We start from the raw sequence: 50221 nt of genomic DNA on the forward strand, positions 1-50221 counted from the left end.
GTGCACTGCATTTCCGCAGTATGACTGGTGCCGCCAGATAATCGGTGAAAAGGCCGGGCAGTTTGATCTTGTTCTTCTGCTTGACAAGGGAACTGACCTTCACTCATTCCAGCCGAGCTTTGCGGATATTGCGCGGATTTCAAGCTGTGATATGTTTGTGTACGGCGGCGGAGAAAGTGATGAGTGGGTTTCAGGGGTTCTTGCCGAAGCAAAAAATAAAGAACTTTGCCCTGTGAGCCTGATGGAAATTCTGGGTGAAAATGTAAAGGAAGAAAAATTTGTTGAAGGCATGCAGCATTCTCATGAGTGCGATGAAGATGAGCATGACCATGAGCATCATGACGAAATTGAATACGACGAGCATATCTGGCTTTCATTAAAAAATGCCCAGGTTTTGGTTCGCGCCCTTGCTGAAAAAATCTGCGCCCTTGATCCTGAGAATGTGAATTTTTACATGGAAAATTCCAGCCGGTATATTGCAGAGCTTGCATCCTTGGACAGTGAATACGAGGCCGCTGTTTCATCTGCAAAATTTCATACGCTTTTATTTGCAGACCGTTTTCCATTCCGCTATCTGGCAGACGATTACGGCCTGGATTATTACGCCGCGTTTGTTGGATGCAGCGCGGAAACAGAGGCGAGCTTTGAGACCGTTGTTTTTCTTGCGCGGAAAATCGACAGCCTCAATCTTGGCTGTGTTCTGACAATCGAAAAATCAGACAAGGGAATTGCACGCACTGTCATTGCAAACACGCAGTCCAAAAATCAGAAAATTCTTGAGATGGATTCTATCCAGTCCGTGATGAAAAAAGACATTTCGTCAGGAAAGACATATCTTGAGTCCATGCGGAATAATCTTTCTGTTCTGAAAACTGCGCTTAATTAAGGGAACTAAAAGACTTTACTGTTTCCCTTTTATGTTTCCGCTGTTTTAGAAGGTAAGAGGATTTAATTATGGCATATATCACTTGTAAGAATCTTGTGCTTGGGTATGAAGGAAATGCTGTGTCGCCGCCAGTTAATTTTTCGCTGGAAAAGGGAGGCTATCTTTGCATACTCGGTGAAAACGGAAGCGGCAAGACAACTCTTGTGCGCACTCTTGTCGGGCTGCAAAAAAAAATATCCGGGCAGATTCTTGCAGGTGACGGGCTTAAGAAAAATGAAATCGGATACCTTCCGCAGCGGCTCATGGTTCAAAAAAATTTTCCTGCTTCTGTCTGGGAAGTTGTCATTTCAGGGACTCTTTTGTCCGGAAAATGCGGCCCGTTTTACAGGCGGAAGCAGAAAATGCTTGCAGTGGAGCAGATGGAGCGAACGGGAATTTCTTCCTTGCGCCGCAGAAAATTTTCGGAGCTTTCCGGGGGACAGCAGCAGCGTGTTCTTCTTGCACGTGCCCTGTGCGCCGCCCAGAAGCTTCTGATTCTTGATGAGCCTGTGGCTGCCCTTGACCCTGATGCTTCCGCTGAATTTTATTCGCTCCTAAAAAAACTGAACAGAGAAGGGCTTGCAGTTGCAATGGTGAGCCATGATTTGAATTCAGTCGGCTATGCGGATCATGTTCTCTGCTTCCACCGGGAAAATGTTTTCTGGGGAACAAAAGATGAATTTCTTTCCATGGAGAAAAGAAATGGAGCTTGCTGAAAAACTTTTTTATTATCTTTCGTTTTCGTTTGTAAGATATGCTCTGCTTGTAGGCATTATGATTTCACTTTGCGCATCGCTTCTTGGAACTGTTCTGGTGTTGCGCAGATATTCGTTTATTGGCGACGGTCTTTCTCATGCGGCATTTGGAGCTTTTTCGGTTGCCTCCGCGATGAGGCTGGTTAACAACAGTTTTTTTGTAATGCCTGTTACTGTTTTGTGCGCGGTGTTTCTTTTGTGCGCGGATAAAAGCAAGAAGGTTCAGTCTGATTCCCTTGTGGCGATGCTTTCTGTGGGCGCGCTTGCAGTGGGCTATCTTGTGATGAATGTTTTTTCGTCTTCAGCCAACATTTCAGGTGATGTCTGCTCAACTCTGTTTGGCTCCACGTCAATTCTTACGCTTACAAAATTTGATGTTGCATTGTCGCTGGCAGTTTCGTTTTCAACTGTCCTTGTTTTTGTTTTGTTTTACAACAGAATTTTTTCTGCGACCTTTGACCCTGATTTTCTTTGCTGCGGAAAAAAAAGCGCGCGGGTCTATGATGTGATTATAGCTGTTATCACGGCTGTTGTGATTGTCCTTGCAATGAATCTTGTTGGCTCTCTTCTTGTAACGGCAATACTGGTTTTTCCTGCGCTTAGCTCCATGAGTGTGATGAAAAGCTTCAAGTCCACTGTGGTTTATTCGGCGGTGCTTGGAACGGCATCTTCGTTTTTGGGAATAGTGCTTTCCATTCTTTTTTCAACTCCCGTCGGAGCTACAATCGTTGCCACGGATATTGTCATTTTTATTCTGCACTGCATAGCGGGGAAATTGATATGATGAAAAAACAAAGTGTACTGTTGCTTTTTGCAATATCTGTGTTCTGCGTGTCCTGCACTGAACGAAAAAAAAATCCTTCGGGAATAAAACGAAGCGCCGGTGTTTCTGACGTGCTTGAAAAAAGAATTCTTCAGGAAAAAAATCCCGGAATTCCTCAGGCTGAAAAAGAACAATCTGATTCTTCGCCTGAAATATCCGCTGAAAAAATTCCTGTTGACTTTGACCTTTCAAAAATGAATCCTGACATGGCATACGCATTTTTGTTTCAGCTCATGCTTGACAGCGAATCTTACAGCGGAAAGACTATCAGGATGAATGGAACTTATGAGCTTCTTCCCGGCCGGGAAAAACCGAACAAATACTGCATTGTTACGGACATGAGCGCCTGCTGTGTCCAGGGGCTTGAATTTGAAATTGCCGGGCAGCAGGAATATTCACTTGAGCCTGGACAGAAAATAACCATCAGCGGAGTTTACACTTTATATCCGAGTGTTTCTCCTGATGGAATGGAATACACCGCAATGAAGCTTTCAAATGCGGTGCTGGAATAGAACCGTCATTCTATTTCGAGTGAAAAATTATCGAGCGTGCTTTCCGACCATTTTTTGCTCAGCTCAGGGTATGTTTCTTCAAGTGAAAGAAAATAAGTGAGCGCGGAAGGAAAATCACCTGTGTAGTAATAGGATTCGCCGAGATAAAAGCTTGCGCGGTCGGTGACATTTTTGCTTCTGTTCTGCGCAAGGAATTTTTTCAGCGCATCAATTGAGTCTGAATATTTTTTCTTTACAAATGATGTGCGGAGAATTTCAAACAGCAGATATTCATCTCCGCCGGACGGGCTTATCAAATCTTCATCAAAGATATAGACAGGCAGCACTTCAGGCTGAATTCTCTTGGACTTTAAAAGCGGCTGAACTCTTTTTCTTGATTCCCTGCTGATTTTCTGCTCGCCGGGCTTTTCTGTTTTTCCAAGGACGTCTATGAGCGGCAGCGGAATTTCTCGCATTTTATCTTCGTATTCCTTTTTTTTCGGCTCGGCTTTTTTTATGGAAGGCTGTCCTCTGTAAATTGGCGCGACAGGCTTTATTCCTTCTGTGGTCGCATTCACACCCGGAAGCACAAGGCGGAGCGGAGTTTCGGTCTGAAGCTTTTTTTTGCCGTCAGTCTGCTCGTCATAATAAAGACCGCTGTTTTTTTGCGCGCCTGCATTTTCCGCTGTCATTGTAATCACTGCATAAAAATATTCACTGGTATCTCTTGGCGAATCAGTGTAGGTGTCTGTGCTTTTTTCAACACTGGCAAGCGGTTCGGCGAATTCAATCTGCCCGTAGCTTGTGAAAGGCTTTTTGCTTCTGTAAATCAGAAATGACGAAACTGAATCCGCGTTGTTTCTGGGCAGAATCCAGCTTATTGAAATTTTTCCGTCTTCAGCCTGAAAAGCGTTGATTCCCGTGACAACAGGCCGCTTGGTTTGTGCGGATAAAGCTGCTGCGGAAAAAACACATAATATCGTAAAAAGAAATTTTCTAATTGAACTTGCAGTTTTCATGCTTATATTTTGGACTAATTTTCCTTGATTTTCAAGTGCATGCTTGGATTGCGCGCCAGAATATTCCGGAATGTGCTTTGGTTTGACAATATCCTGTGTTTGATTTATTCTATATAATATGTTTGTTTCTGTGATTATCGATCCCGGCGGACTTGACAGCGGAAAAATGATGGTTGACATTCTTTCGCGGTATGGTTTTCAGAAAATTCAGCGTTCCTGCTGGGAAAGCATGACACTCGGCGAATCGGAGCTTTCCGCATTAAAAAGAGATCTGGACAGAGTTACTGACTACTATGACAAAATCAGAATATATCAGTTTCCTCTGGGCGGCTTTTTTGTTATTACAGAAATGAAGCAGAAAAAATGGCGGAAATGCAGTTTCACCGGGAATATCAGTTCTAAAAAATAACGGCGGCGCGGTTAAATCTGTGTTCGCTGGCAGCATTAAAATTTGAGGATAATTATGGTTGAGGATTTTCAGGAGCCTATTGCACAGCTGAAGGCAGATGTTTCGGCTGTTTGGGGGCGTCTTTGACGTTGATGACATCAATAGCAAGATAGCGGAAAAAGAAGCTTTGACAACTGCTCCCGGTTTTTGGGACGACAATGTAAAAGCTACAAAAGTCATGAATGACATAAAGCTGCTCAAGGGCAGGATTGAGCCGTGGCGCGATTTGGTTCAGCGTGTTGACGATCTTGAGGCTTTGTATGAACTTGGAATTCAGGAAAATGACAAGGCTGTGGAAAACGAGCTGAGGGAGCAGTACGAAAAGACAAAGGCCGACTACGATCATCAGAGTATTTTGAATCTTCTGAGCGATGAAGTTGACAAAAACGACTGCTATCTTTCTGTTCACGCTGGAGCCGGCGGAACTGAAGCCTGCGACTGGACTTTTATGCTCAGCCGAATGTATCAGAGATGGGCGGAGCGGCATGGCTACAAGATTGAAGTGCTTTCCCAGGAAGAAGTTGAAGGCGGACTGAAGTCAATCAATATGCGGATTTCAGGGCCTTATGTCTACGGGTATACAAAGGGCGAAGCCGGAGTTCACCGTCTTGTCCGCATAAGTCCGTTTGACGCCAATGCGCGCCGTCATACATCTTTTGCCTCGGTCTATGTTTTCCCGGTGCTCGATGACAGCATCGAAGTCAATATTGACCCGAAGGATTTGCGTGTGGACACATACCGTTCAGGCGGAAAAGGCGGCCAGCATGTGAACAAAACTGAATCCGCCGTGCGCTTCACTCATATTCCAACGGGCATTGTTGTTGCCTGTGACAGCGAGCGCAGCCAGCTTATGAACCGGGCTTCAGCTATGAGTATTTTAAAGTCACGGCTGTATGAATATTACAAGGAAGAGCGCGAAAAGGAAAATTCCAAATTTGCAGGCGAAAAAAAAGACATTTCATTTGGAAGCCAGATTCGCTCCTATGTTTTCCAGCCGTACACAATGGTAAAAGATCACCGTACAAAATATTCAGTGGGAAATATCCAGGGCGTAATGGACGGAGATATAGACGGCTTCCTTGATGAATTCTTGTCGGCAAAATGGAAAGATCTTCCTTCTTCATCTGATGATGATGGAGATGATTTGTAGAGATGTTTTTCCCCTTTCAGAAATTTTACAGAAAATTTTTTTTTATGATTTCTCTTTTTGTATTTCTGGCAGGGGATTGTTTTTGCGGAACATGGATTCTTGCGGCAAAAAAATTTGACTTTGACAATGAAAAGGCGCTGGCTTCTGTTGAGGAAGATTTGGCGTGCATTATGCCCCAGCTCATCATGGAAAAAATTTCAGAGGGGATTTCGCGCAACACTACTCCGCAGGAAATGCTTGACCGCTCCCTGAATGTTCTTCTTGTCGAGCGGCAGTCTTTGTTTCTTCAGCTTTCAAAGGAAATAAAAGCGCGGGATTCCATTTTTATTTCTGAAAAAAGCAGCAGGAAAATAAAAAAACAGATTTCTGCGCAGGAAAAAAAAATAAACGAAATAAAAACTGGTATTGATGAGAACTTAAAAAACACGCAGCAGCTTTACAGGGAATTTGAAAATTCTCAGGCGGAACAGGAGGAAAAAACAGAATCTGATTTTAGTCCTCTTCCGTTCAATCCTTTTAAAAATCTGTTTGTGAAAAAAAAGTCACCTCTGCTTTTGCCGAGCGAAGATGAAAATGTTGAATTCTACCAGGGAAATGTATACGCTTTTTTTTCGCCGTCGCAGAAAGCGCTTGACTCTGGAATTGAAAGCTGGAAATTTGAAAGCGAGGCTGTTGCTGCAAATATAAACGGGCTTATTGACGGGCGCATTACGGTTTACGGAGAATATTTTTCAATTTCATGCGTGCTTTATAATTTTCCCGGGCGGAAAATTTTAGGGCAGATTACGGAAGTCGGCTCGCTGAAAGACTACATTGCTGTTGCGGAAAACACGGCAAATTATTTTATTCCTGTTATCGCGAATAGTTTTCCTGTTGAGATTTTTTTTGACATCCGCCCTGAGGAGGCTGCGGAAAATGCGGTTGTTTCAGTTGATGGAAATGTATACAAGGGAAACCCCGGAAAGGTTTCTGTTCCAGCTGGGAAACATTCTGTCAAGATTGAATCCAAGGGCTATATTTCGCGTTCTATTGTCTATGATTTTTCAGGAGCAAAAAAATTTTCAGTTTATGGAAGCATGAAGCCAGCTCTTGAAATTTCAGGGAACATAAAATTTCAAAAGAACACAGAAAATTTGCTTTTGTATTCCGGCAGTGATTTTATTGGAGGCATTTCCGCAGAAAATCCTTTTATGGAATTTTCATTTGACGGAACACCGCTTATTGGGCAGGCGAAATCGGAGCAGGATGATGATTCCCTGTATTTTTTTTATGTGCCTGAAAATCTTCAAAAAGATCAGGCGCGGCTTTCGGTGAAGGGAAAGCCCGTCAATCATTCTGAGTATATAGACAAGCGGAGAATTGCGGCGTACAGGGCATATACACTTTTGGTGCTTTCAATGCCGTTCACATTGTATTCTGTGGGAAAAAACAATGCGGCTACAGATGCGTATAACCGCGGCTCTCTTACTGACTATGATGAAGTCAAAAAGTGGCGGCAGTACGGAATGATTTCAAGCGGAATTACTTTTGCGTGCCTGGGATTTTTTGGCTTTGAGCTTGTGCGCTATCTTGTTGCCGCAAACTCTGTGCTTCCTTCAAATGCAAAAACGGACAGCGCAGAAAATATTTATATAGAGCCTCTGGAAAATTCAGTTTTTCAGGACGGCTCCAAATGAGAGTGAAATTTTAGAGTTATCTTGAAGAGGTTTGCTTTTCAGGGTTTCATTTAATAAAATTCCGGAGGATTTATAACATGGCGAAAATTCCATTTTCAGAGAGGCTGAAATCTATTTTCGGCGGAAGTAAAAATGCTGAGGAAAATTTTTTTGAAGATTTGACAGATGCGCTTGTGGAAGGCGATTTGGGCGCAAAAAATTCCGTTGAAATTGTAGATGCTCTGGAGGCTGTGTGCAAAAAAGAAAAGAAAACTTCCCCCGCTGAAATTACCGCTGAGCTGAAAAAAATTCTTCTTGGTTATTTGAAGCCTGCCGCGATAGAACCTGAAAACGGAAAGGTTTGTGTTTTTATGGTTCTTGGAGTCAACGGGGTAGGCAAGACCACAACTGTTGCAAAAATGTCGCGGCTTTATTCTGGAAAAAATATAAACGTGATTATGGCGGCTGCTGACACTTTCCGCGCGGCTGCGGTTGACCAGATTTCCATGCACGGAGAAAAACTTAATCTGCGTGTTGTAAAACATCAGATGGGAAGCGATCCGGGCGCAGTTGTTTTTGATGCCGCAGATGCTTGCCGTGCTGGCGGTGGCGGACTTGTGATTGCGGATACAGCAGGGCGGCTTCATAACAAGGAGCACTTGGTGAATGAGCTTAAGAAAATCGACAGAATCTGTGTTTCAAAGGCGGATAGCGGATGCTATAAAAAAATTCTTGTGATTGACGCTACAACAGGTCAGAATGCAGTGCGCCAGGTTGAGGCTTTTAATGAGGCAGTGGGTGTTGATGCGGTTGTTCTTACAAAGTACGATTCGACTGCAAAAGGCGGCGCTCTTGTTTCGATTGGAAAAGATTTCAATATTCCAGTTTTATTTGTTTGCACCGGAGAAAAATACGAGAACATTGAAAACTTTAATCCTGAAAAATACGTGGATGAATTCCTTGGGATTGAATGATGTCTTTTTTTCAGGCTCTGTTTTTTTTATATCTTCTGTTTCCTGTATTAAATGAAGATCAGCTTCTTATTTCTTCGATGCTGAAAGGAAATCTTGGAACCAAGCAGGCTGCATTGCTGAAAAGCAAAGTGGAATTTTTTCTGAATGAAAATTCCGTTTCTGCATTTTATAGTGAGAATTTTAAAAATAACGGTTCGGAATTGTATCTGTCTGATTCCCAGGGAAGAATGATTTTATTTAAATACGATCAGGAATTTTTAAGCGTGTCGGAAAATGCGAACGGAGCTTTTTCCTGCGTGTCTGTGAACCAGGACGAATTTTCAAGGGTGGAATATAATTGCGATTATCGGCCTGTTGAAAAAATAATCTGGAAAAATGCGGACACTGTTTCTGACTTGAAAATTCTTATGAAGGAAAACTGGAGTTATTCCGGCGATGATATTTTTTCATTCAGAGAGGATTTTGAAAATAAAAAGTGCTATGAAATTCGCTACAATGATGATTTTCTTCCGGTCTGTGTTTTTGAATTTTCTATGCCTTCGGAAAATGATTCTGACGGAAAAAAACAGCTGGTGAAAAAATCATTTTTTTCTTATGATAGTGAAAAGCGGATTATATCTGACGAGGAAATTTTTTATGATGAAAAAATTCCTGAAAAAGAAATCTACAAAAAAAAGTCGCTTTATTCCTACACACAAAAAAGTTCCAGCGCGGACTTTAAGTTCTACGAAAATGATGTGCTGAGATTTTCTGTGGTGTACAGCAGCGATGATGATTTTGAGGAAACTGTGTATTTTCCGGGAGGCGGTTCTATTGTGAAGCGTTTTAAAAATGGAGAAAAAATAAATTGAAGCTCAGTTCAGTATTTTGAGAGGAAAAAGTGAATTCGGATTTTAAATGGATATGTTTCGTTTCCAGGCGAATAAACAGGGTTAACGCAGACGGAAGAACTGCCGCAGCTGCTCATTTGGCGGCTCTGGGAATTTCGCTTGGTGTTATGGCTTTGATTGTTGTAATGAGTGTTATGAATGGATTTCAAATGAGATCTATAGATTCCATAATGGAAATTTCATCTTACCATGTGCAAGTGACCGATGTGGAAAAAACAAGCTTCGAGCAGTGGAGCAGGGAAAACAAAGATGTGATTTGCGCTGTTCCGTTTTATGAAGCACAGGGATTGATGGTTGGAAATTCCAAGTCGCAGTGCGCTGCTGTTGTCCGGGCTGTTCCAGAAAATATAATGGAGCTGGATCCGGGCTTCAGAAGAACTTTGAAGATTGTAGTAGGGGATTTTGATTTATCTTCTGAAAACTCAATTATCATAGGAAGCACTTTGGCAAATTCTCTGAGGGCCGGGCTTGGAAGTGTTGTGAATATTGCGGCGCTCAGCGGCTCAAGCGATGTGGAAATGCTTTCTTCCAGCAGGCAGTTTGTTGTGACTGGAATTTTTTATTGCGGCTATGCGGAAATAAATTCATCATTTGCTTTTATAGGATTTGATGCAGGAAAAAAAATTCTTGGGAATTCGTCTGCTGAAAAATACGGCGTAAAGCTTGCTTCTTCTTCAAAGGATGTTTCGTTTGTAAGAAAATGCAGGGCGGCTTTTTCCAATGCAAAAATTGTAAGCTGGCGCGAATACAACCGCAGTTTCTTTGGTGTTCTCCGCATGGAAAAAAATACGCTCTTTGTTATTGTGCTTTTGATTTTTCTGGTTGTCGCTATAAATATTTTTAATTCAATGAAAAAATTAGTCTTGGAGCGGAAAAACGAAATTGCAGTTCTTTCTGCGCTTGGAGGTTCTGCAAAAAATGTTCAGGCGGTGTTTATAACGCAGGGAGCTATCACTGGTTTTGCAGGAGCTGTGACCGGGCTGATTCTGGGAATTTTTATTACCTTGAATATGAAAACTGTGTTTGCCTTGCTTTCAAAAATTCAGTTTGGAATTGAATATATTGCTGCAATGATTTTTAATCCCGAGTACAAGAATTTTGTAACAGAAAATCCGTTGTTTGCAATTTATGCAAGAATTTCTCCAAGAATATTTTTGCATGAAGTTTTTTTGATTTTTTTCTTTGGTCTGATTTCATCGGTTGCGGCTGCATTGATTTCAAGCCGGAGTATTTTAAAAATGACAGTGTCAGAGGTTTTGCGTGATGAGTGATCAGAAAATTATTTTATCGATAAAGAATTTGGAAAAAGTTTACAGAACATCAGGAGAGGAGCTTTCAATTTTAAAGAAACTGAACATGGAGCTTTGCCAGGGACAGATATGCGTGGTTGTTGGAAAAAGCGGAAGCGGAAAATCAACGCTGCTTAATATTATCGGCGGCTTGGATAAGGCTAGCGGCGGTACTGTTTGCGCCGGCGGGCTTGTTGTAAATGAAATGTCTGAAAAGCAGCTTGTAAAATTCAGGCGCAATTTTTTAGGAATGATTTTTCAGTTCCATTATCTTTTAAAGGATTTCACTGCGCTGGAAAATGTTTTTCTTCCGGCTCTTATGGCTGGAATGTCAAAAAAGCAAGCTTCGGAAAAAGCCGAATCCCTGCTGGAAGCTGTCGGCATGAAAGATAGAATGTATCATCTTCCTTCTGAGCTTTCAGGCGGAGAACGGCAGAGGGTTGCTGTGGCGCGCAGTCTTGTGAACGATCCCGAGCTGATACTGGCGGATGAGCCGACCGGAAATCTTGATCCTGCAAGCGCGGAAACTGTGGGCAATCTTCTTTTTTCACTTTCCAGGGAATACGGAAAAACTTTGATTCTTGTCACACATGACATGAATCTGGCTGCAAAAGGACAGGTGCGCTATTTAATGGAAAACGGACAGCTTCGGGAGCTTGGTGTATGAATTTACAGGCATGTCTTCTTTATTCCAGAAAACTGTTTTTTTCAAGAGCCAGGGACCGCGATTCCAGCATGGGAAGACGAAGCCTTGCAGGGGCGGTCGCATGTGTCGGCATAAGCCTTGTTCCCTTGGTTGTTCTGCTTGTTGTTAGCAACGGAATGGTTCAGGGCATGACAAGCCGGATGATAAAACTGTTTTCCCAGGATATTCAGGTTTCTGTTTTCAGGGATTCAGCATATTTGAATTCATGCACGGACTTTTCTGAAATGGCGGAAAGTTTTCTTGATGTGCAGGGCGTGAAGGCGGTTTTTCCAGAGGTCAGGGGAATGGCTCTTGCCGCTGGAAAAAATTACCGTTCTGGTGCTTTTGTCCGGGGAATTCCGCAGGATTTGTTTTTAACGAATTCTTCATTTTCATCTCTTTTTAAAGTTGTAGAGGGAAGCACCCGGCTTACAGAGAGGACTGCTGTAATCGGAGAAAAAATTTCTGAGCAGCTCGGACTTCACGTTGGCGACAATATAAAAATCATAACCGTGAACACAGCCGGAAAAAGGTTTATCCCAAAGGTTGCGCAGTTTACAGTAGGGGGAATTATTTCCAGCGGATATCAGGCTCTTGATGCGCTGTGGGTTTTTGTGCCGATTGATTCCGCCTTTGCTTTGCTTTCAAAGTCCTCGCTCGGTTTTTTTGTGGGAATTGAAACTGAGGATTCTTTTTCCTCGCAGCTTTCGTCAATCACAGAAAATGTCGGGCGTTTTGTTTCATTTGACGATGAGCTTGACGGCTCTGAGGTTTTGACATGGAAACAGGTGAATGAATCGGAGCTTGAAAACTTTGCTTCCACAAAAGCTCTGCTTGTTGTCATCATGGTCATGATTGTGATTGTGGCAAGCATAAATGTCAGCTCCTCTGTTCTGATAATTGCAATGGAACGCAAAAAGGAAATTGCGCTTTTAAAATGCATTGGAGGCTCTCCGGGCGGAATTTCTTTTTCCTTTGTTTTGACTGGAATGTTGATCGGGCTTGCAGGCGTTTTGATTGGAATTCCGTGCGGACTTTTGATTTCCATGAATATAAACGAAATTATAGGCGGCATAGAGCAGCTTGTGAATTTTATTGAAAATTTCTCTTCGTATTTTTCCAGCGGCAATGTTTCTGCCGGAAAATTTCATCTTCTGGATCCGGCTTATTATCTTCAGGAAATTCCTGTGAAAATTCCAGGAAAGGAACTGACGGCGGTTGCTGTGTGCGCAGTGGCTCTTTCAACTCTGGTTTCCCTGATTCCTTCAGTGAAGGCCGGACGGGAAAAACCCATTGACACTTTGCGTAAAGTGTAATTTATGGTACACTCACTAACTGGAAACGAGGAAAAATATGATTTGTGATTTTTGCCATGAACGGGAAGCTGTGATTTTTATGGAGCAGACTTCATCTGACGGTTCCCGGCGGAAAATAAATATATGTCTTGATTGCGCAATGGAGCGCGGAATTTCTCCTGACCCAAAAAGCATTGAGTCTTCAATAGGAAATCTTTTTAAGGAGCTTGCGGACATTTCAAGGAAAATTGCAGAAAGGGAAAGCAAGCTGTGTCCTGTTTGCGGAAGTTCCCTTGGAGAAATAAAGCGCAATGGAAAAACCGGATGCCCCGAGTGCTATGCGATTTTTAAAAATGACATACGGTGTTTTTTGGAAAACAGCGGCGTAAAGGAAATTTTCAGAGGGTCAATGCCTGCACGGCTTTCTTCTGTGCGTTCAGTTTTAAATGACAGAGTTATTCTTCAGAACAAGATGAATAATGCAGTTCAAAAAGAGGATTATGAAAAAGCCGCGATGTACAGGGATTATTTAAAGGCTCTTGAAAAAAATGCGGTGTCCGGTCTGGCGGATTCCCCTGATGAGGAAATTGGCTGATGGCTCAGAAAGAAGATGTTTCAGGCGCATGGTATGCAAGCGCAGGTTTGGAGCAGGATGTTGTGGTTGCAACAAAAGCTGTGCTTTCAAGAAACCTTGCGAATTTTCCGTTTCCGTCCAGACTTACTGATTCTGAAAGCGAGCATGTGCAGTCGATTGTTTTTGATGCTTTTAATTATCTGAAAAACGCAGATGAATTTCAGGCTGTTTCTGTTTCAAAGCTTGATTCTGTTGGAAGCAAGATAATGCATGAGCGCGGAATTCTCTTTGATTCCTCGGGGAAAATGCAGGGGCTTATTCTGCGCAATGACGGTAAAATTTCCTGCACTGTAAATACTGATGACCATCTGAAAATCTCTTCGTTTATCCCGGGGCTTGGAGTTGATGCCGCTGTAAATTCTGTGTATGAAATCGACAAGGAGCTTCAGAAGCGGATTCAGTTTGCCGCAAGCTACGAGTTCGGATATCTTGCCTGCTCTGTTCTCAATTCGGGAAGCGGACTTTCTGTCTGCGTAAATCTTCATCTTCCGGCGTGTTCATTCCTTGGAAAAATACAGCCGATGTCAAAAAAAATCACAGATGATAATTTCACTTTTTCTGCCTGCTATGGTTCAGGTGGAAGAAATGCCCTGAGCGGTTTTTCGGAAAACGGAGCTTCGCTGGGCTGCTATTATATTGTTGCTCCAAAAAGTTCTGCCGGCGGAAGTGAATTCGACCAGATGACTTCGGTGCACTGCGCTGTCCAGTCAATTTTGCGTGAAGAGCGTTCTGCAAGAAAAACATGCAGCTCGCAGCATTTGATAGAAATTTCAAACTATGCGTTCCGCTCACTGGCTTTGGCAAAAAACAGTTTTTTTGTTTCTCTCAGAGAGGCTGTTGATATTATAAGCGGAGTGAAATTCGGAAAGGATATGGGGCTGTTTTCTGGAATTGAAGATCATCAGCTTCATGCTCTGCTGTACAGAATTCAGGAAGGACATCTTGAGTATGTTCTTGACAATGGAAAATTTAAATTTGAAAAAGATATTCAGGAAAATCGTCCGCGTAAGATTGAGCGGCTCAGGGCTTTGATTTTGCAGGAAGCCTTTGAAAACATTGAGAAGTGAGGTTCCTATATGTATGAAAATTTTTCTCCGAGGGCGCAGAGAATTCTGATTGCCCTTGCGCAGGATGAGGCATATTTTCTGGGAAGCCGGCAGATTGATCCGGAGCATATTATACTTGCGCTTTTAAAATCTGCGGAAGGGCTTGGATATGTTGCGCTTCAGCAGCTTAGGGTAAACGTGCTCACTCTTCAGCTTGCGATTGAGCAGAGCATGCCTTCCCATTTGCCGGACACACAGCTGAAAACAATTCCGAATTCAGAGCGGACTGAAAAATTTCTTAGGCAGGCGGCCTTTGATGCAAAGACAATGCAGTGCAATTATGTCGGAACCGAGCATTTGCTTTTTGCCGCTGCCACAGAAGAGCGTTCGCTTTTGTGGGCATTCTTGAAGCGCGCAGGAATCAGCATTGAGCAGGTCAGAAAAACAATTACGGATGTCCAGAAAAAAATTCCTTCCTCGGCGGTAAAGGCTTCCTCTGATTATCCGGCGGAAAATTCCCATGGTTCTCCTGTTCCTTTTATGTCAGACGGAACTTCCCAGAGAAAGCAGAAGCAGTCCGGAATTCTTGCGCAGTTTTCGCGTGATTTAACACAGGACGCAAGGAACGGAACTCTTGACCCTGTTGTGGGGCGCGAAAAAGAAGTGTTCCGCACAATCCAGATTTTGAGCCGGCGCACAAAAAATAATCCTGTGCTTGTGGGAGAGCCTGGCGTTGGAAAAACTGCGATTGCGGAAGCTCTTGCCCAGCGCATTGTAAGCGGCGATGTTCCCCCTGATATTTCGGGCAAAAGAATTCTTCAGCTTGATCTTGCTGCTATGATTGCCGGAACAAAATACCGCGGAGAATTTGAAGAGCGCCTAAAACGCGTGATGAAGGAAATAAAGGAATCAAAAAATATAATACTGTTTGTTGACGAGCTTCATACGATAATTGGAGCCGGCGGCCCTGAAGGTTCAATGGACGCAAGCAATATGATAAAGCCTGCTCTGAGCCGCGGTGAGCTTCAGATGATCGGCGCGACCACCACAAGGGAATACCGGAAATATTTTGAAAAGGATTCAGCGCTTGTAAGAAGATTTCAGACTGTAAAAGTTGAAGAGCCTTCTGAAACTGAAACGCAGGAAATTCTTTTGGGGCTGAAAAAATATTATGAGGATTTTCACCACGTTGTCTATGAGGATGATGTGATTCCATTGATAGTGTCATACAGCAGGCGTTACATTTCTGAGCGTTTTCTGCCGGACAAGGCGATTGATATTCTTGACGAAGCCGGCGCGCTGAAAAAGCTTCAGGAAAATGTCCGTCCTGAAGAACTCGACAGGCTTGAGGCTGAATACGCAAGGTGCAATGAACAGAAACGGGAGCTTGTTGCTTCCCAGGAATACGAAAAAGCCGCCTACATACGCGACCATATAAATTTGCTCCGCTCGGAAATTGAAGATTTGAAGCGAAACTGGAAATCCTCTGATGCGGCAAAAAAGAGGCGGGTTACCACTGATGATGTTCGCAGGGTGATAAGTGAAATTTCAGGAATAGATGTTTCGCGGCTTGATGAAGGAAAAACCGGAAGACTTTTGAACATGGAGTCTATTCTGCACAAGGAAGTTGTCGGGCAGGATGAGGCTGTTGCTTCTATTTGCAGCGCAGTTCGTAGAAACAAGGCAGGAATTTCTTCGCACAAGAGGCCTGTCGGTTCTTTTGTTTTCCTTGGCCCAACCGGCGTCGGAAAAACCCAGCTTGCTAAATCGCTTGCAAAATTTCTTTTTGGAACAGAAGATGCCCTTATCCGCGTGGATATGAGCGACTACATGGAAAAGCAAAATGCCTCCCGTCTTGTTGGCGCTCCTCCGGGATATGTGGGCTACGAGGAAGGAGGTCTTCTCACTGAGCAGGTGCGGCAGCATCCGTATTCGGTTGTTCTGCTGGACGAAATAGAAAAGGCTCATCATGACATCTATAATCTTCTTCTTCAGCTTCTTGAGGAGGGCGAACTCAAGGACAACCTTGGTCATACGGTGAGCTTTAAAAACACTGTGATTATTATGACCAGCAATGCAGGCGCGCGCGAAATCACTGCGGAAGGAAGAATGGGATTTTCATCTGCAAAAACCGGTCTTGTTCCGTATTCGGAAATAAAAGCCAGCGCACAGGAAGAACTGAAGAAAATAATGTCGCCTGAGCTTCTTAATCGAATTGACGATGTTCTTGTTTTCAATGCACTTTCAAAAGAGCAGATTGCTTCAATTCTGGAAATTCAGCTTTCAGAGCTTGAGGAGCGGCTCGCTGAAAAATCAATTTCGCTTGCTGTCAGCCCTTCAGCCCGGGAGTATCTTGTTGAGCATGGATATGAGCCTTCAATGGGTGCGCGTCCTATGCGCCGCCTGCTTCAAAAGGAAATAGAAGATCCGCTTGCAAATCTTCTTCTGCAGAATGAAAATTCAGAAAACGCCACTGTCTGTGTGGATTGCTCTGACGGCTCCATTGTGCTTAAGCTTTCAAGAAAAAGAAAACCGTCTGTTTCCCGGACGAAAAAAAATTCCGCCTCCGGCAAAAAAACAGCAGCTTTAAAAAAGGTGTGATTATGTTTTCAGATTTTGGAAAAAAACTTACAGGCGAATCAGGAATTCTTCAGCTGATGGAAGACCTGGGTTCTCCTGTTCCGGCCGAAAAAAAAGTCTGTTCGCTTGGCGGCGGAAATCCTGCGCAGATACCGGAAATAGAAAAACTGTACCGCAGGGAAATGGAAAAAATTCTGGCGGACGGGCGTTCCTTTGAAGATCTCATTGGAAAATATGACGGTCCTCAGGGAAAAAAGGATTTTATAGATTCTGTTGCGCTGTGCTTTTCGCAGAGATTCGGGTGGAATATTGCGCCTGAAAATATCGCAGTCTGCAATGGAAGCCAGAGCGCGTGCTTTTATCTTTTTAATCTGCTTGCCGGAACTGTCACTTCTTCCAGCGGCGAAAAGACCAGGAAGAAAATTCTTTTTCCGCTCGTGCCTGAATATGTCGGCTATGCGGATCAGGGAATTGAAAGCGAAATGTTTGAAAGCATTCCGTCGCGCTTTGAGGAGTACAGCGACAATACTTTTAAATATTTTGTTGACTTTGAAAAGCTTGAATCGCGCCTTGCCCGGGACAATAGCATTGCCGCCCTTTGTGTCAGCCGCCCTACAAATCCCACGGGAAATGTTCTGACCGACACTGAAGTTGAAAGGATGTCCTGCCTTGCTGAAAAGTATTCGATTCCGCTTATTATTGACAATGCCTATGGACTTCCGTGGCCGCATATTATTTTCAGCGATGCAAAGCCCTTCTGGAATGAAAACATTATTCTGAGCATGAGCCTTTCAAAAATCGGACTTCCAAGTCTGCGCACAGGAATTATTATTGCACGCAAGGAAATTGCCGCCGCACTGTCCAATCTGAATTCCATTGTTTCTCTTGCATCCGGAAGCCTGGGACAGTCAATCGCCATGAATCTTATAAAAAGCGGAGAACTCATTGAATCTGCCGCGCGCTATGTCCGCCCCTATTACGAGCAGAAAAATAAATTTGCCCAGAGCCTTGTGCACAAATATTTTTCAGGAACAGATTATTCAGTTCATAAAGGCGAAGGCTCGATTTTTCTGTGGCTGCTGATGCGCTCGCTGAAAATCACTTCAAAGGAGCTTTATAAAAAACTGAAGGAGCAGGGCGTTGTTGTTGTTCCCGGCGAATATTTTTTCTTTGGAAACAACGGCGCATTTAAATCGCATCCGCATTATTCAAAATGCATAAGAATAAATTATGCCTGCCCAGACAGCGAACTTGAGGAGGGAATTAGAATCATCGCTGAAACCTACAGAAGAAACTCATAGACAGGAGCGAAGAAAATCTTGAAAAAGTGTTTCCCTAGAATTTTTCTAGGATGTACTTGCGGGTTCCCAGTCCGATTTTTTCGCCGTGGACGAGTGTCATGTTCCACACTGATTCCGGTGAAGAATCGTTCCACAGGTCTTTTGTAAGTTTCAGGCCTCTTCCTGCATTGTCTGTAATCTGTGTGTTGTCAAACCGCGTGGCTTGATTGCACAGATCGCTGCATGCCTGGTCAAGGGCGACAGGATCAAAGCTCGCCGCCATTCCAAGATTCGGTATAAGCGGCGCATCGTTGAATGCATGGCAGTCGCACCAGGGGCTTACATCGCGTATTATATTTATGTGAAAACAGGGGCGGCCGTAGCATACTGCCTGTGTGTATTCCGCCATTTTGCAGTCAAGCTCCTGATTCGCACTTCCGTTTGGATTATAGATTGCATCAAAGTTGCACGCGCCGATGCATCGTCCGCAGCCCTTGCAAATTTCCTGGTTTATAAAAGCCTTTTTATTTTTGTAGGTGATTGCATCCGAGCCACATTCTTTTGCGCACAGGCGGCATCCTTTGCAGGCATCCTGGTTGACTTCCGGCTTTCCGGAGCTGTGCTGATCCATTTTTCCTGCGCGGCTTCCGCAGCCCATTCCTATGTTTTTTATTGCGCCTCCGAATCCGGTTGCCTCGTGCCCTTTGAAATGTGAAAGGCTTATAAAAATATCCGCATCCATCACGGCTCTTCCGATGTGCGCCTTTGTGCAGTATTCGCCGTTCACAACAGGAACATCAATTTCATCTGTTCCCTTGAGCCCATCCCCGATGATTATCTGGCAGCCAGTTGTTGCCGGAGAAAAACCGTGCTTTTGAGCGCAGTCAAGATGATCAAGTGCATTTTTTCTGTAGCCGGGATAAAGTGTGTTGCAGTCTGTGAGAAAAGGCTTTCCGCCAAGCTCCCTGACAAGTTCTGCAACTGCCCTCGCATAATCCGGGCGCAGAAATGACAGGTTTCCGTCTTCGCCGAAATGAATTTTTATAGCGGTGAATTTTCCGTAAAAATCAATCTGCTCTATGCCTGCTTTTCTGCACAGCTTTTTCAGTTTTGCTTCTATTCCGCCGTCCTGTGTTACGCGGAAATCTGTGAAAAAAACTTTTGATTCCTTTTCCATACTGCACCTTGCCTGTGTCCGCCGGTGAAACCGCTATCTGATTTTGAAGAAAATTCCGAGCATCGCCACTGTGATCAGAAGCTGTATTATCATGAACTTTATAAGAACCTGAGTCGGAGACCATCCCTTGTTTTTTCTCATGTGGTCATGAAGCGGAAATCTTATAGTTTCAAAAATTGAAATGTGAAAAAATCTTTTCAATGCAACTTTCAAAAGCCCGACACCGCCGTTTATAAAAATAATAGATGAAGTCGCAAGAAAGAGAAAAGGGTTGCCGCTTATCATAACGCATACGCCTATAAAAAATCCAAGCGCGCGCGAACCGGCATCTCCCATGAGAACAGAGCTTGGAAACGCATTGTGCCACAGGTATCCCATAAGAACTCCTGATATGCAGAAAATTATAATCGCCCAGGAAGCTCCGTCTTTTAAATGCGGAACAAGAAGGTAGGTTGAAATATCAATGTGTCCAAGCACAATGTAAAAAAGAAATCCCATTGTCAGAAGCGCTATTAAAACCAGCGCAGAGCTCAGACCGTCTACGCCGTCAGTGCAGTTTGTTGTGTTCACAGACATCCAGAGCATAACCACTGTTATAACAGCATAGAGGCACGGCGGAATATTGATTGACTTGGAAAGAAATGGAAACCAGAATCTAAGATGTCCGTCAGGGGAAGTTTTTGAAAGATAATGCATAAGAAGAATTGCCGCCGCCGCTGTGATGATAAAATCAAGCAGAGCCTTTCGATATTCGCCCCATCCTTTCTGGCTTCTGTCGTCAAGAAATCCAGTTAGCATCATAAACCAAGTGAGAATAAGAATTCCGCCCTGAAGATAGTCAAGCGGAACAATCACAAAGCTCAGAACAACAAAAATCGTGATAAAAACAATTCCTGCTCCTGTCGGCTTGCCTTTTGCAGTTTCCTTTGTAAGCGCGAATTCTCTTCCCCTGTCGCTTGGCAGATATTTATAGAATTTAGGAATCAATACCTTTGAAAGAAAAAAACCTGAATAAAGTGCAAGTGCGATTAAAACTGTGTATGACTGAAAAAGCCTGGCTGGTCCCCAGAAATTTTTCAGCAAGCCGCCAAGATAGTAAATCAAAGTAAAAACTCCTTTTAATGTAATTTTAAAATAATATCATAAAATCGCCCGGCATTCAATGTGTGATTTTTCAGGCTCACAAAAATCATTTTTTTTAATGAAATGTTAAAAATTGCGGAGATATACGCCACGGTTTGCGGCCAGGCTGTTTAGACAGGAAACAGAATTTGTTTAGATTCTTTAAGTTTTATGTGAAAATTGATTTTCGTGATGAGCATATAGCTTTTGATGTTGATTTTTAGCTGGAATATTTCTATAATTTTGAAGTGTTTCTAGGGAATTTGAGTTTTTGAAATTTTTTTCATTGCCAATGGATTGACAGGAACTTTTATGCCGATTGAAGACGAAGAATTTTTTGCTGAGAACATTGAGAATGTCAATAGGCTTACAACTGGCATTTTGCTGCTTGGAAATGTTCTTGCCCCTCTTTTTATCATTATCAGCAGGATTGGCATTTTTGAAATTCCATATTCATATTCAATCAGTCTTGGAATTATAATTGTTCTGTTTTCTATTATCCAGAGCATTTTCGTCTATGTTTTCCGCTGGCACAGAATTCCAATGTTTTTTGGTCTTTTCGTTATGGCTGCAATTTTGGCCTATATGGGAACAAATGGTCATATTGGAATCAATATTTCCTATGTGCTTGTAGTTTTTCTTAGCTGCCTTTATTACAACGTTGTGCTTACAAGATTTATTGCGCTTGTCTGCTATGTGTTTATGATTTTTTCTATCTATTTCCGGGCAAAAGTTATGTGCGTTAACTTTGGCACAACGGAAAGCTTTTACTTTTTTTCACAGAGCGCAGGTTTTACAATAGAATTTGCTTTTTCCTATATTATAGCGGTTTCGCTTTCCAAAAGGAGCCATTCCACACTTAGCCGTGCGCTGAAAAAAGCCTTTCAGCTGAAAGACACTCAGATGAAGATTATGGAGTTTATTCCTATAATTCTGGAAAGCCATGAGCTTTTTACGGGGCATCATGTAAGGCATACTGTAAAATATGTGGAGCTCATTTCCAGGGAGCTTGTGAAGGAAGGGCATTATAAGGACATTTTGACGGATAATATTATTTCTGTGTATTCCGCGGCGGCAAACCTGCATGATATAGGAAAGGTTCATATTCCGGACAGCATTCTTAACAAGCCCGGAAAATACACTTATGAGGAATTTCAAATGATGAAATCCCATCCTGAAGAAGGAAGAAGGCTTATCCGGCTTTTGCCTATGATAAACAGGGGCTTGTTCAACATGATTGCCGAGCAGATGGCTTACTGCCACCATGAAAAATATGATGGAAGCGGCTATCCGAACGGGCTTTCTGGAATTGAAATTCCGCTTTGCGCCCGCATAATGGCGGCGGCTGATGTTCTTGATGCTCTTTTAAGCTGGCGTCCTTATAAGCAGCCTTTTTCTATTGAGCGCACTATTGAGATTTTCAAGGAATCCAGAGGAAGCCACTTTGAGCCTTGTATCGTGGATGCTGTGATAAATATTGCTTCTGACATAGAAAGAATTTCAAATGAATTTCAGAGGCAGGAAATCGAAGACGAGCGGAAAGAATATGACTGGAGAGTCCAGCTTGATGAGGGCCGCGAAAAGAGCAGGTGAATTCAGGGCTTTTGAAGTTTACAGATTGCTGTACTTGTGCCAAAGACTGGCAGTGAATGTACAGCAATAGCAATGAAAATTCCGCTTTTATGTTGCTTTTGTAAATCCAGCTCCGATTTTATTCATGGCTTCAAAAAATTCAGGGAAGCTCACAGAGCAACATTCAGCGTCCGCCACCTTTACTTCCTGACCTGCGCCGAGTCCAAGTCCAAGACACGCAAGGCTCATGGCAACCCTGTGATCAAGATAGCTGTTGACTTCCGCGCCGTGCAGTGAAAAATCAGGATTTGCGGAGCCGTCCCTGAGCACCGGAGAATGTCCGTGTATTGCAATAAAATCGCTGCCTTCTTCCACTGATGCTCCCAGTTTTTCCAGCTCGCTTTTAAGGACTGCAATGCGGTCTGTTTCCTTTTTGCGGCAGACACTTATGTCCTCAATGAAAACTGTTCCTTCAACAAAGCACGAAACCGCCGCCAGCGCGCAGACAGCATCGGGGAAGCCTGAAAGATTTACGTGCAGCTCGCCGTTGTCCAGATGCTCTGCCGAAAGTCTTCCTATTCCGTCCTTTGCTTTTTTTCCTCCGCGGACAGTAAGAGAGCTGTTTTCTGTGTTCAGGTCAATGTCAGCTCCAAGTGATTTTAGGACATCTACAATCGCTGAATCTCCCTGGGTGCCTCCGAGGTCTACATTGTCCACGGTGATTTCGCTGTCGGTAATAAGGGCTGCGATCAGCGGAAATGCCACAGCCTCCCAGTCGCTTGGAATTACTGTATCGAATGAACGGATTTTTACAGGACCGTCAACTTCGATGTGCTTATAGTCATCTGAAATTCTTGCGTTTACGCCGCAGCTTTCAAGCCATTTTTTTGTCATAAAAAGATACGGGGTTTCCTTTGGATTTGAAAGCTCGATTTTCAGTGTGCCGTTCATCCTTGTGGCGGCCATCATCATTCCTGAAATATACTGGCTAAGCTCGCCGCCTGTTTTTACTGTGCACCCGGATTTTACCGGGCCTTTTATGAGCAGCGGACAGGTTCCGCTTTTTTCCTTTGCAGTGAATGCCTGCGCTCCAAGCTGTCTTAGCGCATCTGTCACATGGTCTACAGGCCGCTTGCGGATGCTTTCATCTCCTGTGAATATGCTCCAGCCGTCAAACGTTGCCGCGATTGGCGACATAAAGTAAAGCAGCGAGCCGGAATTTCCTACATCCACGACATTGTCCGGCAGATGAATTTTGCCGCCTGCGCCTTCAACTGTCCATGTCTGGCCTGTTTTCCTGGAATTCTCATCAAGCGTGATTTTTGCACCGATGAGCGGAACAGCGCGGCTTGTGCTTAGACAGTCTGCGCTTGGAAGCGGATTGCGTATAAATGAAGTTCCCTCTGCGAGTGAAGCAAGAAGCAGTGCCCTGATTGTATGTGATTTTGAGCCTGGAACCTGAATGTGTCCATGGAGAATTGTATTTTTTGCAATGATTTTCATAGCCGCTGATTATAACAAAAAAGCCCCTCATGCGCAAACCAAATATCCGGGTTTGTCATGAAGGGCGCGGATTTTCAGAAGGCTATTCTGTAAAGCGGATTTCCTGCCAGATATCGTTGTACTTGTCAAGATCCTCTGCAAGATCTTCCTTGAGCACGCAGTTTGAAAGCTGCTCCGCCTTGTACATCGGGACTGTCGTTGTGTACTGTCCGGCATCCTTGTTTACAAAGCACGGAAAGTTAAAGGCATCAAGAAATTTCGCATAGACTTCAGGGCGGTGAATATAATTTATAAATTCATTCGCAAGGCTGTAGTGAGGCGCATCCTTCAGGATACACATGCTGTCAAGGTATGAAGGACCGCCTTCTTCCGGAATAAAGAAGTCGATGGTTTCCTCCCATTTTTCTTTTGGCACTTCGCCGAATATCACTTCAGCGTATCCCTGGCACAGCCAGAAGTCCCCTGATGCGAATGCCTTTCCGAATCCCTCCGCATCGAATTTCACAAGGTTCGGCTTCCACTTTTCAAGAATGAGTGTTTTTGCTTCCTTGAGCTGCTGGCTGTCTGTTGTGTTTATACTGTAGCCAAGGTGCGCAAGAGCATCGCCGATTACTTCGCGCATATCGTCCATCATTGTGGCATGCTGGGAAAACTGCGGATCTGAAAAAATGTTCCAGCTTCTTTCGTAGTCTGAGCTGGCCTTTGTTTTGTTCACGGCTATTCCTGCTGCTCCAAAGTAATAGGGAACGCAGTATTTCATTTCAGGATCGTAAGTTGCTTTTTCAAAGACTTCCGGATTTATATGAACCTTGTTTGTCATCTTGGACTGGTCAAGCTCGCGGAACATTCCCTGGTTTATCATTATTGAGCAGTAGTCCTGCGACGGAAAAACAATGTCATAGCCTTTTGCGCCGGCACGGAGCTTTGCGTACATTTCCTCGTTGGAAGCATAGCTGTCGACTTTCACGGTGCAGTTGAATTCCTTTTCAAAGTCACTCAAAACTTCATCAGGCGTGTAGTAAGTCCAGTTGTAGAGATACAGTTCATTTTTTTCCTTGCATGAAAAAAACGGCAGTGACATGGCGCAGGCAAGCGCGGCTGAAATAAAGAAAGAAAATTTCTTGTCCATAAGAATCTCCTGTGGCAGAGCATTTTTGCAAAACGCCTTGCTTTTTATTAGAGAAGAAATGTTTGGCGCTTGAAGCGAGCAATCATTCCTTCCTTGCTGTTCTTCGTATTTTAAAATACAAAAAACAGCAGATATTAACACTGAATAATCTCTCGGGTGTCCGCGGTTTCCTTATCTTGAGGCCGCAAATGATTTTAATCGGCTTCTAAGCAGAACGGCGATTGCGCAGATTGACAGAATCAGCACAAATGAAAGAGAGTTGATTACGGGACTTACACCAAAGCGTATAAGCGAGTAAATGTAAAGAGGCAGCGTTGTGCTTCCGGGGCCTGAAACAAGCGCGGTTATAACGTAGTCCTCGAATGACATTGTTATGCTCATCATAAAACCGGAAATTATTCCCGGCATGATTGCAGGAACAATCACTTTTGTGAGTGTCTGGAATTCGTTTGCGCCAAGGTCATGGCTTGCTTCGATAATTGAATAGTCAAATTCATCAATTCTTGCGCTTACCATAAGATAAACAAACGGAAGGCAGAATGTGGTATGCGCTATAAAAATTGTAACCAGCCCCAGGTCAAGATTTATTCTGCTGAAAAAAATCAGAAGCGAAATTCCCATTATCACTTCGGGCAAAACCATTGGCAGAAAACTCACTGTCTGAATGTAGGATTTTCCGATGAATTTGTACCAGCTTATTCCTATTGCCGCAAGAGTTCCGAGCAGTGTAGCTGTAACCGCCGCCGCCAGAGCAACGATAAGGCTGTTTAAAAGCGCATGCCACAGTGGCTTTGAGCTGAAAAGAAGCTTCTGGTACCAGATGAGTGAAAAACCGCTGAAAGATGCATCCTTTGAGCTGTTAAATGAAAAAAACACAATCACAAACAGCGGCAGAAACAAAAACATCAGCGAAAGACAGAGCACAGTGTTTGACATGCTCAGCGATGTGTTCCGTTTTTTCCACTGGCGTTTTGCGTGCCTGTTCGACTCGCTTTTTGGAATCGCCCTGTATTTTCTTACAAGCATTAGAATCGGATTTTTCATTTTACGCCTCCGAGTGTGGCTTTGGAAATGCTTTCAGCTATGCTTGGGGTTGTGTCTTCTTTTTCAGACTTCTTGTTTGATTCGGCTTCTTTTTTTCCTGTTGCAAGCATGAGCAGAACACCCGCCATGCTGACGATTGTAATTACAAGGCTGAATGCGGAAGCCAGCGGCCAGTTGCGGACTTTCACCTGGTCAAAAATTATGTTTCCGACCATGTAGCTGTCTTTTCCTCCGACGAGCTGAGGCACTGTGTATGTTCCAAAAATCGGAATAAACGTAAAAATCATTGCGCTCAGAATTCCGCTTTTTATTCCCGGAATAAGAACCTTGAACATTGACTGCGCCTTTGTTGCTCCAAGATCGCGGGCGGCCTCAAGCAGTGTAAAGTCGAATCTGTCCACTGCCGTAAAAATCGGAAGAATCGCATAGGGCAGATACATGTAAATGCTCACAAGAATTACGGCGCCTCGCGTGTACATGAATTTATGCGGTGCAAATTCCTTTGCGGAACCTGTCAGCGCGCAGATTATCCGGTGCAGAAGCGAAAGTATCTGGTTTAAAAAACCGTTGTCGCCCAGAATCGTCATCCATGCAAAAATTCTTATAAGGCTGTTTGTAAGAAAAGGCACAACAACAAGAATCAAGAGAAGCGTCTGCCTTTTGCTGCGTGCCATTGCATATCCGCATGGAAGCGAAATTAAAATTGTTATTGCGGTCGGAATAACAGTGAGCCACAGCGTGCGCAGAAAAATCATTCCATAGGCGGGGCTGAACATCTGCTCGTAGGCCTTGAGCGAAAATTCATCTGTAACGCCGCCGTAGACATTTCTCTTTAAAAACGAATAGCGCACGATTATAAACAGAGGAATTATAAAGAAAAGCGAAAACCATGCTCCCATCGGCCATGCGTATGCCGGCCCCGGATTTGTTTTCTTGTATTTCGCGTTGTAAGCCTTTGAAGCAAGCTTCAGCTGAAAGCTTTTGCGCGCAGGTTTTTCTTTTTTGCCGCTCATGTGTTTATGTCCTCAACAATGTAGCCGTCGTCAGCCGACCAGGAAACAAAAACGGTGTCCTTCCATGCTATTTCCGGCCCGTCATCAAGATAGTTCGTGTGCTGCTTGAACACTTTGATTATCGCTCCGTTTTCAAGCCTCACATAAAATTTTGACTGGAAGCCGGTGTAGATTGGCTCCTCTACAATTCCCTTGAAAACGTTGATGTCTTTCCGTCCGCCCACATTCGGCTCTTCCAGCGTTATGCGGATTTTTTCCGGGCGTATTGTAAAGCAGACTTTCTGTCCGGGATTTGTGTGGTCATAGTCCGTTACAAGGATATTTTTGTCTTCCTCTCGCATCGCCTGGGTTTCTCCCTTGAGCTTGGCCTGAAGTCCCAGCACGGGCGTGTTGAGTGTGACATTGAATTCGTCTTCACCCTTTGCATTTTTATGAGGCTCGCATGAAACTACTGTGCTTTCAAACAAATTTGTTTCGCCGATAAACTGCGCCACAAACTGCGTGGCAGGACTTTCATAAATTTCAAACGGCGTTCCAACCTGAAGAACCTTGCCCTGGTTCATGACTGCAATTCTGTCGCTTACGGCAAGGGCTTCGCTCTGGTCATGAGTAACGTAGATGAAAGTGATTCCGATTTTGTCGTGCAGCGCATCCAGGTCAACAAGAAGATTCGCCCTGAGCTTTGCATCAAGCGCAGAAAGAGGCTCGTCAAGCAGCAGAACTTTCGGCTCGTTTATAAGGGCACGCGCAATCGCCACACGCTGTCTTTGTCCGCCTGAAAGCTGATTCGGCTTTTTGAACATGTGCTGGTCAAGCTGAACAAGATGGAGATAATCCCTGACCTTGCTGTCGATTACCTTTTTGTCTGTCTTTTTGAGGCGCAAAGGGAACGCAACATTTTCGTACACTGAAAGATGGGGAAAAAGCGCGTAGCTTTGAAAAACAGTATTGCTCTGGCGTTTGTTAGGCGGAAGAGGCACTACATTCTTGTCGTCAAAAAGAACAGTCCCCTCGTCAGGAAATTCAAATCCTGCGATAATGCGGAGAAGGGTTGTCTTTCCACAGCCGGACGGTCCAAGCAGGGAAAAAAATTCGCCCTGCTTAATTGTGATGCTTATGTCATCAAGCGCATGGAACGAGCCAAAGTGCTTGGACACGCTGTTAATAGAAACTGTACTTCCGTTCACTAGGGTACAACTCCTTCTGTGTGATGGCAGACTAAAAGTCCAGAAAAGCGCTTTTTGGCACCTGAGGCGATTAATCAGCGCTAGGTGTAATTTGTATTTAATACGTAAAAAAGTCAATCATTTTTGAAAAAAAATAACTATGATTTTTTAAACTTTTTTCCTTATTATTTTCCTTGTGAAAAATAAAAATTTTACCGCAGAACGCATCCCGGGCAAAAGTTTTTTTCAAGCGGTCACGGGCATTTTTCTGTGTTGAATCAATCAGGGTTTGTTGTTATTATACGTTTTTATTATGAACCGCTTTGTCTTTGCCCAGGCTCTGAAAATAACCGCGCCGGTTTTTTTTGGATATATTGCGATTGGAATCGGCTTTGGTATGTTGCTTGTGAATGCCGGCTATCCGTGGTGGCTTGCTGTTGTTTTATCTCTTGTGATGTATACAGGCTCCGGACAGTATTTTATAGTCGGACAGCTTGCCTGCGGAGCTTCGTTTGCGGAGATTTTGCTTGTGCAGTTTCTGCTCAGTATACGCCATATATTTTACGGTCTTTCGCTTATTTCAAAATACAAGAACACCGGCGCCAAAAAGCCATATCTTATTTTTTCGCTTACGGATGAAACATTTGCGCTTGTCCACGGAATAGAGCCTCCTGCGCGCGTTGACAGGGCTTCGTTTTATGCTGCTGTTTCCATGCTCGACCAAAGCTACTGGTGCCTCGGAAGCCTGATCGGCGCTCTTGCATGCACGGTGATGAACCGCTACGGTCTGGAACGGTTTCTTGCCGGTGTGGACTTTGCGCTGACTTCGCTTTTTATTGTGCTTCTTATTGAACAGCTCAGGGCTTCCAAAGACTGCGTGCCTGCTGTGACAGGTGCCTGCGCGGCTTTTATTTCCGTGGTTCTTTACAGGGCTGGTGTGTTCGGTTCGTCAAATATAATATGGGTTTCTATCTGCGCTGCCCTTGGCGTTATGCTTCTTGCGAGAGGTCCTTCATTTTTTGAGCGGGAGCGGATTTTAAAATTGAATGAAAGCGGGGAGGATGTGTTATGAAAAGTCCGTATACTCTTGCAATGGCTCTGGTGGCTGTTTTTGTTTCCGGGGCGATTATCTATGGAACAAGGCTGCTTCCGTTTGTCGCCTTCAGCAGAAGAAAGCCTCCGGCTGTAATCCGCTTTATAGAAAAATATACTCCGTCTTTGATTATGGCGGTGCTTGCTGTCTACTGTTTCAAGGACACAGTTTTTTTGCAGCGTCCGTTCGGAATTCCGCATCTGGCTGCTTCCTTGTCGACTGTCGTTTTGCATCTGGCGTTCAGAAATGCAATGGTGAGCATTTTTTTCAGCACTGCGCTTTTTATGGTTCTTTCCTGCGTGATTTAGCATCGCTTCAAGTGCCGGAAACTTCCCCTGAGCCCGGAATTGCGTTTTTGTAGCTTCAATTAAAAAATAAATGGAATTTATCTTAAAAATAGATTATACTTTTTTATATCGTATTTGGCTTACGAAAACACTGGAGGTAATACATGGAATTAAAAGGATCTCAGACTGAAAAGAATCTCATGACAGCATTTTCAGGAGAATCTCAGGCTAGAAACAAGTACACTTATTATGCAAGCAAGGCGCGCAAGGACGGCTTTGTTCAGATTGCGAAAATCTTTGAGGAAACAGCAGAAAATGAAAAGGAGCATGCCAAGATTTGGTTCAAGCTTCTTAACGGAGGAATAAAGGACACCGCCGAAAATTTGAAGGACGCTGCCGCCGGTGAAAACTACGAGTGGACAGATATGTATGCCGGTTTTGCCAAGACTGCCCGTGAAGAAGGCTTTGTTGAAATCGCGCAGAAGTTCGAGGCTGTCGGCGCAATAGAGAAAACACACGAAGAGCGTTACCGCAAGCTTTTGGACAATGTTACAAAGGAATGTGTTTTCAGCAAGGACGGAGATGTTATCTGGCAGTGCTCAAACTGCGGACATATCTGCGTAGGAAAAAAAGCTCCTGAGGTTTGCCCTGTATGCAATCATCCGCAGAGCTACTTTGAAGTAAAGGCTGAAAACTACTAGCTGAAAATGCCGCTTCTGTTCTGTGCAGGAGCGGTGTTTGTTTTGTCGGGAGCTTCTGAAGGCTTTTAGCTTTTTGGAGGCTCGCAATGAACTTGAGTTTGCGTTGCAAGCTTTTTAACACAATGCGTTTCTTCAATTTGTTGCAGGAACGCTTAAAAACTCAAGCCGGGAATTTTCTGCGGCTTCAGCTGCGGTTTTTTATCGGCTTTTAACGGGAGTTTTTATGGTTTCATTGTTTATAGGTATTCTTCTTATCTGTTTCTGTGTTTTTTCCTGCCTTTCCCTGAACTGGACTGGTGACATTCTTTCATTCCTGAGGGGATTTGCTCCGTGTTTTGCTGCTTTCTGCGGACTTATTTCAGTTTTTATAGGATTTGCTGATATAAAGGACAAGAGGGAAGCAAAAAAAGAAGAAATGCAGGCAAAACTGGCAGAAAAAAAATAGAACTTTTTCCGGCTCGCCGTTATGCGCGGGCTGGGATGTTTTTAAAGCCGCCTCTGGAAATTTCAGTTTTAGGATCTGGCTTAGAACCTTGGGAAAATGCTTGTTTTAACGGGCTTCAATGACCAGTGCGCTGGATTTGCGGGCAGCCCTTTCATTTAAAAATATACTTTTTATCTTCTTGATTTCATTTAATTTATTGACTAAAGACTGCGGAACATGGTATTATACATTACCCCGTATATATTGTTGGCAACAGCTCATTGCCTGCAAACGTTTGAGGCTAGATGCAAAGCGGATAACGAAATGTTTTTTTAGAAAGGTATATACATGAAAACTTATTTTGCTAAGAATGAAGATGTAAAAAATGATTGGTATGTCATTGATGCATCTGGAAAAACTTTGGGACGTGTGGCTGCAAAGGCTGCTTCTGTTCTTCGTGGAAAGCACAAGCCTTCTTTTACACCGAACTCTATTTGCGGTGATTTTGTTGTCATTGTAAACGCTGAAAAAATTCAGGTTTCAGGAAAAAAAGCTGACAATATGCTTTATCGCCATTATACAGGTTTTGTTCGCGGTCTCCGTTCTTATTCATTTAATACTCTTATTGCAAAGCATCCTACAGAGCCTTTGAAGAGAACTATTTGGGGAATGTTGCCTCATGGTCGCCTTGGACGCAAGATCATTGGAAATCTCAAGATTTACGAAGGTCCAGAGCATCCGCATGCTGCTCAGAATCCAAAACCACTTGAAGTTTAATAGGAGCATATCGTGATTAAGAATTTAGCTATTGGCACAGGAAGAAGAAAGACAGCAACAGCCCGTGTTTTTTTGCGCGAGGGATCTGGAAAAATTGTTGTTAACGGAAAAGATATAAGAGAATATTTTGCAACTGAATCACAGGCTCGCCTTGTTGTTCAGCCTCTTTTGGTTACATCAAATGTAAACAAGTATGATATTCTTATAAATGTTTGCGGCGGCGGTCTTAACGGACAGGCTGCGGCATGTCTGCATGGTGTTTCACGTGCTTTGACTCAGGTTGATCCTGATGCACGTCCTTCGCTCAAGGCAAACGGCTATCTTACACGCGACTCTCGTATGGTTGAGCGCAAGAAGTATGGCCAGCGTGGTGCACGCCGCAGATTCCAGTTCAGCAAGCGCTAAAATTGGTTATACGTCAGATACAGCAGACTTTTCCAGGGGTGTGCGAAATCACACCTGCTGAGGGGTCTGCATTTTTTTTGCGCACAGATTATCTTTCTCTTCTGGATGCCTCCGTGCTTTGTGACGGCGCGGAATTTTCGGATGAAGAGGCTGCTGATTTGCTTGAAGCCGCTCTTGCCTATGCCGCGGAAACCGCTGCAATGTCGTATCTTTCGAGGGCTGAACAGTGCCGCTTTGGGCTTGAGCGCAAACTCCATGCCAAGGGAATTGAAAAATCCGCGGTTAATAAGGCCCTTGACTATCTTGAAGGCTGCGGATATCTCAGCGATGAGCGTTTTGCCGGCGCCTGGCTTAGAAACCGCGCAATAGACCACACGGAAGGAAGAATAAGGCTTGCCGCCGAGCTTGCTTCACGCGGAATTGAAAGCGGAATTTCCAAAAGGGCGCTCGATGAGTTTTTTTCAGACAGGGATGAATTTGATATATGCCGCCGCGCTTATAAAAAACAGCGGCTTTTTGAAAGCAATGCTGAAAAAATAAAAGCCGCCCTTATCAGAAAAGGCTTCACACTGAAACAGATAGAAGCCGCTGTTTTGCAGGAATCTTCTTAGCGCATGTAGTAGTAGGCAGGAAATTCAACCTGCGGCTCCAGAACTTCCATTACAGATTTTGGAATTCCTGATTCAGTTCTTTTTAGCTCACTGATACTTCCCATTATTATGTTGTAAAGGCTGTCTTCTTTTTCGTATGCAAAATCAGCCGTTTCATATTTTGCAAAATCAAATTCAGCGCGGCTCATTGCTTCGGCAACATCGTCAATGGAGCCTATTTCGTTTATGAGCGAGGCTTCCTTTGCCTGTGCCGCAGTATAAATCCTTCCGTCCGCGAGCTTGTACACTTCATTTTTTGTCAGTCCGCGGCTTTGCGCCACAATGTCTGTAAACTGCTCGTAACATTCGTCCGCGATAGCCTGCATTATGTCGTGCTGCTCCTGTGTCATCGGCTCGTTGAAATTTCCCATGAGCTTGTTGCGTCCGGCATGGATTGTTGTGGATTTGATTCCCCATTTCTGCATCAGCCCGGTCAAGTCCGTGAACTGGCCGGCAATAACGCCGATGCTCCCTGTGAGCGTGTTCCTGTTCGCCATTATGTAGTCGGCCGCGCATCCCACATAGTAGCCGCCGCTGGCTGCAAGAGCGGAAAAGTATGCGTATACAGGACGGCCTGTTGCTGCTTTGTATGCCTGGAGCGCAAGATAAACTTCGTCAGACTGGTAAACGCCGCCGCCCGGTGAATTTATCACAAGTATGATTCCCTTGTTGTTTTTGTCCTCTTCAAGGCTCTTTATTGTGGACAAAATCCATTTCTGGTTGTACGAATCGTTTGCTTCAGCTATTACGCCTTTTATAAAGAGTCTGGCGATGTATTCATTTTTAGGGAATGAATTTTCCACTGTGGCTTTTCCAAGCAGACGGCTTTTGAGCTTGTTTTCCGCTGAAAAAACAGAGGGGGAAGCTGCCGCGCGCCGGGGGGCTTTTGCTCCAAGAAACAGTGCCGCTAGAATTGCGCATAGAAAAACTGCCAAACCTTTCTTTGAATACTTTTGTGCCTTAAATCTGAATTTCATAATGTCATCCTTTATTTTTATGCTTAGTGCCCGGAAAATTATTCCTGCACTGCGCAATTTTTATTTGTTGATACTGTCTGCGGCAAAGCTATGCTTCAAAGTCCGCCGGAGTCAGCACGCCGGTTCTGAAAGCCTCTTCCTTGAGCGCGTAATATGCGTTTGTAAAAGACATCAGCTCGTACGGCTTGATCCATATCTGAATAATAAAAAAAGTGAACACCGAAAGAATTTCCCATGGAACAAATTTCAGTGCCATCATAAAAATGTCCGCCTTGTGTCCGCGCATGAGAATCTTGCTTATATTCATTGCCTTGCAGACAGAAATCCTTGGATTTTCCGCCAGAACAAAAAACATCTGCGAGTAGGAAACGGCTTTTATTATTCCGGGAAAAAAGAAAAGCATTGACCAGAGCACAACCCACAGAAGAAAATACAGTCCGGCCGCAAATGCCTTTATAAAAAAATTGAAGCTGTTCACAAAGACCGAAAAATCCGCCTTTCTGTTTTCGTTGTGAATGTGAATAAAAATCCGCAGAAACGAAAATATAAAAACACTGATTGTAAAAACCGCAGCCAGAAATCGCACCAGACCTGAGTCGTCAGTTAAATTCCGCGCGGCAAGCACTGTGGCGGCCAGAGTCAGCATAAATGAAGCGGCAGGAACTTTCATTCTGCCTTTCAGCTGAACGCGGGCCTGCGTGCTGTAGCGTGCACTTTCAAACATTTTTTTTCTCCGATAAGTCAAGAATTAATCTGCGCTCCCCGAATCCGCAACGCGGACTGAAAAAGACAGCGCCTATTTATGCTTTACAGCTTCCTCCTGAAGAAGCTCTGAATAGTATCTTTGTTCTATGCAGCTTTTTTCGATTCCGCATTTTTCAAGAAGCTCAAATAAAATGCCCTGAATTTTTTCTACGTCCTCTTCTTTTTTTGAAGGCGAAATAATTTCGATTTCCAGAAAAGTTCCGAGCGGAGGCACAGTGCAGATTTCAAGATTTGCGCAGAAGGATTCTCCCTGGGAAGAAACCGTGTGCTGCCATGCCATGGTCTGCTTTTGTTTTTTTAGCGCGACTTTGAATCCTGCATCCTGAAAAAACTGCTCGAGCGGCTCTGCGCATGAAAGTTCGGCTTCAAGCTCTTCGTTCAGCTCTGTGCTGAAAGTTCCGCTTGCGGCTTTGCGCTCCTTGCGCTTGTAGGTGACTATGCAGGTTGTGCCGTCAGTGCGCTTTTCTTTTCTGATGCGTATTTTTACGGGGTTCAGCGGACTTTCGTAGTAGACGTCTGTTTTTTCAACTTCCCCCTTGAATTCGGCGAAGGTTTTCAGAGTTTCAACTAATGCGCTTTTATTGTAAACGCGGGCTTTGATTTCGATTTCGTTCATTTTTTTTATTCTATCACATTTGGACGCAAGAGAAAAGAAGGGTATTTTGGGCGCGGTATTTTCAGGTGCGGCTTTTCTATTTTTTTTAGACAATTCACTTAGTCTAACAATAACGGAAAGTTTTTATTACAGCAGTTCTTCTGGAGCGATATTCAGGAATGTTTCAAGGTCTATTCCTGATGCGGAGGGAAAATCTTTGCTGGACACAACATAGATTTTTGCTTCAGGATATTTTTTCTTGAAGAGTTCCATTCCTTTGTTTGCGAATCGTGCGCCGCTTTTTACTTCTATAGCCGCAGTTCTGCTGCCGTCGGAAATGACAAAATCCACTTCATCGTTTCCGTCGCGCCAGTAATTCAGTTTATAGCCGTTTATGACTGAATTGTTTATAAGATGACAGCCTGCACATGATTCTGTAAATCTTCCCCATAAATCAGGCGTGTTTTTTGCTTCGCTGAAAGTGTGTTTTTTGACTGCTGAAAAAAGAGCGTTGTTGTAAACCTGTAGTTTGGGGCTTGAAGAACGGGTGCGCTGTTCACTGCCGGAATATTTTTGAATTCCGCCTAAAAGTCCGCACTGGTCAAGCAGCTCAAGATAATGCGCAATCGTTACTGTGTTCCCGGCATCCGTCAAAGTTCCGAGCATTTTGTTAAAAGGCAGAATTTGTGACGAATAGACTGTTCCCAAATCAAACAGCTGCCGTAAAAGTGCTGGCTTTGCAATAGAGGTAAGCATAATTATGTCTTTTGAAATGCTTGTTTCGATGATTGAATCTTTAATGTAATTTTTCCAGCGTTTTTCATCTTTGATCAATTCCGCGCTTCCGGGGTAGCCACCAAAATAAATATATTCATCCAGAGTAAAACCGAACGCTTCTTGCATTTCAGAAAATGTCCAGTGCGGAATATGTATTAATTCAAACCGCCCTTGCAGAGATTCTGTAAGTCCTTTTTCTATCAAAAGCCGTGATGAACCGCTCAAAATTACTTTTATGTTTGTTCCGTTTTTTGAGTCTTCGTCCCAGAATTTTTTTACGTTTTCGCTCCAGTTTGAAAGTTTCTGCACTTCATCAATTACAATTAAAACTTCGGTTTCTCCGTTTTTTATCATCATTCGGGCGTTGTTCCAGATTTGTTCTATAAAAACATTTACTGAAACTGTTACTGCATCTGCGCTTTCACTTATATAACTGTATTTATAATTTTTGAGGAAATGGCTGATTATGGTTGTTTTTCCGACTTGCCTTGGTCCTGCGACAACCTGAATGAATTTTCTGTTTTCTGATATTCTTTTTGTAAGTTCCGATACAAATAAAGTTCGTTCCATTTTTGTTCTCCTGTAGTCTTCTATTTCTGTAAAGGTAATTTAGTCAGTATATTGGGTATTTTTACTTAACACAGTAAGTAATTTTACTCAGTGTATAAGGAAAATAGATTTTTTTCAAGACAGGATTTTTTTCCACACATTCTTTATTGTCAAATGTGGCGCAATCGAATTTATAGAAGACATCTGCTTGTTCAGGGGGCATAGAAATTCTGTGTGTTGAGCGCATTTGAACTCCGTAAAAAAGCACATAATATTTGTGCTAAAAAAATAAATATGAAAAAAACAGATTGTTTGCCTTAGTTCTTTGTAATGACACTGGCTTGGCATTTGGATATTCTCAGAAAGCCGGCGGAAGAAGCACGTGCTATAAATTGAAATAATGTAAATAATGTTTGTGCAGAATTCCTGCGGAATTTTTATGTGGCATTGAAAAATTTTTTAAATCTGGTTATATAAAAACAGTTCGTTTTTATGTATTTTTAAGTATCAGATAAATTTTACAAAAAATTTACAAGGAATGATTATGAAAAAGTGCCGTCATATTTTTGTTTTTGCCGTTGCTGCATTTTGTACTTTGTTTGCGTCATGTCAGAAAAAATCTGAACTGCGCATTTATTCGATTATCCACGAGGAAGAAACGCGCGCGCTCACTGAGCTTTTTACGCAGAAAACAGGAATCCCCGTTACGTATCTGCGTGCTACTACAGGCGAACTTGTAAACCGCGTGATTTCAGAAAAGGACAATCCGCAGGCAGACGTTCTGCTTGGCGGTGCTACAAGCTATCACATTCTTGCAGATGAAGCAGGCGCGCTTGAAAATTACGTTTCGCCGCTTGCAAAAAATATTCCTGAATATGCAAAATCAAAAAACGGAACCTGGACAGGTTTTTGCGTTCTCACTCTTGGAATCGGAATAAACGCGAAACGCTTTGAACAGAAATTTCCGGGTACGCCGTATCCTAAAACTTGGGAAGATCTTGCAAATCCGCTTTTCAAAGGCGAAATCGTTTTGACAAATCCTGTCGCATCTTCTACGGCATATCTTTTTGTCCAGAATCAGTTACAGCGGCTTGGCTGGGACGACGGCTGGAATTATCTTTTGACGCTTGCTCCGCTTGTAGGTCAGTTTCCTGATTCAGGAAGTGCGCCTGCAAAACTGATTGGCACAGGCGAATATGCGCTTGGAGTTTCTTATCTTCATGCGCTTGCAAAATATGCTTCGGAAGGTTTTGACATTCAGCTTGCCGCTCCGCCAAAATCTGTGGGCGATGTCGACTGCATTTCGATTATGAAAAATACAAAAAATCTTGATGCGGCAAAAAAGTTTGTTGACTTTATGCTTTCGACGGAAGCGCAGGAATTGATGAGTTCGATTGATTTTACCGTTCCTGTCAACCCGGAAGCAAAGGCTGCAAAAGGTTCAATCCCGCTGAGCGAAATTGATTTGATTGATTATGACACGAAACTTGCCGCTTCGCAAAAAGAACAAGTCCTTGAAAAGTGGAGCAAAGAAGTCAGGTAATTTGAAAAAATTTGATTTAAACAAAAACAGCAGATCTCTGTTTGCAGCCCGGTCTGTTGTTTTTCTTTTTTTAACTGTCTGCATAATTTTTCCTCTTTTCTGCGTTTTAATTTCTGTCCGCGTTTCAGATTTTACAAAAGTTTTTTCTTCTGCAAATTTTCATCAGGCGCTTAAAAATACTTTTTTTGAATGCCTTGCTTCTTCGTCAGTTTCTGTTTTAATCGGCTATGTTTTTGCGTACGCCGTCGTAAAGGGAAACATACCTTTTAAAAAGTTTTTTTCGTTTGTTCCGCTCATTCATTTGATGACGCCGCCGTTTGTCGGAGGGCTTTCGTTCATTCTGCTTTTGGGACGGCAGGGTTTTGTTACGCACCATCTTCTCGGACTGAATGTTTCGCTTTACGGTTTCTGGGGACTTTTGATTGCGCAGAGTTTGTGTTTTTTTCCAATGGCTTATCTAATCTGCATGCAGTCGCTCCTTGCGATTAATCCGAATCTTGAACAGGCGGCAAGGAGTATGGGCGCAGGGAACTTGAAAATCTTTTTTACGATTACCCTGCCATTGAGCGCGCCGGGCATTCTTTCGTCGTTTTTGTTTGTCGCCGTAAACGTTTTGAGCGACTTTGGAAATCCGCTTATCGTTGCAGGACGGTTTCGCGTTCTTGCAGTTGAAATTTATACTCAACTTACGGGCTGGCTTAATGTGGGAACAAGCGCGGTGCTTGGAATCGTGCTTATAATTCCGTCTGTGATTTTGTTTGTAATTCAGAATAAAATGCTAAAAAATTTTATGCCGAAAATTTCAAGTATCGGCGGTAAAAATTCGCTGGCGTTTGGAATTGATTTTGACTCAAAAAAATATTTCGGGCGCGCGTCGTCTTTTTTGATGACTGCGTTTGTAATTTTTATTTCGCTTTGTGTGGCGGCGCAGTTTATTGCAATCATCGTCGGAAGTTTTCAAAAACTCTGGGGCGTGAACACGAGTTTTACTCTGGAACATTTTTTTGCCGTACGTCATTATTCAAAAGGTCTTGTAAATTCTGTTTTGTTTGCATTGATTGCGGCAGTCTTGAGCACGTCGTTTGCGGCAGTTTCTTCGTACATCGTTCACAGGACGGACTCGCGTTTTAAAAACATAATCGACATTTTTTCGCAAATTCCTTCGAGTATTCCGGGAAGCCTTCTTGGTCTTGCAATCAGCATCGCTTCAAACATTTTGAATTTTCACGCCGCGCCTGTGCTGATTGTCATTGCGATGACTGTGGCGTTTTTGCCGTTCAGCTACAGAATCATCTCGCAGTCCTATGCGCAAATCAGTCTGTCGCTTGACGACAGTTCGCGCTCGCTCGGTGCAAACCAGATGCGCACTCTTTTTTCCGTGATTGCGCCGATTGCTTCAAACGGAATTTTCTCGGGCTTTATTTATGATTTTATCCGCGGTGTCGGAACTTTGAGCGCCGTCATTTTTCTTGTTTCGTTCAACACGCCGCTGACTTCGATAAACATCGTAAATCTTGCAGAGCAGGGCGACTGGGGAAAATCGTGCGCGCTTGCTTTTATTCTTACGATGATTACATTTTTAATTTTGGGAATGGGTTATGGAATTATTAAAATTAGAGAACGTAAAATTCGCTTATAAAAAAACGTCCGTTATTGACGATTTTAACCTGTCTGTTGACGAGGGAAGTTTTACGACTTTGCTCGGTTCAAGCGGCTGCGGAAAAACTACAGTCCTTCGGCTCATTTCCGGTTTTCTGAATGTGCAGGACGGCTTTATAAAAATCAACGGCGAAATTCAAAACGGAATTCTTCCGAACAGGCGAAAGGTCGGAATGGTTTTTCAAGACTATGCGCTTTTCCCTCATCTCACGGTTGAGCAAAATCTTTTTTACGGGCTGAACTTAACAAGGCCGTCAAAAGAACAGAAAGCGCAGAACGAACAGATTGTAAAAACGACTGCCAGAAACCTCGACATCGAATCTTTAATGAACCGCTTTCCCTCTGAACTCTCAGGCGGTCAGCAGCAGCGCGTTGCACTCGGTCGCGCACTTGTTTTACAGCCGAAAATTCTTTTAATGGACGAACCGCTTTCTTCGCTTGATACAAACCTGCGCCTCAAAGTCCGCGAGGAACTTAAAGAAATTCAGCAGAGGTTAAAAATTACGACTGTGTACGTAACTCATGACAGAGAAGAAGCGTTTTCGCTTTCTGACAAAATTGCCGTGATGAACAACGGAAAAATCGTTCAATACGACACGCCGGAAAATTTATACTTTAAACCGAAAAACCGCTTTGCCGCAGAATTTTCAGGCGCTGCAAATTTCATCCTGCAGGACGGAAAAACTTTTTTAGTACGCCCCGACTGGCTTACGCTCATTCCCGAAACTTTGAATTCCGAAGAACACAAAAACAAGAAACTTCTGTCTGGAAAAATAATTTCTTCGTCATTTCTGGGAAGCCGCGTTGAATACAAAATTCAGACAGAACAGACAGAAAGCCAGATTCTCACTGCCGAACTTTCAAGCATAAACCCAAAAATCGAAACAGGCACAAACGTCACCCTCGAAATCCTGCGCCAAGTTGAAATCGACTGACATGATACGAGTGATGCGGATTCTTTCTGAAAAAACTCCTCTCGTCAATTATTTACAACCGGAACTAGGCTTATGAAATTATCTTGGACAGTAGTGATAATCAACAGAAGTATTAGAATCAAGCTCCCAGCCGGCATCTTTAAAGCATTTTTTTCAAGTATCATCCTTTCTACTGTCGATATACCCATTTTAACATATCTCCATATTGACTTTTGATCAAAAAGTGATATATTTTAAGTATCTCATCTACCAGTTGTAGAAGGAGTTTCTGAAGACGTTCCGGTTACCGAAGCGTCTTTTGCTTTTTTAAACTGGTTATAGTGTTTTAACTGCTTTTTCAAGGCATTGTCATATTCAAGATAATAAGCAGTAATCAAAAGATTATAGTCCGCACGTTTTTCAATAATTACCAGATAACGTTCTTCTTCAAATAAAAAATGAACTCGTGAATACATCTTCCATGGTTCTTCCCAGATTTTTATTCCGTCACAATCTGAATTTGAACATGAATTCTTACATAAATAGTTTTCAATGACTTTTCGAATCCAATGTAGCCTTTCACATCTTTTAAAATCTGGCTCACGGTCTTTTACATTTTCGTAATTCTTGCAAGTAAAATGAATAAATGATTCTTCGTATCCGTCAATAATTGGTAAAAACCTTACTTTTACAATTTTACCATCAAAAAGTGGATGCGAATTAATAAAATCGTCGCGATATTTTTTATATAGAGAAGCCTCGTATTGTTTATAATCCGTATCAAAATCATACGGATTCAAAGATGGAAGCCAGCAATTATTTTGTTCCATTCTCATGTGCCTTCCATATAAAAAGATTAAATTTATCTTCACGCAACAATGTAGATTTTTCAAGAGAATAATTTGAACGCTGCTGAATAAGTTTTATCAAATCAATTTTTGTTTGGCTTCGTTTTTCACCTTCAGGGAATTTTCTATTTTTATAACAGAAAGCTCCAATCAAAATATCCGTAATTTGCATAATCTGAACTTCTTCAGAACGAATTGGTTTAACCTGTTTTACTATATTCTTAGAAAAATCATAGATAGAATTACGTATAACTTCCTGCAACTTTTGTGCTTTCTGAGCTGAATGGGTATCTTTAATATCAATAAAAATATTATACTTTTCTGTAGGTAAAAGCATAGCTTTTAACATGCTAAAGTACATTTTATAATACCAGTCATCATGTGTTTGATTGAACTCCTCGTGTTTTAAAAGGTCTTTATTTGGAATTAAAAGTCCCCTAAAATGTAAATCCTTTTCATCAAAGAAATATTGAACTAAATCTTCATAAACCAGTCGTTTTACAGGAGCAACTTTTGTCCATTTTAATTCAGCATTTACAGGAACATTATTGCGAACCTTTATTTGCTTAATCCGCTCATTTATTTCGTGCATTTTTTCTTTTGGACACCAAACTGCACCTAAAACCATTACATTGCTATTATCATGTTCAAGATGACAGCTTTCATCGCAGTAAAAATTATATTCGGTCATGTTCCTTTTTTCCTCCTTATTTTTTATTTATCTTAAACTTATACACATCAATCAATTTATTTTTTTTCACTATTATCTCCAGACAAAGAAGTAAATGTGGATAGCAAGGAACTTGTTTTTATATTCCTTCTTAATGACTTGCCTGCAATTTTCTCTTCTTCAAGCTCATTTTTATTTTCATGAATATTTTTTAAGCGTAGACAATCAGTATTTGTGCAAGGGTGATTACAGACTTTTTCACACCACCCATTATCAGACCATGGTACACGAATTGTAATATTTTGAATCAAAATTGCCTCCGATTAATCTTTTGCAGTTTTCTTGATACTTGAAATAATCCTATTTCATCACTATTTCCATCAAACTCTTATAGCCATCAACAACATCATATTTGATATTATCAGAGTTCAAGGCTTCAAAATGCTTTCGTGCACATTGAATTTTTGCACCTTCAATACCACGTAGTTGCAATGTTGACATAGAACCTTTTGTTTCTGCAATAAAATAAATATGTTTAACTTTACCTTCATAGAAAGCAATCGCCCAGTCAGGATTGTAATGTCCCATCGGTGTCGGAATAAAGAAACTGTTTGGAAGTTTTACATAAACTGCAACTTCTTCACTGGTATCAAGGTCAACGGCAAAATCTTTTTCATTCGATGAATCATATACTACATGATCATACAAGTGTTTTTTTGTCTTGATTGCATTAATATTAAGCTTGCCTTTGATTTGAGCATCTGCAAAGATTTCTTTCATATCATAAGTTTCATCAAGAACATTGTAAGTGATATGTTGTACAACAGCAGTAGCTTTTTCTTCGTTTATCAGATTTCCTGCTTTTATAATGAATTCTTCAGGATTATCCTTAAATTGATTAAAAGTAGAAGGTAATATTCCTTTAAGAATTCCAACGATTGTTTTCCTTGTAAGACTGGTTTCTTCAACCAATTTTCCAATCAAATCATATTTCACAGACTTATTCAGGCTAATTTGTGCATCTTCTGTTGAATGTGATTCCATAGCGAAAGAAGAGCCGTCTGCAAGTTTTGCTTTTGACTGAATTTCTTCAATACTTCCTGTCTTAATTGTATAAGTAACCTTTGCTACTTTTAAGTGTGTATCAAGAGCTGCAATAGCTTTCTTTATCAATTCATCTGTATCAAAATCAACAGCATAAACAGTTTTATGATTGATTCGTGACCATAATTCCTTAAATTCTTTTGAAGCAGCCTGTTTGTCATTTAAAGAAAGTGTAACATTATTTTTTCTTGTATCTTCTGGAGCAAGCAATACAGGATTATAAACAGAATCAAGAATACTGATGATTGCATCTGCATAGTCTTTTGCTTCTTCTGCAACTTCTACTGTTCCATTAGCTTTGTCAGCATAGTATTTTTCTGTAAGAACACCTTTTTTATCGATATACTGATTTATAACAAGGTCATAGAAAACTGCATCTGCAAGTTCTTTATCAATAACCTTTTTATTGCCGTCTTTATCAACAATTTCTCGATCTTTAAACAATTCTGCTGTTACTTTTACAGGTCTGTCACCAATAGCTTCTGCCAATTCTGTCTGGAGTTCTTTTGCAAAATTTTCATAACTTTCGCTGGCAATAATTGTAAGACAGTTAATGTTATGAACATCATTACCGAGAACACTTTCATCCATTCGTTCACCATTTTCATTGATACAAAGACGAAGTCCTCGGCCAACTTCCTGGCGTTTACGGATATCACTACCGCTTTGTTTTAAGGTACAAATTTGGAAAACATTCGGATTATCCCAGCCTTCGCGTAAAGCAGAATGACTAAAAATAAACCGAACTGGAGATTTTTTTGGGTCTCTGTCAAGGAGAAGTTCCTTATCTTTCATGATAAGGTCATAAGCATCAACATCGTCAGAAGTTTTTTCTTTTCTGTCGCTTAGTTTTGATTCTGTAAAATGACCTTTTTTGTCCTGGCTGAAATACCCTGCATGAGTCTTTTTCACATCAATGGAATCAAGGTAAGCTAGATATTCTGGATATAATGCTAATTCTTTTTTTGCTTCTTCCACAACCTCTGCATATTGTTCCTCAAATATATCTGCATACTTACCATTGCTATACTCGCTGGCACTTCCATAAACTTGGTAATTCGCAACTTCATCAATGAAAAACAATGAAAGGACTTTTATACCTTTGTAGAATAACTGACGTTCGCGTTCTAAATGTGCTTTAATCGTTTCTCTGATTTGAATAGTGCGTATATTATCTTCATTTTCTTTACCAGTAACTTCACCAGAAAAGAGCTTAATTCCATTCATAAACTCAAGTGAGTTATCGCGGCCATCAATTCGTGTAACTATAAAATTGTTTTTATATTCTTCACGGCCGTTAGAGTTATCATAAAGGTTATATCCTTCATTCACAGTACGGGTAATTTTCTTAGTACCAGTTGCTGTATTAAAATTAAACTCAATTGTTGCCGTTGGATTACCAGAACTAAGATTAATTCCTGCCAGATAAATATAGCTATCTGTGGAAGAAGTTCCGTTCTGCATAATTCCTGTAACTCTAATCTTTTTTACCAGCCGCTTGTTATATGCTTCCATTGCATCCAAACGAAAAATCATATTGTAATTTTCACGGTGAGTTGCAGAATAGCGCAAAGTCATCAGTGGATTGAATTCCTTAAGACGTTCGCGTGTTTTTTCACCTTCCACAGACTGCGGTTCATCAATAATAAGAATTGGATTTGTTTTTGCGATAACGTCAATAGGTCGGCGGCTGCGGAATTCATCCAGCTTCATATAAATACGGCGCGCATCTTTTCCAGTTGCATTGAATGCCTGACTATTGATAATCATCACATTAATAGAACTATCTGAAGCAAAATGTTCAATGTCCGTAAGTCTAGTTGAATTATAAATGAAATAACGGATTTTCTTTTGATAGTTCAGGGTAAAATAATCTTCTGTTGTCTGGAAAGTTTTATAAACACCTTCACGAATTGCTATTGAAGGAACAACGATAATAAATTTGCACCAGCCGTAAGCCTTGTTCAGTTCATACATTGTTTTGATATAAGTAAAAGTTTTACCGACACCAGTTTCCATCTCAATGGTAAGATTATATCTGCCGAATAAATGGTCATCCGGCTTGAGCTGATTCTTACGCTGAATTTCATTTATTTTCTCAAGAATCTTCCGGTCATTTAATTCTTGAACAACGGGATTATTATTCCATCCTGTAAATTCAAATCCATGCATTACATTACCGGCATCCATTCTGTATGAGTTTGAGGCATAAGGCTGTCCGCTAAAAACATCTACAACTGCTTTTGCTGCATCTGATTGGAAAGTTTGGTCTTTATATTGAATTTTCATTTTACTAAAATCTCCCAATAGCCACCGTTTGAAGGACCTCTATGTAAAACTTTGTCCTTCATTGCAGCAAGATTTTTTAATACAGCACGCTTTGAGATGCCTATTGTATATGCAATTTCTTGCGTTGTTATTTTATTATTTGCCGTTATAAGTTCTAAAATTCGTTCAGGTGTTTTTGGTGAACTTTTTGATGAACTTTTTGGTGAACTTTTTGGTGAACTTTCAACTTCCATGTCAGTTATTGGGCAGTTATTGGGCAACTTTTCGCTTTTTGGGGCAGATTTCGGGTTGTTATTGGGGAATTCTCTAATTTCTCCGCTTCCTGCTGGAATGTCAGTCTCACTTGTGGTTGGCTCTACAAAATGGAATGTAGTGCAAATGGCATCCCCTAACTGCTCATATTCAGGCGGATTCAGATTCTGTACTTTCAAAGCAGCGCAAATTTTTTCAATGCCACGTCCCCAGCTTTCAATCTCGCCAGCACGGAAAAAAGCATTTGCAATTTCCGGGTTATATGGTCGGCTCCCATGTTTTTGAAGGAATTTTGCTACAGTCCATCCGTTTGGAAGCATTGCATCGTTCCAAATAACGACTTTATTCTTGTAAACACGAATTTGAATAGGAACACAGCCACCATAGTTTTTATGTATTATTGCATTCAAAAGAGCTTCACGCATAGCGGCTTTAGGTATACAGAATTCTTCAATGCGCTGAATGCCTTCGTAGCGAATAAAGGCCTTCATGTATTTGAAAAAAATGAGTTCCATGAGCCTGTCAATCTGTTCAAACAAATTTCCATGTATTTCATCTTGAAAAAGAATATCCGCATCATTATTAAAATATCCAATTTTAATATAAGCCCCTGTTACATAACGCTCAGGGTCTTTGTGGAATAAAAGAATTGCGCCGCGTTTTAATTTGTCGTCTTCAATAAGACGAAGTTTTTCAAGAAGTTCTGTGTCGCTTAGATTTATATCGTCCTCATCAAGACGTTTAGCCTTCCGTGCTTTTTTACGGAACAATTCAAAAGCTTCGTGGTCAAGGTCTGCAATTTTTGAACGAGGCTCGGTAATGGCATCCCATGTAAGCCCCATTTTTTTTAGCAGGAAATTTGTGAGTGCATTACCTTTTAACTCCTGTTTAGTGCTGCCACTTCTATAATGAAATTCTCCCTTGTAGCTTACAGGATTTTTGTAAGGTTCAACTTGTATCTGAAGATAATCTTTTGTTTCATCTTGCAATAGATTTACGTCAACCATAATGCCAAGAATATCGCGGACTTTGTTAGGAATATCTTCGAGTAAGGTTTTTGCATTTTCAAGACCCACAACTTCTGCTTTATCATTCACGCCAATATACAACGTGCCCCCCTGTGCATTTGCAAAGCCGCAAATCCACTTGAGATATTCGTCACGCCAGATTTCCTTAAATTCGATATTTTGCATTTCATCATATTGAATTTTCATATCAAATTTCTCCCTATATCACCTTCACGCTTGTCTCAGGGCTAATCATTTTGAAAATTTCAAATACGTTGATTTTGCTTGCGCTGTTGCTGAATGAACTGTCCCGGAATACTGCACGAAGTGGCTTTTTGCGGGCAATTTCTTTTACAACTTCTTCTGATATGTCTTCATTAAAGCAGGCTACCAAATCTCCGTTGTTATAGGTGTGAACTGTAAATTTGCCAATAGTTTCTGATGTATATGGTAATGAAAGCGGAAGTCCCCAATCCAAAAGACAGCCGAAAAGAAGGTCTAAATCATTTCTGTCTTCCTTGATGTTACTTTCTAATCCTTCAAGTTTTCCCTGGTCATATTCTGAAGCAGCATAGTAAACATCTTTCATATTGCTGTCGTCTACTTTGAGAACGCGGAAACCGATGTCGAGTTTGTAGTTGTCAGTTTTCAGCTGGGAGTTATCAGAGTTTTCGTTAGTGATGTTGTCATTTTCAGTTTCTTCGTGAACAGCGTTAGCTGTGAACAAATCCGCTTGTTCTTTATTTTTTAACAAACGGATTTGCTCAGGATTAACATCCTTCGCGGATTTTATTGTATTCAGAATCTGCTGACCTGCACGGCGGATGCGTTCTTTGCCGATTTCACAGATGTTTTTGTAACCTGCTTTGCAGGCTTCTGATTTTTCATCACAAACTTCTGGCAGCTGAACCATGATGAACTTACGGTTTCCGCCATCTTCTGCGTTGAGTTGCATTACTGCGTGGGCGGTTGTGGCAGAGCCGGAAAAAAAGTCGAGGATAATAGCATCTGGTTCATCCATAGAAGCTACTTCAATATATTCTTTTAATAATCCTGTTGGCTTAGGGAATGAGAACATTTTCCTTCCCATTAATGATTCAACTTCAAGAGTTCCTCTTCGACTTGAATATTTCGTATCCATCAACAAGGAGCGAATAGTTTTTTTTGTTAATCTAGATTTCTGAACTATTCGATAATCATTATTCTCATTACGATAGCCAACAATTTCTCCATTTAAGTTTTTTTGTGCTAATTCCTTTCCCCATCTCCAAACATGAGATAAACCTTCTTTTGCTGTTTTGACAGGATAAACTTCTACCCATCCATCTTTTTTTTCTAACCCAATTTCAAGGAAGCCATTATCTAGTTCTTTATTAGGATTTACATAAAATGGATAATATAAGTTTGGTCGATTACTTGGATTAAATGAAATATTTCCATTGTATAAAGGATAAATATTAAATCCACCGTCCTTGTCAGTGTATTTAAATTCTTTTTCTAAATCATTTAATTGATATGTTTTACATAGATTCATATTCTTACAATACATCAAACAATATTCATGCATTTTTGCCATGTGTCCATAATCGATTGCACTAGGAGATGAATTTATAATATACATGCCTATATAATTTGATAATCCAAATACTTCATCACAGATTTTTTTTAAATTATCTTGTTCATTATCATCAATACTTATAAAAATAACCCCGTCATCACTCAGCAGATTTCTTGCAAGCAAAAGCCTGCTATAAATCATTGAACACCAATCACTATGAAATCTTCCATTTGTATCAGTGTTCTTAAACATACGGTTGCCTTCTTCATCATACTGACCGCTTTCTTCTGACCACTGTTCACTGCTTGCGGCAAAATCATCTCTATAGATAAAATCATTTCCCGTATTATACGGTGGATCAATATAAATCATTTTCACTTTTCCAAGATAGCTTTCCTGCAAAAGTTTTAGGACTTCAAGATTATCACCTTCAATATAAAGATTCTCTGTCTTATCCCAATCAACAGATTCTTCCTTGCAAGGTCTAAGAGTTTTACGAATTGGTTTATTTGCTTCAACAATAGCAGCGTTCTTTCCAACCCAAGTAAATTCATAGGCTTCATCTTTATCTGCAATTTCATCACTAAGCATCTGCTGCAACAATTCAAAGTTTACAGCTTTCTTTAGTTTTCCATTTTCATCTTTTGCTTCCGTAATGCAGTTTGGAAACAACTGTGAAATCTTATCTATATTTTTCTGTGTCATATCCGGTGTTTCAAATTTCGGTTTGTTCATTTTTGTTCTCCTGTATAAAGTTTTAACAATCGGATTTGTTCAGACCTAACGGTCTTCACTCTTTTTCACGTGAGCATCGTTAGATGCGAGCAAATCCGTTTGTTTTTCTCCTGTATAAAGTTTTAACAATCGGATTTGTTCAGACCTAACGGTCTTCACTCTTTTTCACGTGAGCATCGTTAGATGCGAGCAAATCCGTTTGTTTTTCTCCTGTATAAAGTTTTAACAATCGGATTTGTTCAGACCTAACGGTCTTCACTCTTTTTCACGTGAGCATCGTTAGATGCGAGCAAATCCGTTTGTTTTGTTCTCCTGTATAGGGTTTAACAATCGGATTTGTTCAGACCTAACGGTCTTCACTCTTTTTCACGTGAGCATCGTTAGATGCGAGCAAATCCGTTTGTTTTTCTCCTGTATAAAGTTTTAACAATCGGATTTGTTCAGACCTAACGGTCTTCACTCTTTTTCACGTGAGCGCCGTTAGATGCGAGCAAATCTGTTTGTTTTTTCTTCTCCTGTATATTCCTAATATTTTTGTTGTCATTTTCAATATTACATGCTATATTACTATCAGATCCATTTAAGGTGAAAGCGGGCTTCATGCCATGCGTTGCGAAAGCAACCTAGCCTTATATCGGGTCTATTTTTTTTGCCTCCAACGGATTTTTTGGTGTGTAATAATTATTTGGATATTTATCAAAATCGAAAATATCATGAATTAAATTAATCTTTTCCTTTATATAATTGTAATACCTAAAATCATTGTTCTGATATGCTCGTTGTACAGTCCATAAGATATAATCAGCAGACTGTAACAGTGTTATTTCTGAAGTTTGCTGGATAAAAGTCCTTATTTTGCTTTTATTCTTTTGACCCCATTTTTCTTCAAACCTAGAAATTGACTTTTGAACAGCATCTGACATATTTTTCTGTCTTACAGTATTTCCCATAGCAGAAAAATATAAATCAATTTCACTGTAGAGATGCAATCTGTTTTCAAGTAATTTTGCAACTAAATATTCATATAATTTAGCAGACTGCAAGTCAAACTTTTTTCTGAATAAGTCCTCTTTTTTTCTTGCAACAATGCAATAAAAGGTGAAATCTGATTTCTTTAAAAGTCTGAATACTTTTTCCCTAACTTCCTGACAATCATCTGTTGCATGAAACATCTTTGCAGTTTTTTTTATTGAAGGAATTTCTTTGTAATAATCATCATTGATAATTTCTTTCCTTAGGTTTTCCAAAGCCTTAGAAAGTTCCTTTGGATTCTTTGACTCAAAATATCCCACCATGAATACTTTTGAAGCCTGACCTTTTTCAATGAGATTAACGCCTTTTCTTCCTAAAATATTTGGATCTCCGGCTTCATCAAAATAATAATTGACTTTTATATTTTCAGTTTTCTTCATAATTACTACACTGATATTCCATATTTATTTTTATCGGTTAAAACGATTTAATTTTTCTGTTATCTATGGGAGCACCGTTAGATGCGAGCAAATCTGTTTGTTCTTTTTTCTTCTCCTGTATAAAGGTTTGACAATCGGATTTGTTCAGAGCTAACGCTCTTCACTCTTTTTTACGTGAGCATCGTTAGATGCGAGCAAATCCGTTTGTTCATTCTCCTGTATAGGGTTTAACAATCGGATTTGTTCAGACCTAACGGTCTTCACTTTTTTTCACGTGAGCATCGTTAGATGCGAGCAAATCCGTTTGTTCTTTTCCTGTATAAAGGTTTGACAATCGGATTTGTTCAGAGCTAACGCTCTTCACTTTTTCTATGAGAGCATCGTTAGATGCGAGCAAATCCATTTGTTCATTCTCCTGTATAGGGTTTAACAATCGGATTTGTTCAGACCTAACGGTCTTCACTCTTTTTTACGTGAGCATCGTTAGATGCGAGCAAATCCGTTTGTTCATTCTCCTCGTATATTAATGTTATTGAATTATCTTATTCGATTTGGGATAGTATAC

47 protein-coding genes (1 of these 47 only partly in view) are annotated in these 50221 nt (G+C 41.6%); 27 read left to right on the forward strand and 20 right to left on the reverse strand.

Features of this window, described 5'->3' with window-relative positions:
* From ACI4L0_RS11355 to ACI4L0_RS11370, 4 genes are all read left to right on the forward strand, one after another.
* Positions 1–886 carry the 3' portion of a metal ABC transporter substrate-binding protein gene (locus ACI4L0_RS11355; protein ID WP_439800287.1) on the forward strand. Its footprint begins 98 nt before the window's first position, so only the last 886 of its 984 coding nucleotides appear in the window; its start codon lies off the left edge, out of view; the stop codon is at positions 884–886.
* Positions 887–954: 68 nt separating this feature from the next.
* Positions 955–1641 (forward strand): metal ABC transporter ATP-binding protein, encoded by a 687-nt coding sequence (locus ACI4L0_RS11360; RefSeq protein WP_439800288.1) that lies wholly within the window; start codon positions 955–957, stop codon positions 1639–1641.
* Positions 1628–2464 carry a metal ABC transporter permease gene (locus tag ACI4L0_RS11365; RefSeq protein ID WP_439800289.1) on the forward strand — a complete coding sequence of 279 codons (837 nt, stop codon included), beginning with the start codon at positions 1628–1630 and terminating at the stop codon, positions 2462–2464. Before ACI4L0_RS11360 ends, ACI4L0_RS11365 begins: the two co-directional genes overlap by 14 nt.
* Positions 2461–3015 carry a hypothetical protein gene (locus ACI4L0_RS11370; RefSeq protein ID WP_439800290.1) on the forward strand — a complete coding sequence of 185 codons (555 nt, stop codon included), beginning with the start codon at positions 2461–2463 and terminating at the stop codon, positions 3013–3015. Before ACI4L0_RS11365 ends, ACI4L0_RS11370 begins: the two co-directional genes overlap by 4 nt.
* Before the next feature lie 5 nt (positions 3016–3020).
* On the opposite strand, the gene ACI4L0_RS11375 is transcribed toward ACI4L0_RS11370, so the two are convergent.
* A complete protein-coding gene (locus tag ACI4L0_RS11375) occupies positions 3021–4013 on the reverse strand; it encodes a hypothetical protein (RefSeq protein ID WP_439800291.1) in 993 nt (330 codons plus the stop codon).
* Positions 4014–4131: 118 nt separating this feature from the next.
* Here ACI4L0_RS11375 and cas2 point away from each other — a divergent pair, with 118 nt between their 5' ends.
* The 12 genes from cas2 (at position 4132) to ACI4L0_RS11435 (ending at position 17960) form a co-directional block, all read left to right on the forward strand.
* Positions 4132–4422 (forward strand): CRISPR-associated endonuclease Cas2, encoded by a 291-nt coding sequence (gene cas2 / locus ACI4L0_RS11380; protein ID WP_439800292.1) that lies wholly within the window; start codon positions 4132–4134, stop codon positions 4420–4422.
* Between the two features lie 54 nt (positions 4423–4476).
* Positions 4477–5611, forward strand: a protein-coding gene (prfB, locus tag ACI4L0_RS11385; RefSeq protein ID WP_439800293.1) for a peptide chain release factor 2 whose coding sequence is annotated in 2 segments (ribosomal slippage) — positions 4477–4545 and positions 4547–5611 — 1134 coding nt in all. Because the reading frame shifts where the segments join, the coding sequence is not laid out codon by codon here.
* Between the two features lie 44 nt (positions 5612–5655).
* Positions 5656–7287: a hypothetical protein gene (locus tag ACI4L0_RS11390; protein ID WP_439800294.1), complete on the forward strand. Its 1632-nt coding sequence runs from the start codon at positions 5656–5658 to the stop codon at positions 7285–7287.
* Between the two features lie 77 nt (positions 7288–7364).
* Entirely contained in the window at positions 7365–8240 is an 876-nt protein-coding gene (gene ftsY, locus ACI4L0_RS11395; RefSeq protein ID WP_439800295.1) for a signal recognition particle-docking protein FtsY, read from the forward strand.
* On the forward strand, positions 8240–9091 hold the full coding sequence (locus ACI4L0_RS11400; RefSeq protein WP_439800296.1) for a hypothetical protein: 852 nt from the start codon (positions 8240–8242) through the stop codon (positions 9089–9091). The genes ftsY and ACI4L0_RS11400 overlap by 1 nt, the downstream gene beginning before the upstream one ends.
* Positions 9092–9120: 29 nt before the next feature.
* Positions 9121–10401 carry an ABC transporter permease gene (locus tag ACI4L0_RS11405; protein ID WP_439800297.1) on the forward strand — a complete coding sequence of 427 codons (1281 nt, stop codon included), beginning with the start codon at positions 9121–9123 and terminating at the stop codon, positions 10399–10401.
* Positions 10394–11086, forward strand: coding sequence for an ABC transporter ATP-binding protein (locus tag ACI4L0_RS11410; RefSeq protein WP_439800298.1), 693 nt, complete (start codon positions 10394–10396; stop codon positions 11084–11086). The genes ACI4L0_RS11405 and ACI4L0_RS11410 overlap by 8 nt, the downstream gene beginning before the upstream one ends.
* On the forward strand, positions 11083–12420 hold the full coding sequence (locus tag ACI4L0_RS11415) for an ABC transporter permease (protein ID WP_439800299.1): 1338 nt from the start codon (positions 11083–11085) through the stop codon (positions 12418–12420). Before ACI4L0_RS11410 ends, ACI4L0_RS11415 begins: the two co-directional genes overlap by 4 nt.
* Positions 12421–12457: 37 nt before the next feature.
* Complete coding sequence (locus tag ACI4L0_RS11420; protein ID WP_439800300.1) at positions 12458–12994, forward strand: UvrB/UvrC motif-containing protein; 537 nt, start codon at positions 12458–12460, stop codon at positions 12992–12994.
* A complete protein-coding gene (locus tag ACI4L0_RS11425) occupies positions 12994–14100 on the forward strand; it encodes a hypothetical protein (RefSeq protein WP_439800301.1) in 1107 nt (368 codons plus the stop codon). Before ACI4L0_RS11420 ends, ACI4L0_RS11425 begins: the two co-directional genes overlap by 1 nt.
* 9 nt (positions 14101–14109) lie before the next feature.
* Positions 14110–16680, forward strand: a complete 2571-nt coding sequence (locus ACI4L0_RS11430; RefSeq protein ID WP_439800302.1) for an ATP-dependent Clp protease ATP-binding subunit — start codon at positions 14110–14112, stop codon at positions 16678–16680.
* Positions 16681–16682: 2 nt separating this feature from the next.
* Positions 16683–17960 (forward strand): valine--pyruvate transaminase, encoded by a 1278-nt coding sequence (locus tag ACI4L0_RS11435; RefSeq protein WP_439800303.1) that lies wholly within the window; start codon positions 16683–16685, stop codon positions 17958–17960.
* Positions 17961–17994: 34 nt separating this feature from the next.
* Here ACI4L0_RS11435 and ACI4L0_RS11440 read toward each other — a convergent pair whose 3' ends face one another.
* On the reverse strand, positions 17995–19116 hold the full coding sequence (locus ACI4L0_RS11440; RefSeq protein ID WP_439800304.1) for a DUF362 domain-containing protein: 1122 nt from the start codon (positions 19114–19116) through the stop codon (positions 17995–17997).
* Between the two features lie 33 nt (positions 19117–19149).
* Entirely contained in the window at positions 19150–20220 is a 1071-nt protein-coding gene (locus ACI4L0_RS11445; protein ID WP_439800305.1) for a phospho-N-acetylmuramoyl-pentapeptide-transferase, read from the reverse strand.
* Between the two features lie 330 nt (positions 20221–20550).
* Here ACI4L0_RS11445 and ACI4L0_RS11450 point away from each other — a divergent pair, with 330 nt between their 5' ends.
* Positions 20551–21831 (forward strand): HD-GYP domain-containing protein, encoded by a 1281-nt coding sequence (locus tag ACI4L0_RS11450; RefSeq protein ID WP_439800306.1) that lies wholly within the window; start codon positions 20551–20553, stop codon positions 21829–21831.
* 87 nt (positions 21832–21918) lie between these two features.
* Here ACI4L0_RS11450 and aroA read toward each other — a convergent pair whose 3' ends face one another.
* From aroA to ACI4L0_RS11475, 5 genes are all read right to left on the reverse strand, one after another.
* The gene (aroA, locus tag ACI4L0_RS11455) at positions 21919–23313 is read right to left on the reverse strand and encodes a 3-phosphoshikimate 1-carboxyvinyltransferase (RefSeq protein WP_439800307.1); all 1395 of its coding nucleotides are present in this window, start codon (positions 23311–23313) and stop codon (positions 21919–21921) included.
* An 82-nt stretch (positions 23314–23395) separates the two neighbouring features.
* Positions 23396–24442, reverse strand: coding sequence for an extracellular solute-binding protein (locus ACI4L0_RS11460; protein ID WP_439800308.1), 1047 nt, complete (start codon positions 24440–24442; stop codon positions 23396–23398).
* Positions 24443–24613: 171 nt separating this feature from the next.
* Positions 24614–25486, reverse strand: coding sequence for an ABC transporter permease (locus tag ACI4L0_RS11465; RefSeq protein WP_439800309.1), 873 nt, complete (start codon positions 25484–25486; stop codon positions 24614–24616).
* Entirely contained in the window at positions 25483–26499 is a 1017-nt protein-coding gene (locus ACI4L0_RS11470) for an ABC transporter permease (RefSeq protein ID WP_439800310.1), read from the reverse strand. The genes ACI4L0_RS11465 and ACI4L0_RS11470 overlap by 4 nt, the downstream gene beginning before the upstream one ends.
* On the reverse strand, positions 26496–27686 hold the full coding sequence (locus tag ACI4L0_RS11475; RefSeq protein ID WP_439800311.1) for an ABC transporter ATP-binding protein: 1191 nt from the start codon (positions 27684–27686) through the stop codon (positions 26496–26498). The genes ACI4L0_RS11470 and ACI4L0_RS11475 overlap by 4 nt, the downstream gene beginning before the upstream one ends.
* 292 nt (positions 27687–27978) lie before the next feature.
* Here ACI4L0_RS11475 and ACI4L0_RS11480 point away from each other — a divergent pair, with 292 nt between their 5' ends.
* The 7 genes from ACI4L0_RS11480 to ACI4L0_RS11510 all read left to right on the forward strand — a co-directional run bounded on the left by ACI4L0_RS11480 (position 27979) and on the right by ACI4L0_RS11510 (position 31963).
* Positions 27979–28737 (forward strand): AzlC family ABC transporter permease, encoded by a 759-nt coding sequence (locus ACI4L0_RS11480; protein WP_439800312.1) that lies wholly within the window; start codon positions 27979–27981, stop codon positions 28735–28737.
* On the forward strand, positions 28734–29066 hold the full coding sequence (locus tag ACI4L0_RS11485) for a branched-chain amino acid transporter permease (protein ID WP_439800313.1): 333 nt from the start codon (positions 28734–28736) through the stop codon (positions 29064–29066). The genes ACI4L0_RS11480 and ACI4L0_RS11485 overlap by 4 nt, the downstream gene beginning before the upstream one ends.
* 143 nt (positions 29067–29209) lie before the next feature.
* A complete protein-coding gene (rbr, locus tag ACI4L0_RS11490) occupies positions 29210–29746 on the forward strand; it encodes a rubrerythrin (RefSeq protein WP_439800314.1) in 537 nt (178 codons plus the stop codon).
* Positions 29747–29969: 223 nt separating this feature from the next.
* Positions 29970–30191, forward strand: a complete 222-nt coding sequence (locus ACI4L0_RS11495; RefSeq protein ID WP_439800315.1) for a hypothetical protein — start codon at positions 29970–29972, stop codon at positions 30189–30191.
* A 327-nt stretch (positions 30192–30518) separates the two neighbouring features.
* A complete protein-coding gene (gene rplM / locus ACI4L0_RS11500; RefSeq protein WP_439800316.1) occupies positions 30519–30947 on the forward strand; it encodes a 50S ribosomal protein L13 in 429 nt (142 codons plus the stop codon).
* A gap of 12 nt (positions 30948–30959) precedes the next feature.
* The gene (gene rpsI / locus ACI4L0_RS11505) at positions 30960–31352 is read left to right on the forward strand and encodes a 30S ribosomal protein S9 (RefSeq protein ID WP_439800317.1); all 393 of its coding nucleotides are present in this window, start codon (positions 30960–30962) and stop codon (positions 31350–31352) included.
* A gap of 77 nt (positions 31353–31429) precedes the next feature.
* Positions 31430–31963 carry a regulatory protein RecX gene (locus ACI4L0_RS11510; protein WP_439800318.1) on the forward strand — a complete coding sequence of 178 codons (534 nt, stop codon included), beginning with the start codon at positions 31430–31432 and terminating at the stop codon, positions 31961–31963.
* Here ACI4L0_RS11510 and sppA read toward each other — a convergent pair.
* The 4 genes from sppA to ACI4L0_RS11530 form a co-directional block, all read right to left on the reverse strand.
* Positions 31960–32979 (reverse strand): signal peptide peptidase SppA, encoded by a 1020-nt coding sequence (gene sppA, locus ACI4L0_RS11515; RefSeq protein ID WP_439800319.1) that lies wholly within the window; start codon positions 32977–32979, stop codon positions 31960–31962. The genes ACI4L0_RS11510 and sppA overlap by 4 nt on opposite strands.
* 88 nt (positions 32980–33067) lie before the next feature.
* Positions 33068–33703: a DUF975 family protein gene (locus tag ACI4L0_RS11520; RefSeq protein ID WP_439800320.1), complete on the reverse strand. Its 636-nt coding sequence runs from the start codon at positions 33701–33703 to the stop codon at positions 33068–33070.
* Positions 33704–33775: 72 nt separating this feature from the next.
* Positions 33776–34360, reverse strand: coding sequence for a class IV adenylate cyclase (gene cyaB / locus ACI4L0_RS11525; RefSeq protein ID WP_439800321.1), 585 nt, complete (start codon positions 34358–34360; stop codon positions 33776–33778).
* A 126-nt stretch (positions 34361–34486) separates the two neighbouring features.
* Positions 34487–35686: an ATP-binding protein gene (locus ACI4L0_RS11530; protein ID WP_439800322.1), complete on the reverse strand. Its 1200-nt coding sequence runs from the start codon at positions 35684–35686 to the stop codon at positions 34487–34489.
* 523 nt (positions 35687–36209) lie between these two features.
* On the opposite strand from ACI4L0_RS11530, the gene ACI4L0_RS11535 reads away from it, so the two are divergent.
* Genes ACI4L0_RS11535 through ACI4L0_RS11545 form a run of 3 tightly spaced genes read left to right on the forward strand, consistent with a single transcriptional unit; the run spans position 36210 to position 39802 of the window.
* Positions 36210–37208, forward strand: a complete 999-nt coding sequence (locus ACI4L0_RS11535) for an ABC transporter substrate-binding protein (protein ID WP_439800323.1) — start codon at positions 36210–36212, stop codon at positions 37206–37208.
* Position 37209: 1 nt separating this feature from the next.
* On the forward strand, positions 37210–38847 hold the full coding sequence (locus tag ACI4L0_RS11540; RefSeq protein WP_439800324.1) for an ABC transporter permease: 1638 nt from the start codon (positions 37210–37212) through the stop codon (positions 38845–38847).
* The gene (locus ACI4L0_RS11545; RefSeq protein WP_439800325.1) at positions 38807–39802 is read left to right on the forward strand and encodes an ABC transporter ATP-binding protein; all 996 of its coding nucleotides are present in this window, start codon (positions 38807–38809) and stop codon (positions 39800–39802) included. The genes ACI4L0_RS11540 and ACI4L0_RS11545 overlap by 41 nt, the downstream gene beginning before the upstream one ends.
* Positions 39803–40044: 242 nt before the next feature.
* Here the strand turns inward: ACI4L0_RS11545 and ACI4L0_RS11550 are convergent, their stop codons facing one another.
* The 8 genes from ACI4L0_RS11550 to ACI4L0_RS11585 form a co-directional block, all read right to left on the reverse strand.
* Complete coding sequence (locus tag ACI4L0_RS11550; protein ID WP_439800326.1) at positions 40045–40611, reverse strand: hypothetical protein; 567 nt, start codon at positions 40609–40611, stop codon at positions 40045–40047.
* On the reverse strand, positions 40598–41320 hold the full coding sequence (locus ACI4L0_RS11555) for a DUF3800 domain-containing protein (RefSeq protein ID WP_439800327.1): 723 nt from the start codon (positions 41318–41320) through the stop codon (positions 40598–40600). The genes ACI4L0_RS11550 and ACI4L0_RS11555 overlap by 14 nt, the downstream gene beginning before the upstream one ends.
* A gap of 56 nt (positions 41321–41376) precedes the next feature.
* Complete coding sequence (locus tag ACI4L0_RS11560; RefSeq protein ID WP_439800328.1) at positions 41377–41610, reverse strand: hypothetical protein; 234 nt, start codon at positions 41608–41610, stop codon at positions 41377–41379.
* Positions 41611–41659: 49 nt separating this feature from the next.
* Positions 41660–44692, reverse strand: a complete 3033-nt coding sequence (locus ACI4L0_RS11565) for a type III restriction-modification system endonuclease (protein ID WP_439800329.1) — start codon at positions 44690–44692, stop codon at positions 41660–41662.
* Positions 44689–46158 carry an RNA-binding domain-containing protein gene (locus ACI4L0_RS11570; RefSeq protein WP_439800330.1) on the reverse strand — a complete coding sequence of 490 codons (1470 nt, stop codon included), beginning with the start codon at positions 46156–46158 and terminating at the stop codon, positions 44689–44691. Before ACI4L0_RS11570 ends, ACI4L0_RS11565 begins: the two co-directional genes overlap by 4 nt.
* Positions 46159–46171: 13 nt before the next feature.
* Complete coding sequence (locus ACI4L0_RS11575; protein WP_439800331.1) at positions 46172–48244, reverse strand: site-specific DNA-methyltransferase; 2073 nt, start codon at positions 48242–48244, stop codon at positions 46172–46174.
* Positions 48245–48873: 629 nt separating this feature from the next.
* A complete protein-coding gene (locus ACI4L0_RS11580; RefSeq protein WP_439800332.1) occupies positions 48874–49656 on the reverse strand; it encodes a DUF3800 domain-containing protein in 783 nt (260 codons plus the stop codon).
* A 250-nt stretch (positions 49657–49906) separates the two neighbouring features.
* Positions 49907–50059, reverse strand: a complete 153-nt coding sequence (locus ACI4L0_RS11585) for a hypothetical protein (RefSeq protein WP_439800333.1) — start codon at positions 50057–50059, stop codon at positions 49907–49909.
* Between the last annotated feature and the right edge of the window lie 162 nt (positions 50060–50221).

The sequence above is a fragment of the Treponema sp. genome, assembly GCF_051883275.1.
In the GTDB taxonomy this organism is placed as follows: domain Bacteria; phylum Spirochaetota; class Spirochaetia; order Treponematales; family Treponemataceae; genus Treponema_D.

Coding starts and splice junctions, on each gene's coding strand:
- ACI4L0_RS11410 (WP_439800298.1), top strand. CDS start 10,394: ATGAGTGATCAGAAAATTATTTTATCGATAAAGAATTTGGAAAAAGTT.
- ftsY (WP_439800295.1), top strand. CDS start 7,365: ATGGCGAAAATTCCATTTTCAGAGAGGCTGAAATCTATTTTCGGCGGA.
- ACI4L0_RS11390 (WP_439800294.1), top strand. CDS start 5,656: ATGATTTCTCTTTTTGTATTTCTGGCAGGGGATTGTTTTTGCGGAACA.
- ACI4L0_RS11365 (WP_439800289.1), top strand. CDS start 1,628: ATGGAGCTTGCTGAAAAACTTTTTTATTATCTTTCGTTTTCGTTTGTA.
- ACI4L0_RS11520 (WP_439800320.1), bottom strand. CDS start 33,703: ATGTTTGAAAGTGCACGCTACAGCACGCAGGCCCGCGTTCAGCTGAAA.
- cas2 (WP_439800292.1), top strand. CDS start 4,132: ATGTTTGTTTCTGTGATTATCGATCCCGGCGGACTTGACAGCGGAAAA.
- ACI4L0_RS11555 (WP_439800327.1), bottom strand. CDS start 41,320: ATGACCGAATATAATTTTTACTGCGATGAAAGCTGTCATCTTGAACAT.
- ACI4L0_RS11585 (WP_439800333.1), bottom strand. CDS start 50,059: ATGGATTTGCTCGCATCTAACGATGCTCTCATAGAAAAAGTGAAGAGC.
- ACI4L0_RS11360 (WP_439800288.1), top strand. CDS start 955: ATGGCATATATCACTTGTAAGAATCTTGTGCTTGGGTATGAAGGAAAT.
- ACI4L0_RS11480 (WP_439800312.1), top strand. CDS start 27,979: ATGAACCGCTTTGTCTTTGCCCAGGCTCTGAAAATAACCGCGCCGGTT.
- rbr (WP_439800314.1), top strand. CDS start 29,210: ATGGAATTAAAAGGATCTCAGACTGAAAAGAATCTCATGACAGCATTT.
- ACI4L0_RS11370 (WP_439800290.1), top strand. CDS start 2,461: ATGATGAAAAAACAAAGTGTACTGTTGCTTTTTGCAATATCTGTGTTC.
- rplM (WP_439800316.1), top strand. CDS start 30,519: ATGAAAACTTATTTTGCTAAGAATGAAGATGTAAAAAATGATTGGTAT.
- ACI4L0_RS11415 (WP_439800299.1), top strand. CDS start 11,083: ATGAATTTACAGGCATGTCTTCTTTATTCCAGAAAACTGTTTTTTTCA.
- ACI4L0_RS11495 (WP_439800315.1), top strand. CDS start 29,970: ATGGTTTCATTGTTTATAGGTATTCTTCTTATCTGTTTCTGTGTTTTT.
- ACI4L0_RS11545 (WP_439800325.1), top strand. CDS start 38,807: ATGGAATTATTAAAATTAGAGAACGTAAAATTCGCTTATAAAAAAACG.
- cyaB (WP_439800321.1), bottom strand. CDS start 34,360: ATGAACGAAATCGAAATCAAAGCCCGCGTTTACAATAAAAGCGCATTA.
- aroA (WP_439800307.1), bottom strand. CDS start 23,313: ATGAAAATCATTGCAAAAAATACAATTCTCCATGGACACATTCAGGTT.
- ACI4L0_RS11400 (WP_439800296.1), top strand. CDS start 8,240: ATGTCTTTTTTTCAGGCTCTGTTTTTTTTATATCTTCTGTTTCCTGTA.
- ACI4L0_RS11575 (WP_439800331.1), bottom strand. CDS start 48,244: ATGAACAAACCGAAATTTGAAACACCGGATATGACACAGAAAAATATA.
- ACI4L0_RS11375 (WP_439800291.1), bottom strand. CDS start 4,013: ATGAAAACTGCAAGTTCAATTAGAAAATTTCTTTTTACGATATTATGT.
- sppA (WP_439800319.1), bottom strand. CDS start 32,979: ATGAAATTCAGATTTAAGGCACAAAAGTATTCAAAGAAAGGTTTGGCA.
- ACI4L0_RS11570 (WP_439800330.1), bottom strand. CDS start 46,158: ATGAAAATTCAATATGATGAAATGCAAAATATCGAATTTAAGGAAATC.
- ACI4L0_RS11435 (WP_439800303.1), top strand. CDS start 16,683: ATGTTTTCAGATTTTGGAAAAAAACTTACAGGCGAATCAGGAATTCTT.
- ACI4L0_RS11420 (WP_439800300.1), top strand. CDS start 12,458: ATGATTTGTGATTTTTGCCATGAACGGGAAGCTGTGATTTTTATGGAG.
- ACI4L0_RS11470 (WP_439800310.1), bottom strand. CDS start 26,499: ATGAGCGGCAAAAAAGAAAAACCTGCGCGCAAAAGCTTTCAGCTGAAG.
- ACI4L0_RS11485 (WP_439800313.1), top strand. CDS start 28,734: ATGAAAAGTCCGTATACTCTTGCAATGGCTCTGGTGGCTGTTTTTGTT.
- ACI4L0_RS11440 (WP_439800304.1), bottom strand. CDS start 19,116: ATGGAAAAGGAATCAAAAGTTTTTTTCACAGATTTCCGCGTAACACAG.
- ACI4L0_RS11425 (WP_439800301.1), top strand. CDS start 12,994: ATGGCTCAGAAAGAAGATGTTTCAGGCGCATGGTATGCAAGCGCAGGT.
- ACI4L0_RS11535 (WP_439800323.1), top strand. CDS start 36,210: ATGAAAAAGTGCCGTCATATTTTTGTTTTTGCCGTTGCTGCATTTTGT.
- ACI4L0_RS11565 (WP_439800329.1), bottom strand. CDS start 44,692: ATGAAAATTCAATATAAAGACCAAACTTTCCAATCAGATGCAGCAAAA.
- ACI4L0_RS11430 (WP_439800302.1), top strand. CDS start 14,110: ATGTATGAAAATTTTTCTCCGAGGGCGCAGAGAATTCTGATTGCCCTT.
- ACI4L0_RS11530 (WP_439800322.1), bottom strand. CDS start 35,686: ATGGAACGAACTTTATTTGTATCGGAACTTACAAAAAGAATATCAGAA.
- ACI4L0_RS11450 (WP_439800306.1), top strand. CDS start 20,551: ATGCCGATTGAAGACGAAGAATTTTTTGCTGAGAACATTGAGAATGTC.
- ACI4L0_RS11465 (WP_439800309.1), bottom strand. CDS start 25,486: ATGAAAAATCCGATTCTAATGCTTGTAAGAAAATACAGGGCGATTCCA.
- ACI4L0_RS11580 (WP_439800332.1), bottom strand. CDS start 49,656: ATGAAGAAAACTGAAAATATAAAAGTCAATTATTATTTTGATGAAGCC.
- ACI4L0_RS11550 (WP_439800326.1), bottom strand. CDS start 40,611: ATGGAACAAAATAATTGCTGGCTTCCATCTTTGAATCCGTATGATTTT.
- ACI4L0_RS11460 (WP_439800308.1), bottom strand. CDS start 24,442: ATGGACAAGAAATTTTCTTTCTTTATTTCAGCCGCGCTTGCCTGCGCC.